Here is a 41941-nt window from a genome sequence, read left to right as displayed (position 1 = left end):
AACGGGGCCGTCTGGCCCGATCCAAGTCCCGAAACCTGCTGGAGCGCTTGCGGGATTACGAAGAGGATGTGTTGCGATTCATGGTCGAAGCCCACGTCCCCTTCTCCAACAACCAAGCGGAAAACGATCTTAGGATGACCAAGGTTCAGCAGAAAATCTCCGGATGCTTCCGCTCTTGGGAGGGGGCCAAGATCTTCTGCCGAGTTCGTGGTTACCTGTCGACCTGCCGCAAAAACGGCATCACGGCCGCCGAAGCCTTGCGTCTACTGTTCGAAGGCAAGCAGCCGGATTTCATGTCGCCGGATGGTGACGTGCGACCAAAATCCGATGGCCTGTCGCTGGCAGGTGAATAGTTACGAAAAATCAGGCTCATTCGTCGGGGTTGCCCCCTTAAAAACACCTTTCAGAGGCAGCGAAGAGGTCTACGCAAACCGCTTTCGCGGATTTGGGATAAAGACTGAGTAGCACGATAGATTAATGATTTACCCTCAAATAGTTGAATTGGATTTGATCAAAAATACCCTATATTTAAATATTTTTATTGACAATAACGGCCATCGTTAGATAGAAATACACAAAAATAATGTTGGAATCGGCTTCCGTTGGTAGCCTTCCGACATTCATATGTAAGGATTGCAGTTCCTTCGGGATGAAAATGGGAACCCTGTGAAAGTCGGGGACGGACCCACCACTGTAACCGGGGACAATGACGAGACTTAAGCCACTGGATGACTCCGGGAAGGCATCGTCGGCGAACGAACCGGAAGTCAGAATACCTGCTGCAATTCGAAGTTCTCACCCCAAGGGGAAGTAAGGCTGAGAATCGCTACCGGTACAGATGGGTGACCCGGAGCCAATATTTGGCTCCGGGTTTTTTATTTGTCGCGGGTTCGCTCTCTCTGAAGTCTATTTGTTCTTGGCATGATCAGGGAGGGTTTTATGTCATTTATTAACCGCTTCACCACCACCATCATCCTCCCCCTCTTTTCCTGCTGCTGTCTGCTGTTGTCCGCAACCAACGTGTTCGCCACAGGCAATGTGCATATGCTTGATACTGTGGTCGTTACCGCAACTCGCTCTGAAGATCCTACCTTCGAAGTTCCCTCACCTGTCTCAACAGTTGATGAACAGCGTCTTCAGGAAACCGCGCCAGCATCAGTCGCTGATGCTATCGCCGACGTTCCCGGTGTTTTTCTCGACAAGGCTGGCTCCTGGGAAGCCACCCCTATAATCCGCGGGCTGGGAGAGACCCGCGTGCTGGTACTCCACGACGGAGATCGTGAAACCAATCTGTGGGCGGGGCGGATGCCCTTGACTCCCTTCATGGATATGGGCTCAGTTGCGCGGATTGAGGTTGTCAAGGGACCAGCTTCTGCACTTTACGGCACCGATGCCCTAGGCGGCGTCATCAATATCATCAGCCGAGAAGTTCAATTTGCCGAGGGCGAACAATGGCAAATGGAAAGCACACTCAAGAGCCGCTATTCCAGTGCTGACAACGGCTCGTTCGGACGCTACGAACTGGCTGCCGGAGGCAATGGTCTGGGATTGCTCCTCGGCGTTTCGGGCCGTGATATGGAAGACTATGAAGACGGCAATGACGACGATGTCCGCAATTCGCAGTTTGAAAGCCGCAATATCGATCTGAAAGCGCGTTATGCACTCAATAACAGTCACAATGTGACCACGGCTCTGCGGATCAACAACATCACCGACATGGGCGTACCGCAAAAAAACCCTGAGGCCGACTATTCCCATTTTGATCGCTTTGATACCCGCAGTTACAAGCTCGGCTATGAGGGCAGCGGACTGGGTTTTGTCGAGGAACTGACAGCCAAAATCTATGCCGTCGACCAAGATCGTTCATTCGAAAGCATTTGGCCAAACTCCACCGGCACAGCAACTGCACTGAAATCAAATGATATCGCGACTTACGCGCTCGGCGGTTCCATACAGGCCTTGATGCTGGTCAGAGAGAATCACAGCCTAATCTCCGGCCTTGAGGTGGTGTGCGAAGCGACGGACTCCAGTGAAGTGCAGCTGAGCAGACGTAACAGCAACAACAGTCTGGCCCGGCGGCTGACTTTTCAACCAGTTCCGGACGGCGAGCGTACCCACATCGGTGTTTTCATTCAGGACGAAGCTAAGCTGGGAAAGAAGCTGACCCTGCTGGCCGGTGGGCGCTTTGACCATTTCGAGGCCAATGCTGACGACATTGCCCTGACGGATGAACAGTACAACGGCTCAGGGGCGCTGACCTCTTCAAGTAAGGAGATCAACAAGTTCGACGATGCGCAGGACAGCGCCGCCACCTTTAATCTCGGGTTGCTCTACGCCCTGACTGAGCATCTTCATCTGACCGCCAATGTCGGCAGTGGATTCCGTGCACCGGATATTTTTGAGTTGTTCTCAACCCGCGGCGGTGGCAGCCGGATCATGCTCGGCAATCCTGATCTCGATCCGGAGTCTTCGATCAGTTTTGATATCGGCAGCAAAGTCCGCTATTCAGCTTTTCAGGCCTCTTTCAACCTGTTTTATAACCGGGTCGATGATTTTATTGATACGGAACCGGCGGGCACCTTCAATGGGATTGATGCCGTCAAATACGTCAATGTTCAGAACGCCGAACTCTATGGTTTCGACGGCGAAACCCAGTTTTGTTTAACCGAGAAACTGGCCCTGTTCGGCAGCATTTCCAGCGTGGTCGGCAAAGACCGTGACAGCGGCGACCGTCTCAACAATATTCCGCCGCTGAACGGAACCTTGGGCGTGCGCTGGAAGGATTCCGCGTTCAACACGGCACATTACTGGGTCGAATTGTCCAGCAACTTTTTCGCTGCTCAGAACCAGCCGGGCCCAAGCGAAGAGGAGACCCCGGGTTACGCCATCACCAATCTGCGTACCGGTCTCGATTTTCCCGCGGTCGGGAATATTCTGCACGATGTGCGACTGACGCTGAACGTGGAAAACCTGTTTGACAAATACTATCTGTCGCATCTGCGCAAGGAAGACGTAGACTTCATTCCCGGAACTGGTGTCAACGTCATTGCAGCGGCGGAATTCAGCTTCTGACCTGAACAGGCGCGAAGAAAGCATGGATTCATATATGAACAAAGCAATAAGTGCACTACTGATAATTGCACTATTTCTTGTATTTGACTTGCCGCATCCGGCTTTTGCCGACGCAGCCTTCCCGCTCACGGTAACCGATCTCAAAGGCCGACAGGTCACCTTTGCGGCACCGGCCAAACGGATTGTCGCTCTGCGTGGAGCCCTGGGGACGGTCTGCTACATGCAACTCTGCGATCAGGTGGTCGGAGTTGAGGATTTGGAAGCACGTCCTTTGGAGTGGCTGGGCTCGGTCGGGCGCTCATATCGGTTGGCCCATCCCCAACTGGGGGAACTGCCGATAATCGGCAGCCGCAACCAGCCCGACCCGGAACGGCTGTTAGCGGTCAAACCGGACGTTATTTTTGCCGGCAGCGGCGATGTTCGCTTCGCCAACAATCTGCAGCAGAAAACCGGCACACCGGTGTTGTTTGTCGACAATGGCGATTTAGCTGACAGGCGGAGCAAATTTTATCAATCGTTGCGGTTGATCGGCACCGTCTGTGGCCGTGAGCAGCGCGCCGAACAGATCATAAAACGTATTGATCTGGCTGTGACCGATCTGCGTCAGCGTGTGCAGAACATTCCTGAGAAGCCATCTGTCTACGTCGGAGGAATGAATTTTCGCGTTGCTCACGGCCTGACCGGGACCAGTGCGGCCTACCCTCCTTTTTTGCTGCTTGACATCAACAATATCGCGGATTCAGCCCAGGCGAACGAAAATTCCGTCAAGGGGCGCTTTCTGATCGACGCGGAAACTCTGCTGAAAGCTGACCCGGAAACCCTGTTTATCTGTGAAAGCGGACTTGAACTTGCCCTGCAGGATCTGAAAAAACCGATTTATCGTCATATGAAAGCCGTTGTAAACAGACGGGTGTTCGGGGTCGTTCCCCATTATTACGCCGCCAGTCCAGATACTGTGCTGGCCGAAACCTACTACATGGGGACGGTCCTCTTTCCTGAGCAGTTTGCCGATATCGATGTGCCGGCCATGGCGGATGACTGGTACCGGTTTTTCGTCGGCAAACCTCTGTACGCAGAAATGTTTCGTATTTTCGGCGGTTTTAGACCAATAGAAGCAAACTGATGCAAAAATCGATCAGTGCCTATAAACGGCTGAGCCGCAGACGTCATCTGTGGCTCGGTACCATCATAGTCTTTTTGCTTATCACCGTACTGCTGGCGCTTTGCAGTGGGGCTTCCAAAGTGGGGATGGGAACTGCCGTGCGCAGTCTCTTTCTGGCTGAAGATAATTTGACGCAACAGATTGTCTGGCAGTTGCGCTTGCCGCGGATCTGCGGTGCGCTGCTCGGCGGAGCAGGTTTTGCTGCCGCCGGTATGGTCCTACAGACGACTCTGCGCAACCCCTTGGCTTCGCCGTCGACCTTGGGTATATCACAAGGGGCGGCTTTCGGCGCTGCCTGCGGGGTAATTTTTCTCGGCCTGCTCGATCCCGGGGTCGGTAACCAGACGGCCATGCTCGGCCGGCACCCCTATCTGATCAGCCTGTTTGCCTTCGGCAGTTCGTTGTTAACGACGATTTGCATTGTTGTCCTAGCCAGTATTTACCGTGCGAGTCATGAGACCATCGTGTTGGCAGGTGTCGCCCTGAGTGCCTTTTTTATGGCTGGAACCACCGTTCTTCAATATTTTGCCGACGAAACCCAACTTTCAAGCATCATCTCTTGGACTTTTGGCGATGTCGGTCGAGCCAGCTGGGCCGAATTACAGGTTATGGCCCTGCTTGTCGGCTGCGGACTTTTTTATCTTGCACTGCAAACAGTCAAGTTCAACGCCCTGCTTGCCGGATCGGATACCGCCGCGACACTCGGGGTTTCGGTCATCCGTACCCGCTTACTGAGCATCTCGTTCGCCGCCCTGATGACGGCAATCATTGTCACCTATTTCGGGGTCATCAGTTTTATTGGTCTGGTGGCTCCGCACATCGCTCGGCGGTTGGTTGGGGAACAGTCCCATATCCTCCTGCCGGTAGCGACTCTTCTTGGAGCCCTCCTACTGTTGTGGGCCGATCTGGTCGGACGCACCCTGCTTTCACCGATCCTGTTACCTGCCGGGGTCATTACTGCTTTTATGGGGACTCCAGTTTTTCTTTTTCTGTTGTTTGGTGGTCAGCGGCGATGGAGATAACAGCTTCAGATTTAGATTTCAGCTATGGTTCGCGCCTAGTCTTGGATGAAATCAATGTTGAGTTTCCTGCTGGCTCACTGACGGCTCTTCTGGGGGTGAACGGGGCTGGGAAAACGACCCTACTGAAGTTAATCGGCCGACTTCTCAGCCCGGATGAGGGCCGCATCCTGCTTGGTGATAATCTCCAAGAAAACATCACAAGAGCAGACTACGCAAAAACGACAGGCTATGTGAGTCAGCTGCACCAGCCAGCCAGGCTCCGCGTCTTCGACTACCTGTTGATCGGCAGAACGCCCTATAGCAAGTTCCATTATACCCGGAATGATGAAGATATCGTTTTGCAGGTCATGGTAGACATGGGGCTGACCTTCTTCGCCGACCGTTGGCTTACCGATCTCAGCGGTGGAGAAATGCAAAAAATCATCATCGCCCGCGCTATGGTGCAAAAACCAAAAATACTACTTCTGGATGAACCAACCAACAACCTTGATCTGAAGAATCAACTGGAGATCATGAAGCTTTTAAACAACTGTGCCTATTCTTCTAAAATGACGATCATCTTCAGTATGCACGATCTCAACTTGGCGCTACGCTTTGCCGACCGTTTCCTGCTGCTGGATCAGGGAAAGCTGCTCAGTAGCGGCACCCGGCAGAACCTTGACGATGATCTGCTGAGCCGTGCCTACGGCACCCCGCTGACGCTTCATGAAGTCGCCGGACAGACCGTTGTGCTGTCTTAAAAGGAAACGCAATTATATGAAGAATAGCGGTAAGACGCCTGGGTCCCTCCCCATTCTGCTGACCAGTCAGGAGATCCTGTTACTAGGCGGTGGAGCGACGGCATCCCGCAAGGCGAAAGTTTTGAAAGAAAATACTATCCCGTTTAGGGTGATTGCAGAACTCGTCGATGAACGCATTTTTGATCTCGACGTTCCCGTCGAACAGCGCCGGATTGTTCCTGCGGACCTCGGTCAGGCGAACATTGTCGTCGATGCCACCGGGAGCAGCGAGGTTCTGGAGATGCTGGGCAAGGAAAAGCAACAGCGTTTTTTTCTCCTGAATTGTGCTTCACGCCCGGATCTCTGTGACTTTTATTTTTCTGTCATGGCGAATCGGGGTGGATTGAAAATCGCCGTTTCCACCGACGGCGCCAGCCCGGTGATCGGCCAGGTCGGCAAGGACCGGATCGCGACCATGATCCCGGAAGACCTGAACGGCTTCATCGAACACACTAAGCGGGGTCGTGAGCAGGATCTCATCACTCCGGAGAAAACCGTAGCAGACTGCCTGCAGAATCTGGCCACGGTTTATCTCATCGGTTGCGGCCCGGGCGCCCCCGATCTGCTGACCCTGAAAGCTTACAAAACCATGCAGCAGGTGGACGTGGTGTTTTATGACCATCTGCTCACGGATGACATTCTGGCTCTGGTGCCGGATTCCACGGAAAAGATCCCGGTCGGGAAACAAAAAGGCCATCACAGCGTCCGTCAGGAACAGATTAATGACCTCCTCTGGGACAGGGCACAACAGGGCTTGAAAATCGCCCGGCTGAAAAACGGCGATCCGTTTATTTTTGGCCGTGGCGCGGAAGAAATGGAATTTCTGGTCAAGCGGGGAGTCAGGGTTGAAGTGATCAACGGGATCAGTTCCGCCATCGCCGGTCCCGCTTCCGCCGGTATCCCTCCGACGGCACGTGGTTATGCCACCAACCTCTCCATCGTCTCGGCCCACTTGGCTGGCACCAGACTCAATACCGATTGGCTGCCCCTGCTAACAATTCCCCAGCACACGACCATCATTCTGATGGGCCTTACTTTTGCCGCGGAAATATCTCAGCTAGCGCTGGCCGCGGGAATCAACGGTGAACGACCGGTCGCTATTATCTCGAATGCCACACGGGCAAATCAAACGGTAATTGTCACCAATATCGAACAACTCCCAAAACATGCCGCGAAAGCTGAACGTCCGGCGTTACTGGTCATCGGAGATGTCATCAACCTGCAACAGAGGTTTTCTAGGTCAACAACATTGATCTAATATCGAGTTAAACTCTTGCCCCGTTAGTTCTGTTGCGTTTGTAACCATGGGTTTACCGCTCAATCTGACCGAGCTTCAACGAAAGCATCGGTAGTGTGCGATCCAGGGCCTGAATCTGGGTTTTCTCATCCACCGACAAAACAACGATACTGTCGGGAGGGTTCATGTACAGCCCGATAACATCGATAACCTTTTCGGCAAACCTGAATCCGTGAGTCCTTCCCCTGCACCTCGGGTTTCCCCTTTCTGAGGGGCGATTCGGGGGCATGGGTTGTGGGTTGAACTAAAAACGGCCTCCTGTGTTCCGCTCCACGCGACGATCTTTGACAGTTTGGCCTCAAATGCTGTCCGAATGCCGTTTTTCGGGCGAGCTGGGCCGTGGGCACGGTTGCCGATGGATGTTTTTCCGGATCTGTCGTTACGGGTTTATGCCCTATTCGTAGGCCAGGCGCCGGTAGACTCCGGCGTAGCCTTCGAAATTCAGGCCGCTGTGGCGACTGAAGCGCAGTCGCAAGCGCCGGCCGGTCTCGATCAGCCGGGCGGCGAGATACATCAGTTCTTGCATGACGGTCTTGAGCCGCCGCCGTTTGGCGCCGTGCCGCACCGGGGTCTTGTCGCCGAGCAGGCCGAGTTGTCCGATGTAGCGCAGGACGTTGTAGGCGAGCGCGGCGCAGCTCATTACCAGACTGTTGACCTCGAATTTGCCTGAGAGCAGGCGCTCCAGATCCATGTCGGTTTTGAGTTCGCTGTGAAACTGCTCGCTGGTGCCGTGATCCTGATAGAGGGCGATGATCTTTTCGGCGGGCAGGTTCAGGGTGGTCCACCAGCCTTCCAACTCGATCTCGGGTTCCAGCAGCCCCTGGCTTTTTTGTCGGTGGAGAGCTTGATGATCCGAACGACCCGACGGTAGGACAATCCCATCCGCAGTTACATTGGCATGGACAATGGCCGTCTCTCAGTTAAAAAAGACAGCCGTAACCCGCGAGGTCAAACTGGTAAAACGCTTCAGGCATAAACCGATGAGTGCCAGCCCGAAATGAAGAGGTATAGACCTCGTCTTTGGACTTCTCAATGATCAAATATTTCATATGAATTCACCTGCCAAGTGAGTTTTAGGGGGGCTGATGATGGCATAAATAATAATTAAAAATCAGTAATTTATCTTCATTCACTGAAATTTTTCTGATTGTGATCTTACGGATTTAGGTGCAAGTAGAGGTCCTATGGGTGAATTGATTTATATCAGTGGCGGTTGTCGTAGCGGGAAAAGCCGTTATGCCCAATATCGGGCCGAAGCACTGAACGGTCGACGCGTTTATATTGCAACCTGTCCGGTCATTGACAAAGAAATGAACGAGCGCATCGCACGTCACCGCTTTGAGAGACAGGGACGCGGATGGGAAACTCGCGAGGCACCGGAGCAACTGATAGAGGCTGTACGCCAAGCGGGAAATGAGTTTGATGTTTTACTCATCGATTGTCTGACCTTGTGGGTTAACAATTTATTTTACCGGGCACAGCAGGAAAAACTAGAAATAACTGAACAGCATATGACAGAACTGAGCAGCAGACTCGTTCGTGCTTGGCAAGAGTGCGGTAAGTCCTTGATTGTTGTCAGTAACGAACTGGGAATGGGATTGGTTCCAACGGATAGCGCATCCCGGCTTTACCGCGATTTAGTTGGCCGTTGCAATCAGACGGTCGCAGCAGCCGCGACAGAAGCAATCTTCATGGTTTCCGGTCGCCCCGTTCCCTTGAACAGGAGCTAAACATGACTCTACTGCAGGATACCATTGACAGAATCAGCGGCGGCAATGCCAACTTCCGTAAGCGTGCCAAAGAACGCCTTGATCAACTCATCATGCCGCACTGGGCACTCGGTCGTGTCATGGACCTTGCTCTTGATCTCGCGGCCATGACGGATTCGATGAGACCACCGGTCGTGCGCAAACGGATTGTGGTGATGGCCGCCGATCACGGCATCATTGAAACCGGTGTCAGCCTTTTCCCGGCCGAGGTTACGTTACAGATGATGTGCGGCTTTCTTAATGGACACGCCGGCATCAACGTGCTCGCACGCCAGTCGGGAACGGATCTGACCATCGTCGACATGGGGGTGGCCGGGGATATTTCTACACTCCCCTCTGAACGTATTCTCCACCACAAAGTGGCCGCAGGAACCAGAAGTTTTGCCGAGGGTCCTGCCATGAGTCGCGACCAGGCAATACAAGCGCTCGAAGCGGGAATCACGGTCGCTCTAGAACTGGCCGCCGAAACCGATATTTTCGGCACAGGAGACATGGGCATCGGCAACACCTCGCCGAGCAGCGCTATTGTTGCCTGCCTGTGTCGAAAGCCGGTGGAGGAAGTAACCGGGCGGGGCACCGGTCTCGATGACAAGCAGCTCCAACATAAAATCGAGATTTTAGAAAAGGCAATATCTCTGAATCGGCCGGACGCTGATGACCCTATCGATGTGCTGAGCAAGGTCGGAGGTTTTGAGATCGCCGGAATCGCCGGCCTGATCCTCGGTGCCGCTGCCTTAAGAAAGCCGGTTGTCGTCGATGGCTTCATTTCCACGGCTGCGGCACTGGTCGCCTCCCGCCTGGCACCTTTGAGCCGAGACTTCATGATTGCCGCGCACCGGAGCGTGGAATACGGTCAGGTCGCCGCCCTTGCGGATCTTGGCAAAGAACCTCTGCTTGACCTGAATTTCCGTCTTGGTGAAGGAACCGGCGCTGCCCTAGCCATGAATCTGGTGGAGGCGGCCGTTGCCGTGCTCACCGAAATGGCCACCTTCGACGAGGCTGCCGTGTCCCGGGCGGACAAATAAAAATCGCCATGCAAGCGCTGTGTGCTGCGATCAGATTCCTAACGATCATCCCGATGCCTGGCCATTGGGGCGAAGCCGAACAAAGCCTGCGCGGTAGTCCGCCATGGTATCCGGTTGTCGGCCTATTGCTAGGTTTGATCCTGACCACCACTGACATGCTGTTGCGTTGGCTGTTGCCGATGCCGGTCGCATCCTGCCTGCTGCTAGTAGTAATGATTGCCTTGACCGGTGCCTTGCATCTCGACGGATTAGCCGACAGCGCGGATGCCTTTTTCAGTCATCGTGATCGCGAAAACATGCTGACGATCATGAAAGACAGCCGCAGTGGACCGATGGGCGTGATGGCAGTCTTTTGCCTGCTGGCACTCAAACTGACAATTTTGTTTTCCTTACCAACTTCGTGGCGGGCACCCGCCCTGATTCTCATGCCTGTGGCGGGACGCAGCACCATACTGCAACTGATCGGTCTACTCCCCTATGCGCGGCCAACCGCAGGGACCGCTGCCTTTACCAAAGGCGCCGGTCGTAGGTCAAGCCTTCTGGTCGCTCTGGGCATCCTTGTGTGCGTGGCCCTGACCTTGGTTCCTATTGGCGTAGCAGTGCTCATCACTCTGATATGCGGCGCGGCCGGTTATGCTCTGGCTGCTTACTACAGGATCAAGATCGGCGGTTATACCGGTGATACCCTTGGTGCGGCCTGTGAGTTATCAGAAACAATTCCTGCTCTGGTTCTGCTGATATTGCTGCACCGGGGAACACTCTGATGTCCAATACTCTTCAACATGGCGGCAATCTGCTTCAGGCCACAAAATTGAGCGGTCTACCGGTGGAAGAACTGGTCGATTTCTCCGCCAATATCAATCCCCTTGGGTTCCCCACCTGGCTGCGCCCACTGATAAGCAGCCAGGTGGAATCTCTGGTGCACTATCCTGATCCCGAAGCAACGGAATTAAGTAACGCCCTGGCTGCGGACAACGGGGTATCTGCGGAGCAGGTGCTGGTCGGTAACGGCGCTAGTGAACTGCTTTATCAGCTGCCAGCAGCGCTGAAGGCCGTTCGCATGGTGCTGCCGGTTCCCTGCTATATCGATTACGCCAGGGCTGCCCTGCGAGCCGGTTGTCCGGTTCTGGAATATCCCACGTCCGCCAATGACGGTTTTGTTCTCTGTACGCAAAGTCTGTCGCACCAGTTGCGCGCCGGGGACATGGTAATGTTGGGCCAGCCAAACAATCCCACCGGTGTGCTGACGCCAGTGACGGAACTGGTCGCCCTTGCAGCAACGCATCCGCAAGTCCGATTCGTTATCGACGAGTCGTTCATTGATTTGGTTGAACAGCCGTATACGCTGCGGAGCCAGCGCCCGTTCAATATGCTCATTGTTCAGTCAATGACTAAAAGCTGGGCCATCCCTGGGCTGCGCCTCGGATATCTATTGGGTGAAGCAGAGCTGATCGCCGCGGTAAGGCGGCAGCTGCCCGAGTGGTCGGTGAACCATCTGGCGCTGTCGGTCGGTGTCCGCGCCTTGCAGGACAGAGAGTTTCTGCCACGCACGCGTGTCTATGTGGCAGAACAGCGCCGCAAATTGTTTACGGAGTTAGCGGACATTGACGGCATCAGCCCATATCCGGGACAAGCAAATTTCCTGTTGGTCAAAGTCCAGCATCCCCGCTACAACGGCACCCGCCTTGCGCAGGCCCTGCTGCAGCAGGGGATTTTGCTGCGGGATTGCAGGAATTTCAACGGTCTGGGGGAGGATTATCTGCGCATCGCCGTGCGCAACGATGCTGACCAGAAGCGCCTGATCAATGCTATGCGCACAACCTTGCGGCTTCCTGTGCTGTCTGCGTCGCCACGCAAAACCCCGGCGCTGATGTTTCAAGGGACCGGTTCCAACGTCGGGAAAAGCATCCTAACTGCCGCCATGTGCCGCATCCTGCAGCAGGACGGCATCAAGGTCGCTCCGTTCAAAGCACAGAATATGTCCCTCAACTCCTGCGTGACGTTTCAGGGAGGGGAGATGGGACGAGCTCAAGTGCTGCAGGCCCAAGCCTGCCGGCTTGATCCTGATGTGCGCATGAACCCATTGCTGCTCAAACCAAGCAGTGCCACCGGTTCCCAAGTCATCCTCTGCGGCAAAGTTCTGGAAACCATGGATTTTCGCGATTACAGCAAGCGGCGGGAAACGCTTTTCGCCAAAGTCAAAGAATGTTACGACGGCCTTGCAGCGGAAAATCAGGTGATGGTGCTGGAGGGGGCAGGCAGCCCGGCTGAGATCAACCTCAAAGACCGGGATATCGTCAATATGAATATGGCCCGTCACGCCGAAGCCGGGGTTCTGCTGGTTGGAGATATCGATCGTGGCGGGGTGTTTGCTTCGTTCGTCGGCACCATGGAGTTGCTCAACGAGTGGGAACGCGCCCTGGTGCGTGGGTTCATCATCAATCGCTTCCGTGGCGACGCCTCGCTGTTGGCCGAAGCGCTCAGCAAAACAACCCTGCATACCGGCAAGCCCTTCTGGGGAAATGTCCCCTACTTGGCCAATCTGGGGCTGCCGGAAGAGGATTCCGTCGACTTCAAGGATGGCCGGTTGGAAACACAACGGGGGACGGCGGCGGACCTCGATATCGCCCTGATCGACCTGCCGCACATCTCCAATTTTACCGATGTCGACGCCCTGCGTCTGGAGCCGGACGTACGGGTCCGCAAGGTGACGGATGTGCCGACTCTCGGCACTCCGGATGCTGTGATTCTTCCGGGCAGCAAAAACGTGATCAACGATCTGGTCTGGCTGCGCTCCAGCGGTCTGGCGGCTGCGTTGCAACATCTGGCCGATTCCGCCACTGTGGAAATTGTCGGTATCTGTGGTGGCTACCAGATGCTTGGCAAGGAGATCGACGACCCTCACGCCATTGAATCGGCGGGCGATTGCTGTCGTGGACTGGATCTGCTGCCGATGCGCACTCAGCTGCAGCCACACAAGATCACCAGCCGCTGCCGGGCGCAACATATCCCGTCCGGGGAAACCCTAACCGGTTATGAGATTCATCACGGTATCGCCAGCGAACAGGGAGCTGTAGCACTCATCACCCTCGACGATGGAACTCCGGTCGGCAGCGGTGCACCGGATCATGAGAGGATCTGGGGCACCTATCTTCACGGGGTGTTCGATGCCGACGGGTTCAGGCGCTGGTTCCTCAATCGCCTGCGACAACATAAAGGCTTACAGCCTTTAACTGAGATCCAGGCAGTTTACGACCTGGAACCGGCTCTGGATCGTCTCGCCGGGCATGTGCGGGCCTCGCTGGACATGAATCGCGTTTATCAGCTTTTGGGGCTGTAATGCCGTTTTACCTGCAAATTCTGATTGCGCTCGGACTCGATCAACTGCTGGGAGATCCGCGCTGGCTCCCCCACCCCGTGCGCGGGATGGGAAAACTGGCGCTGTGGCTGGAAAATCCGTTACGGGCCAGGCTTCCGGAACGCCGGGCCGGGATTGCTGCAGTCGTCTTGGTGGTGGGAATGACGGTCGTCGTAACCGTTGCGATTTGCAGCGCGGCCAGCCGTCTGCATCCACTGTTCGGCAATGCGGTTGCAATCTGGCTCATCTATACCGCTCTCGCCATGCGGGATCTGCGGGACCACGCCCTGGCAGTCTACCGGCCCTTGACAAAAGGTGATCTGGTAACGGCCCGCAGTCGGGCGCGGATGCTGGTCGGGCGGGATACTGAGAATCTGAACGAGGCGGGAATCAGCCGCGCCACGGTCGAAAGCGTAGCGGAAAACAGCGTCGACGGGGTGACCGCGCCGCTGCTATTCTCCCTGTTTGCCGGAGCGCCGGGGGCGCTGTTCTACAAGGCGGTCAATACCCTCGATTCGACTTTCGGCTACAAGAATGAGCACTATCTGCAGTTTGGATGGGCGGCGGCGCGGCTGGATGATGTCGTCAATTTTCTTCCCGCACGGATCAGTGCCCTGCTGGTTCCTCTGGCCGCGGTCTGTACCGGTCTGGACGGAAGGCAGTCCTGGCGAATCTTCCGGCGTGACCGCAACAACCATCCCAGCCCCAACGGCGGCCAGATCGAGGCGGCCATGGCTGGCGCTCTGCAGGTCCGGCTGGGCGGGGAAAACAGCTATTTCGGCAAAAAATCATTCCGCCCTTATATGGGAGATGCCGGAGAAACCCTACAGGCCAAACATATTCCGCTGGTGATCAGACTGATGCAGGCGACAACCCTGTGTGCCCTGGTCGCCGGGCTATTGATGATCTGTCTATGGAGAATATGGGGTGGATAAATGGCGAAGAACATCCTTGTTTTCACCGGCAACGGCAAGGGGAAATCAACCGCTGCCTTCGGCATGGCCCTGCGGGCGACCGGGCACGGTCAGCGGATCCTGATTCTGCAGTTCATGAAGTCCGACAATACGACTGGCGAACTGGCAAGCTGCAGAACCCTGGGCATCGAGGTGCGACAGACAGGCCTCGGTTTCGTGCCGAAACCGGACAATCCTGCCTGGCAGAAACATCGGGATGCGGCGCAAACGGGCCTTGCCCAGGCTCGGGCCGCACTGCAAAGCAGTGATTATGATCTGCTGATTCTTGATGAAATCTGCGGCGCGGTCGCCCACGATCTGGTCGAAGAGGAAGCGTTGCTTGAGTCGCTGCGGCAATCTTCCGACAAGGTGAACATCGTACTCACTGGCCGCGGGGCCACTGCGGCAATGATTGCTCTTGCGGATACGGTGAGCGAGATGGTTCCACACAAGCATGCCCTGGAACAAGGCGTTCCGGCACGCGAGGGGATCGAATACTGATGGTGCAAACGGCTGCCTCCAGACCACGTCTGCTGATCGCAGGAACCCAGAGTGGCGTCGGCAAATCGACCCTTTCTCTTGCTTTGGTCGCTGCCTTGAAGCAGCGGGGGTTGAAAGTCCAGACTTTTAAAGTGGGGCCCGACTATCTCGACCCGGGGCACCTCAGCTGGGTTTCGGGCCGGCCCTGCTACAATCTTGATGGCTGGATGTGTGAGCGCGGCTATATTGAAGAGCTGTTTCTGGCGGCGTCGGTGAATGCCGATATCAGTCTCGTTGAAGGGGTTATGGGCTTGTTCGACGGCAGCAGCACCGACAGTTTGAGTGGCAGCAGTGCCGAAATTGCCGCCTGGCTGCAGGCTCCGGTGCTGCTGGTTGCCGACGTCCATGGCATGGCGCGCAGTTTTGCCGCCCTGGTCAAAGGCTATCACGAACTGGAATCGCAGGTGGGGCTGGCCGGGGTGATCGCAAACCGCTGCGGCTCAATAAGCCATGCCCGACTATTGTCGCAAGCGCTGCAGAGTGCCGCCCTTCCCCCTTTGTTCGGCGGAGTGTTACGCGACAGCCTACCACCCCTTGCCAGCCGTCACCTTGGACTGGTTTCGGCCGCGGAACTCAAATTACAGGAGCAGGATATCCGCCTGCTGGCGCAGGCGGCCGAGCAGCAGCTCGACCTTGACCTGCTGCTGAAACGGGCAAGGATGGCTGAACCACTCTCATGTCATCCAAGGCGATCTCATGCAGGAACAGCGGCTCAAGAAATAAACTTGCGTCTGGCGGTGGCACAGGATGAAGCCTTTCTGTTTTATTATCCCGATTTTTTCGATCTGCTGGAGAAACTGGAAGTTACGCTCGTTTTTTTCTCGCCGCTGCGCGATGACAAACTGCCGGACAATATTGCCGGTCTGTACCTGGGCGGCGGTTATCCCGAAGTTCATGCCCAGACGTTGGCCGCTAACGACTCGATGTTACAGGCAATGCGTGATTTCGCGGCAAGCGGGAAACCCCTCTATGCCGAATGTGGAGGGCTCATTTATTTGTCGCAGGGAATCAAACAGGAGGGGCGGACATTCCCCCTCATCGGAGAGATCCCGGTCTGGGCCAAAATGCTGCCGCAGCGAAAAGCCCTTGGCTATGTGGAGGTCACCTTGGAGCAGGATTCCCTGTTCGGAGAAAGCGGAGCTGTCTTTCGCGGTCACGAATTCCATTATTCCGAGCTGACAGATTCACCCACAGGAATTGACGGCTGGAAGACCGTTTACCGGGTCAAACAGAACCGCACCGGCAATGTGTCTGCGGAAGGTTACCAACGGGGGAATGTTCTGGCCAGCTACGCCCACCTCCACCTGGCGTCACATCCCAAGGCGGTAAAGTATTTTATGCAGAAAATGAGACAATGACGGTTGTTGTGGGCGCTAATTCACAAAACCTTATATAACCGTGACGAAAAGGGAAAACAGTGAACGACAGACCATTGATTTATCAGCTGCTCGACAACCCCTTAAGCGGAGCGGAGATCGAGGAGCGTTCCTTTAGCTGCATCGATACCGAGGCGCCCGCGCATGATTTTTCCGCTGAAGAATGGCAGGTCGTGCGCCGGTTGATTCATACGACGGCCGATTTCGCCATGGCCGAACTGATCCGCTTTTCCCCACAAGCAATCCGTTCCGCATGCACGGCGCTGAAACAGGGCGCAGCGATTTATGTCGACAGCAACATGATCCGCTCCGGACTGTCCCTGCCCCGCTTGCAGCAACTCAATCGAGGATATAGTCGCGAGGCGATCCTCTGTCATGTAGCCGATGAGGACGTCGCGGAAGAAGCGAAGGAAACCGGCCTTCCACGCTCTCTGTTCGCCATCCGCAAGGCCGGGAAACAACTCGATGGCGGTATCGTGCTGATCGGCAATGCGCCGGTTGCTTTGCTGGAATTGAACCGCATGGCCGTTGAGGAAAACATTCGCCCGGCACTGGTGATCGGCATGCCGGTCGGTTTTGTCCATGTCTTGGAAAGTAAGGAGGAACTGATGGATACAGGCCTGCCTTATATCGTGCTGAGCGGGCGACGCGGCGGCAGCCCTCTGGCTGTAGCTGCCCTGCATGCACTCTGCGGCATTGCCGCTTAAACAATCAGACCGACGAGAAATCCGTGGAGAATAAACCTATGAGTACCCCGAATCCCGCCGCTGCCGCCAAACCGACCATCGTCCTTGTTGCCTTCGGAACCTCCGTCGACTCAGCCCGCAGAGTTTTCGATAACATCTATGTCCATGCTTGCCGACGCTATCCTAAATACGACATCCAGTGGGCCTTTACCTCGCGGGTAATCATCCATAAACTGAAGCAGCTCGGTATCACAACCCGTTATGTTGGCGAAGTGGTGGATGAATTACGCAGCGAGGGGGTCAGCAAGATAGCTTTTCAAAGTTTGCACGTGGTCCCCGGCCAGGAATACCGGCGCGTACTCGATCTTGACCTGAGCGGACTACAGGTGGCCTATGGGAACGCCCTGATGACCAGTGACGAAGATGTCGAAACGGTCATCACAGCGCTTGCCTCGCAAATCGATGCGACTCAGCCGACGGTCTTGGTCGCCCATGGGAACGATCATCATCCAGAATTCAACGAACGCCTGCTGACTCTGGCCGAAAAAATCGAACAACGTTATCCCCGGTTGGTGGTTGCCAGTGTCGAAGGGGACCCAGGTACCGAACCGCTTGAAAAGATCAAACCATTGGCTGCAGAGCATGGCTCCGTACGTTTCGTTCCGCTGATGATCGTTGCCGGCGATCACGTCCTCAACGATGTGATGGGAGATGATGAAGGCAGTTGGAAAAACATCATCTCGGCCAATCATGCCGAATGCGTCCCTTCACTGGGCTGGAACAAGTCCATCCTGGAAATTTACTTCGCCCATCTCGATAAAGTGCTGGCGCAGTTGGAAAGCCGATGAACAGAGATATTCGTTTCGCGAAAGAGAGGCCGTCACAACAGTCAGCTGAATCCTTCGCCCTAGCCGGGCACTTTTACGCCGTTGGTGTCGGACCTGGAGACAGTGATTTACTGACGTTACGGGCAGCGCGGCTGATAGAATCTGCAGATGTCATTTTAGCGCCGCAATCGCAAAAATCAACGCATAGTCTGGCTCTGAACGCGGCAAAGCCCTTCCTCAGCGGGCAGGAACTCGTTGTGACGCGCTACCCGATGCAACGCGACAGCAGCGCAACCCAGGCGCACTGGCGGAAGATCGCAGAGGATGTCGCGCGCCGCTGCAGCGACGGGCAGGCTGTGGTGCAGATCACCCTGGGGGATCCTCTGGTTTTCGCTACCAGTTCCTGCCTGACCGAAGCTCTGGCGGATAAACTCAATCCTGAGCAAATTCATCTGGTGCCGGGCATCAGCGCATTTCAACTGGTGGCAAGCTGCTTCCAGCGTCCTTTGGCCCTGCAGGAGGATCGCCTGCTGATCATGTCGGCGACCGATCTTGAGGCCGTTGAACAGGCTCTAGACCAATGCGAAACCCTGGTGCTGTTCAAGGCTGCCGGAAATCTGCCGGCGTTGCTGGAGTTGTTGCGCAAACATGACCTGCTGCAGCGGGCCAGCCTGGTTAGCGCCGGAGGACAGGGGAAACAGGAGCTACAGATCGCCGATCTGAGCCGCTGGGAGCCGAACGAACTCGGCTATATGACCACCATGATCATTCACCTCGGACAGCGTCCCTGGCAGGAGCAGTCAAGCTGATGAAATGGGGGATCACCACCGGATCCTGCGCAGCGCTGGCGGCCAAAGCGGCAGCCCTGAAACTGGTCGAGGGAGTCGAACCGGGTGAGGTTGAAATCCCCTTGCCGGATGGTGATCGTCTGATCCATGCCGTGCGAATTCTGGACGCCGACGCTGAAACGGCACGCGCGATTACCGTAAAATATGCCGGTGACGATCCGGATGTGACTGATGGCAACGATGTTATTGTCCAGATCCGTTACAATCAGATGGACGCGGTGCGTTTCTTTGCCGGGCCCGGCGTGGGAACGGTCACCAAGCCCGGCTTGGCCGTTCCCCCAGGAGAGCCGGCCATCAACCCCGGACCAAGAAACATGATCGTGCAGGCTCTCGCTGAAGTCAGCCCGCGCGGTTTCGACGTCACGGTTTCGATCCCGGCCGGACAGGAGTTGGCGCGGAAAACCTTTAATCCCCGCCTGGGGATCGTTGGTGGCATCTCGATCCTCGGGACCACTGGGCGGGTGAGGCCGTTCAGTGCCCCAGCTCTGCGAGATGCACTCAAATGCGCCCTCGACATCGCTGCCGCCGCCAAACTGAAAGATCTGGTTCTGGTCCCCGGCAACATGGGACACAAGGCGGCATTGCAACACTTTAGCGTCAATGCGGAACAGGTTATTGATGTCAGCAACGAATGGGGCTTCGTGCTCGGAGAGGTAGAGAAGTATTCCGTTAAACATGTTCTCATTGTCGGCCATTCGGGCAAACTCGGCAAACTTGCCATGGAGCAGTGGCAAACGCATTCGGCGCAATCGCAAAGTGCGGTTCCCTATATCGCTGCCTTGGGGAAACAGCTCTCCTTGACAGTGAGCAGCGAAATCAATACGGTCGAGGAATTGTTCATGAGCGCGCTGCAAAGGCCGGAACGGAACCGGCTTGGTGATCTGCTGGCAGAGCGGATTCACAGTAAAATCAGTGCTTGCTATCCAGGTATCCAGTCACTGGCGCTGGTGTTGATCAATCTGCAGGGAGAGATTCTCGGTCGCCGTGGAGACTTCTCCACCTGGAGCAAAACATGAACCCAATCCACATTGTCGGCTGCGGACCAGGGCATCCCGATTACCTGAACCCCGTGGCAACAAAAATCATCGATCAAGCTGAACTGCTGGTGGGAACGGAGCACCTGCTCGCCCTGTTTCCACCCGGTACAGAGAGCAGAATCGTCGTGGAAGGGTCGATGAACAGGGTGCTCGACCAATTTGAAAAACTGACCGACCAGCGTGTCTGTATCCTGGTCAGCGGTGATCCCGGTCTGTTCAGCCTGGCACGACTGGTTATCGAACGGTTCGGGCGTGACAATTGCCGGGTCATCCCCGGGATCAGTTCCCTGCAATTGGCCTGTGCCCGGCTGATGCTGCGCTGGGACAATCTGCTTATTCTCAGTGCTCACGGCCACCTGCCGGAAATCAGCAGTGAGCGACTAGCCGACTCAGACAAGACAGCCATTTTAGCGGGTTGCAGTCAGGCGGTTGCCTGGGTTGCCGAGCAGTGGGATAAACTGCCGGAGAATTATATGGTCGTCAGTTGCGAAAACCTCTCCCTGAAGAATGAACGCATCCACTATTTTGCGGACAGCACCGAGCTGAGGATGACGGAGCTGCCGTCGCGGACGATCCTGTTCCTGCTCAAAGAAGGACTTTTGGGATGAATTCGGGCACTTTTCATGCCGTCGGACTGGGGCCGGGAGATCCGGATCTACTGACCCTGCGGGCTGTCAACCTGTTGCGCCTGGCGACGCTGGTCTATGTTCCCTTTTCCCGCCTGACCAGTCAGACATGGGTGGAAGAGGCTGTCAGGCGGTATGCGGGGCAGGACTGCATGATCTTCAAGGTTGAATTCTCTCTCGGGGAAAGCTCGGCCACGCGACAACGGCACTGGCAGGCAACGGCACGGCAGATCATAGAGCGACTGCGTCGAGGTGAAGATGCCCTGTTCGTAACGCTGGGAGATCCTCTGCTTTTCTCCACCGCGATCTACCTGATCAGAGCGCTGCGCAAGCAATGGCCGGACATTCCCATCGACATCGTTCCAGGGGTCAGTGCCTATGCGCATTGCGCCGCTTTGACCTCTTTTGCCGTCGGGGAGGGAACCTTGCCGGTCACCATTATTCCCAGCGTCACTGCTCTGGCAGAGGTTCAAACAGCCATCGAACGAGGCGGAACCCTGGTGTTGATGAAGATCGGCCGCCATCTGCCGCAGATCATCAATCTCTTGGAGGACAAAGGACTGATCGAACACTCTGTTTTTGTCGCGCGAGCCGGGTTGCCGGAGCAACATGTTGAGATCGATCTGCGCAACCTGCGCGGAGCCGAGGCAAAGACTGGCAACCTGGCGATTATCCTTGTTCACAACCAAAATGGAGAACAATGAAAGTTTATTTTGTCGGTGCCGGCCCCGGGGATCCGGAGTTGCTGACACTCAAGGCACAGCGTTTATTGAAAAGCTGCAAGTACTGTATTTATGCCGGTTCTCTTGTCAGTCCCGATGTTGTCACTGAGTGTGCTGAAACAACCAAACTTTACGATTCTGCGGGGATGACTCTGGAAGAGATGGAGGAGGTCTTCATTCAGGCCAGAGATGAGCAGGAAGATCTGGTCCGACTGCATACCGGCGACCCTTCGATCTACGGTGCCATCCGCGAGCAGATGAACAGTCTTGATCGCCTCGGCATTGACTATGAGGTTGTTCCGGGGGTTAGTTCTTTTCAGGCCGCAGCTGCTGCACTGAGTACCGAACTGACGGCACCGGAAGTTTCGCAAACGATCATCTTAAGCCGTACCTCCGGACGGACCCCGATGCCTGAAAAGGAAAAACTGGAGGTGCTGGCTCAAAGTCGTTCGACCCTGTGTCTGTTTCTTTCCGTCCATAAAATGGACGAAGTGGCCAAAAATCTGGCGCGCTTTTATGGCGAAGAGTGCCCGGCAGCCATTGTTTTTCACGCCTCATGGCCTGACCAGCAGATTGTTCGCGGAACGCTCAAGGATATCGCCGCCAAAGTTGCAACGGCAGCTATTCGCAAAACCGCGATGATCGTTGTGGGTCAGGCATTGTCACGTGATATCCCGGTCTCAAAACTCTACCATCGTCATTTCACCCATGGTTATCGTCAGGGGGAAGGTCAATGAGACTCGCTGCGATCACTTTCTCGTCACAGGGGTTGAAAATCTGCCGCCAACTGCAACAGGACATGGCCCAGCTAGAGATCTATCTTCATGATTCTGTGAATGCTGAAGACGTGATCTCTTTTTCACGCGTGATGGAGTTGACTCCCCGGCTTTTCCCGAAGTTTGATGGACTGATCTATATCGCTCCCTGCGGTGTTGTCGTTCGTTCCTTAACCGGTTGTCCGGACAGTAAATACAAGGATCCGGCAATCGTCGTCGCGGATGTCGGAGGGCGTCATGTTATCAGTCTGCTCAGCGGGCACGAAGGGGGTGCTAATGCGTTGGCTATTCGGATCGCTAACATCATCGATGCTAAACCGGTCATCACCACGACCACAGAAGCGGTTAAAGATCTGATCGTCGGCGTCGGTTGTCGGCGCGGAAAAGAATCGCAAGCGATCATCGCTGCCGTTGAGAAGGTACTCGCTGACCGTCAGCTCGCTATAGACCGGGTTCGTTATATTGCAACCGCCAGTGTCAAAGCGGATGAAGCAGGCCTTATAGCAGCCGCTGAACAGCTTGATATTCCTCTGCGGATCATCCCGGGAGACGCGATCCGCGCATGCCATTTTGATTTTAGCAGCTCTGAATTCGTTGAGCGGAATGTCGGCTTGCCCGCCGTTGCTGAACCGGCGGCACTGCTGGCTGGATGGAGGACATCATTAATCGTACAAAAGCAGGCTCTGGACGGGATCACCGTCGCAGTGGCCAGGGAAAACTGTTCGTCATTGGCATAGGCCCCGGCAATCCGCTGGATCGGACCCGGCGTGCCGAGCAGTCTATCGCCGCCTGTTCGCTGGTTGTCGGCTACACCCCTTATGTTGACTCTCTCGCCGATCTCTACTCCGACCAGGAGCTGTACACGTCCGGCATGCGCCAGGAACTGCAACGCTGCCGTTATGCCTTGGAACAGGCGGCCCAAGGACGAAACGTAGCGCTGGTGTCCTCTGGCGATGCCGGGATTTATGGCATGGCCGGGCTGGCCATGGAGATTGCCGCAGCTCAAAAGATCGAGATTCCCATCGAAGTGGTTCCGGGTGTGACTGCCGCCTCAGCAGCAGCTGCGCGGCTGGGTGCACCGCTGATGCTCGATTCAGCCATCATCAGTCTGAGCGACCTGCTGATCTCCTGGGGAACGATTGTCAAACGCTTGGAAGCGGTCGCCGCCGCCGACATGGTTGTTTCCCTGTACAACCCGCGCAGCAAAAAGCGGGTTCTGCAACTGGAACAGGCTGCCGAGATTTTCCTGCGTCATCGGCCTGAAACCACACCGGTCGGCATAGTTACTTCTATCGGAGAGGGAACGGAGACCCTAGTTTTCAGTGACCTGGGACACTTTCTTGGTGAGAAGATCGGGATGAGTTCGCTGGTGATCATCGGCAACAGCACGACCTGCTTGATTGGCAGGCGGATGGTCACGCCGCGGGGCTATGGATTGTGATTCTGCTGTTCGGCGGCACTGGAGAAACAGCTGAGCTAGCAACCGCCCTGGCCAGCTTGGGCCAACCGGTACTGGTGTCGACAGCGACGGATGTGCCACTGAATGTAGGCAGCCACCCGTTGATCGAACATATTCGTGGTCGACTGGATGAGATCGCCATGCTGGCCTTGGTGAAAAAGATGGCCATCCGGCTGCTTGTTGATGCTGGGCACCCTTTTGCGGAACAACTTCATACAACCGTTGCCCAAGTCGCCAGTTTGACGCGTATTCCCTGTCTCTGTTACCGGCGCGCCTCCCTGAGTGCTTCTGGACAGGGGCTATATTATGTGGACAGTCACGAAGAGGCAGCCAAGCTCGCAGCGTCCTTCGACAAAACGATCTTGCTGACCACCGGCTCACGCAACCTTGAACCTTATGTTGCAACAACAAAAGCGCGCAGTCTTCCCCTGTACGCCAGAGTGCTTCCCCATGCCGAGTCAGAGGCGGCCTGCGAAGCAGCAGGGCTTGCGAAAAAGGCGTGCATTTTCGCGCGTGGTCCCTTCAGCGTCGAGCAGAACCGTGATCTGCTGCGCCGACTTGGAATCGGCGTAATGGTCAGTAAAGACAGCGGTATCTGCGGCGGGGTCGAAGAAAAACTTAAAGCGGCCGCAACGGAAGAAGTTATGGTGGTGATGATCCGGCAGCCTGATTCGGTTCATAATGGATGTCATACCTTTACCAAAGCAGCCAGTTTGCTGGTAGAGGCTGAGCTTTTGTTATCCAAGCTTAACCCCTCCCGCCCCTAGCAGTCTGTCGGACTTTTGGTCCGTAAAATGATAAACTCGCCGGGAGTTGAAAATCCCTGCGAAGGTGACGTTTCCATGAGTGATATCTTCCGCCAAGTTGATCGAGACACGCTCTTCCTGCTGCCGCCATCGATGGAGGATTGGCTGCCCGAAGGGCATCTGGCCCGATTTGTGGTCGAGATCGTCGGACAGCTCGACCTGACCGCGATCAAATCTGCCTATGCCGGTCGCGGTTCCAAGGCCCATCATCCCGAGATCTTGCTGGCGCTGTTGTTCTACGGCTATGCAACGGGGGTTTTCTCCAGCCGTAAACTGGAGCAAGCGACCTATGATTCCGTCGCTTTTCGCTATATCGCCGCAAACGATCATCCCGACCACGACACCATTTCGACGTTTCGCAAGCGGTTTCTCTCCTTGCTGGAACCGCTGTTTGTTCAGATTCTCCTGATCGCCCAGCAGATGGGCTGCCTGAAGCTCGGCAAAGTCAGTCTCGACGGCACCAAGATCAAGGCCAATGCCTCCAAGCATCGGGCTCTGAGTTGGAAATACGCCGTCCAGCTCGAGGCTCAGCTCAAGGCTGAAGTCAAAGAGCTGTTACAACAGGCCGAAGAGGCCGATAACAGCGAGTTGCCGGACGGTCTGGACATCCCCGCCGAACTGAAGCGTCGCGAAGAACGCCTGAGCGCCATCGCTCAAGCCAAGGCTGAAATCGAACGCCGGGCCGCGGAACATCACGCCGAGGAGCAGGCCGAGTACGAAAACAAACTGGCCGAACGCAAGGCGAAAGAACGAGCCACCGGCAAGAAGCCCGGCGGCAAACAGCCCAAGCAGCCCGTTCCGAGGCCGAGGGACAAAGACCAAGTCAATCTCACCGATGACGAATCACGGATCATGCCGGTCTCCGGTGGTGGCTTTGAGCAGTGCTACAACGCTTAAGGCCAGTGTCGATATTGAAACCATGCTAATTGTTGGCCAACACCTCAGCCAGAACCCCAATGACAAACTGGAAATCGCACCCGCCCTTGAAGCATTAAAAACCCTCCCCGCTCAACTGGGGACGGTGAACAGCCTGCTGGCCGATGCCGGGTACTTCAGCCAAGCCAACGTCGAGAGCTGCCAGGGAGAACAAATTCTTCCCTTCATCAGCGCCCATCGCGACAAACATTACCCGAGTATTAAAGAGCGTTTCTCCGAACCTGCCCCCTTAGCCGAGACCGCCGATGCGGTCGAAACGATGAAGTATCGGTTACAGACTCAGGCGGGCCGAACTCTTTATGCCAAACGAAAATGCACGGTCGAGCCGGTGTTCGGCCTCATCAAGGCAGTCATGGGATTCCGTCAGTTCCTCCTTCGCGGGGTGGAATCCGTTCGCGGTGAATGGAACCTGGTATGCATGGCCTGGAATCTGAAGCGGTTACATGCCCTAATGGCCTAAAACCGGCCGGGGCTTCTGTTTTTGTCGTCAAAACGACGAGTTAAAAGTCAATTTGAGCAGTCGGACAAGACTGCCAATGATGATTTTCATCATCAACGGTCCTGCCGATCCGAGGCAACTTGGCTTAGACCGGCAGGCTCCTAGATTTGCGCATGACTTGGACCTTCTAATGTTGAGTGTGATTCTGTTTGCTGCTGAAAAAACCCATGAACAGAGTAAATGTTAAGGCCATGCCGTAAAAGCCAAACATGGCTTGCAACCCGGAAAGACCCAGAGCACGACCGAGAGAAAAGACCAGTGAGGCGATAGTGATACCCAGCAGCATCGGATAGCAGATGGAAAACAGCATCCATTTCACCGAACCGGACTGGAGTTTGACCGCCATGGCGGTGGCCAGACAGGGAGGATAAAGCACCATGAACAACATCAAGGACAGGGCGTGCAGGGGGGTAAACCCCGCTTCACTTTTGGCCATACGTTCTTCGAGGGTTTCACCATCGCTTTGCTGCTCGTAAAGAGCGCCCAAGGTGGCAACGCTGCTTTCCTTAGCCGCCAGAGAGCTCAGTAGGGCAACATTGACCCGCCAGTTGAACCCAGCCCACTGGGTGGCGGGCTCCAGCCACTTGCCGGCCATACCCAGAAAGCTGCGGTCGATGCGCTCCTTGCGCATCGACCGCAACAAACCCTTGCGTTCTTTGACCAGTTTTTTAAGGGCCCGGTTGACCTTTTTCGCCTCTCTGTCCTCATTCGGCTGCACCAGTTGGAAAAAAAGTGGGTTGCGTACCTCGAATTCGGCGTTTAGACCGGCAACTGCGGCGGAGCTTTTGGCAATCATCCTCTTGTCTTTATAAGACTCCCAATAGCGCACCAGATCCATCAGCCCGTCTCCAGCGAGGGCTTCGGCATAAGGCGTGTTGCGGTTTATTTTTGCGAAGTCCGCTACCGCCTCGTCTTTCCGGCTATGGTAATAAGCCATGCGTTCGGCGCCGATGCCCGGAAATTGCAGCAGAACAAAAATGACCACTGCAACCGCGACGACGATGGTAGTGATCTTACGTATAAACAGCCAGACCCGCTCGAAGGCGCGACCCAGGACTCCGCGCAGGGAGGGGATGTGATAGGGTGGCATCTCCATGACAAATGGAGAGGTTCCTTTGTCCCGAAGCACGGTCATTGTGAGCAGCTTGGAGACCGGCAGCACCAGCAGCAAGCTGATGGTGGAAATGAAAAACATGGCCAAGCCCTTGTGAGCAGCAAAATAGATGTTGATCAACAGAACGTAGAGAGGCACCTTGGCCAGGCAGTTGAGCAGCGGAATGATCAGGATGGTGGCCATCCGCGAACGCTCATCGGGAATCCCTTTGCAGGACATAACCCCCGGCACCGCACATCCACCGACATAGATGCCGCCCAGCACCATGGGCAGGGTGGACTGGCCGTGCAAGCCGTAGCGGCTGAACAGCCGATCCATGATAAAGGCCATGCGGGGCATGTAACCACTGTCTTCCAATATGGCGATGAGACCGAACAGGATAAAAAATATAGGGATGTAATTGAGCAGAGCGTTGGCGCTGTCCACTACCCACAAAGTAAAAGAGCAAATCAGGGGGATCTCTATAAAACCCGGTTCAGGAAGCAGCGCTTCGGCCAGCATGCGCAGCTTGGCCAGAATGGGCCAAGTGTAGTTGGTGACATGATAACCCTGAACTATGGCCAGATAGTAGAGCAGCCAGATAACACCCACCATGACGACTGGGCCAAACACGCGGTGGCAGATCAGGCTGTCTATTCTATCCGACAGCGGCCTTTTGGCATCGACCGGAAGGGTCAGGCAGGTTTTGGCGATGGTTTCCGCCGTCTGGTAGCGGTGCCGAGCAATATGCATCTCCGGCTTTTCGCTTTGCTCTTTCTCAAAGGCCACCCGCGACGATTCGATAAAGCCGATCAGCCCGTCAGCGGTGGTCAAATTGCCGCGAAGCACCTGCAGAACCTCGCTGTCGCCTTCCATAAGCTTGATGGCCAGCCAGCGCAGCGGATAACGTTCCGCCAGGCTGCTCTCCGTCGACAGTCGCTCGATGATGTCCCGCAACAATGGTTCCATTTCGCCATAGTCGATATGCAGAGTCGAAACCGGCCGGAGCGCCGCCACCGTTCTCACGATGGCGTCACGCATCTCCTGTTTGCCCCGCCCACACTTCATGCAGGTAGGCACCACCGGAATGCCCAACTGGCGGGAGAGCGCATCGACGTCGATTTTCATGTCGCGGTTGCGAAGGACATCCATCATGTTGAGATTGAGAATGACCGGTATCTCCATCTCCAGCAACTGAACGGTCAAGTAGAGACAGCGCTTGAGATTGGAGGCGTCTATGACGTTGACTGTAACCGATGGCTTTTCAAGGAGGATGAAGTCCCGCGATACCCGCTCTTCGGGAGAGTAGGAGGTCAGGCTGTAGGTGCCCGGCAGGTCCACCACCTCGACCTTGCGACCGTCATGGCTGTACCAGCCGGTCATCTTGTCCACCGTGACGCCAGGGTAATTCGCCACATGCTGGCTGGCTCCGGTCAAGGCGTTGAACACCGTGGACTTGCCGCAATTGGGTTGACCGGCTAGGGCCACCAGGGTTTTGTCGCTATCCACATCTCACCCCACCTCCACGAATCGGGCCTCGTCGTGTCGCAAACTGACGTAATAGCCCTCTATTTGCACTTCCATCGGGTCATTGAGGGGGGCATTGCGGATAACTTTCAAATTCTGACCGGGATAAACGCCCATGTCCATCAGCCGCTGCCCCAGTTTATCCCAAGCCGAGATCTTTTTGATGATGCCTTCGCTGCCCGGTTTCAACTGATCCAATGTCATACAGAATCTCCTTTCGCATGCCCTGTCGCATTGGGCGAGCCTTAAGGGCTCTTCGCCACCCGACGCCGGGCTGCTACGGCATCCTCGGGCCGATTGACATTGCGGTTACCGTATCGCCTGCCGACGATTAGTTGAGCAAACATGTGTCACAACCTGCTGAAAATAAAAAATTTTTGTGTTTTACCATGAATAAAGTTGGGCTAGTGATATTAAAAATAATATTCAATATCGTAAATGCAGGTGGGAATGAGAGCCAAGATATTTGTGGCCGGCCATAACCATAATAGCAAACTTGATTTTTACGAGAAGCGATATTGTTCCGGTGAATTAATCAGGACGTTTGTTGTTAAATTACCATTTTCATAAAAGGAGTTTCTTGATCCAATGGGTTAACCAAGAAATTGTTCTGGCCTATGATCCATCGAAAACGGCTTGGCGGATCTGAGTAATTGATGCAGGTTTTCGCAAAACTGTTACTTTCTGCATTTCGAGGAAAAGACGATAGTCGGGGCGCAGAGAAGCAGTCAAAAAAATATATTTTCCTCTCGGAGCGACCCCAAGACGAAGAGCCTGTATATACATATCGATGCCGTCCATGATTGGCAGGTCGATTTCGGAAATAACTGCATCGAAGGTTTTCCTGCGGAGATGGTCCAATCCCTGTCGGCCATCTGATGCAATATCCACTTCGGCCTCATATAGCAAAATGCTCCTGATCAAATCGGACAGAGCAGGGTCTTCTTCGACAACCAGAACCTTAGGTTGACCGAGTGTCGACACGAGGCGATGCTTTTCCAAGGGCTGCGGCCCACGGGGGGGGAGTAACCAAAAATTCATGGATAGCCTGCAAATGGTTTGGGATTTTCATTTTGGCCCTGGCGTAGGGTGAATTATCGTCTTTGACATTGAAAAGGGACTCTCGGCAAGCCTGATCATTTCTAAAACGACGATCGAGCTCAACCTCATTCTTGGAGAAAGCTTCAAACATGGCCATCCTCCTTCTGATGGCAAGAAGCCAGCGTATCGCTGCACAGTGACAGATTATGTCTCCGGCTAAATCTCTGGAGTGAAGTGGGTAACCAGATTCTTTTTTTCTTCCTGCCGCATTTTTCGGATATTTTTGTCCTGTTCCCCGGGAAGAACGGTTCCCCATAGGATCATTTTGTAAGGCTCCGGCTGGCCGAACAGTTCGTCCGCTGGTACATGTGGGAATTCCAAGAGAATCTTCTTCATATACCTGTGCAGCCTGTCCGATTCTTCGTTGGTGATGGTCTTGTCTTTCTGTTTCTGTTTGAGTAGATAGAAGTCGGCGGGAAAATTTTCCGGAAGCAACTTTATTTCCACAGCCTGGCAGGTCGATTTTTTCATCAGAAGGAAATCGAATCCGTCACGTGATTTTCCCATATTCACGGGAGGCCAGGTCTTTTTCGCCGGGTTGTCACCTTTCATGACGAGATCGATGAAATCCTTGACCCCAGCCGCCGACGTTCTTGAGGTGATGAGAAGGTCGTCCCTGTCGGGTGTTTCCCCAGGGGAAAGCCGTTCAATGCCGTACTGCACCGCCCGATAGGCGATCGTCACGCCCGGACATTCATGCCCATGAAAGGCGAAGGCCCGTTCGAGCGTTATGCACTGCTCCTTGCCGTCGACCTTCAGTTTTATGGGAGAGACCGACGGTTTCCGTATCATAACACCGTGTTTCTCGTGGCATGCCATGCAGTCTCCAGCCAGTACTTGCTCCGGCGATATCATGAGTACGGCGAGCAGAACCAAAAGACCGAAAAGCGGCGTCATCCTTGAAAAAAAGAAATTTAGTCTCATCACTTTGCTTGTTTTTTTCGGCATTTTCATTGAATATCCTTTTCGTTGATTTTCACCACATGTCCGGGGCCAGCATCAAAAACAAACACGAAAGGCAACTCCGGTTTCTTGAAGGTGTATTCGCCAATCGCATCCATTTCCCCTTTCAGAAGTACTTTTCCTACGACGTCTTCAACGCGCGCCTCCATGCCGACCGCCGCCGACCCGTCGGAAAAACCACCTTCGCAGGTTATCGTGTCGTCCCCGTTGTCGAAACAGGAGCACAACGGCGAATGGGCGATCGCCTGTCCCCCCATGAAAAATCCTGCCGCGAGCGCGATACCTAACAAAAGTCCCTTTTTCATAAGCTTCTTTTCCCTTTCCTGTGTTTTGATCCGTTCACAATTTCATCGATGCCGTACCGTTTGTTCAAAAAATTTCCCACATAGACAAGATGGGCTGGAAGCTTTTCTCCCTTTATCTTGTCCTGTATGGTTGCGAGCGTCCCATGGACGATTCGTTCCTTTCCCCTGTATCCCGCGTTGATGACAATAGCGACAGGGTTATCCGTCGGGTAGTAACGCTGGAGATTTTCCGCTATTTCGTCGATATCCAGATGCATGGTGAAGAAAACCGTGCCGGTTCGCGCTTGCGCCAGGGTATAGATGTCAAGGCCGTTGCTGAGTGTTAGCTGTTCATATTAGCCATTCGATCCCGCCAGGCGGGGTCGTAAGTATCTGTTACAATTCAGTAGTCGAAGGAAATCCCGGCATACCAGAACATCGGATCCAAATCCGTGCCGACATTGAAAACGTTATCCACTCCGGTAAAAACCTTCAGCTGCCGGGTGATGTTTCTGGCCGCATAGGCGTCGACCAGCAGAACGTCATCCTCCATTTCGTCGGTATAGTAGCGTTCACCCATGTAGTTGAGCCGGATGTTCGCCGCCCATCCAGCACTCGGCTGGCAATAGCTCAGCTTAAGGCTGCCCTTGTAGTCCGGGCGACCCTCTAGATCCTTGCCCGTGTCCTTGTCTTCGGTGTCTAGGTAGGTCATGTTGCCTGCCATCGCGAAACCGTAGGGCAGCTTCAGACGGCCCTCGAACTCGACGCCCTCCATAGTTGCCTCGGAAATGTTCTGGTAGCGGTAATAATCCTTGCGGTTTTGTTTCATGCCGGTGGAGGCATAGTAGACGGCGTCGATGAGATCGTCGAATTCGTTGCGGAACCACATGAGGCGCCCCTGAAAGGGACCATACTCCCCTTCGATACCGGCCTCGTAGCTGTCCGAGATTTCTGGATCGAGATTCCGGTTGGGCTCATAGATTTCCCGGCCCCTTCGCATGTAGGTTGGGACATACAGTTCCATGAAACCAGGCGCACGAAACCCCCGGCCGTAGGATGCCTTCAGCCGGAGATTGTCCATCAAGTGGTAGGCCGCGGATGCGCGGGGCGTCCATTCGGAGGCAAAATCGGAATGATGGTCCCAGCGGCAACCGAGTACCAAGTAGAGGGGATCGATGATCTGGTACTCGTCTTGGGCGTAGACGCTGAGATTCTGGACGTCGTCGTCCAGACTGGCGTCGTCCTTACGGCCTTCGACGCGGTATTCGCTGCCCACCGTCACTAGGTGACGGTCGAAAAACAGTCCGCTGATCCGGCTCTCGACCTGGTCCAGCCACCGTTCGGAATTGGATTCGTCGCCGATGGTGCCGGGGATCATGGAAGTCGCAGGATCGATATCGATATCGTTTTTCTGCTCCGAGTGGTTCCAACGCAGCATGGTTGAAAATCGGTCCAACTGGCCGTCATATTGAAGAAACCCGTTCCACCGCTCGTCATCGACCATTCGCTCCCGGTCCATGTTTTCGAGATCCCGCAGGCCCTCAGTTTCCAGTTCCGTGGTTTCGAAACCCGCTAGTAGCGCATGACCTTCGCCGAGGCTGAAGGTAAAGCGGCCGCCGGCCGATTCCAACTTGAACGTGTCGCTGTCCTGTGGCGTGACGTTGTCGCGGTCAAAACCGTTGCGCTTCTGGTAGCCGCCCGCGAGAAACGTACCGAAGCGCTCCGAGGACTTGCCAACATAGCCGCGCCCGATGGTTTCCTCGCCCTCATGGTAGCTGTTCTGACCGTACTGGGCCGTGGCGCCCAAGGCCAGGTTACGCGTGGGCTGGCGGGTGATGATGTTGATCACGCCGCCGATGGCGTCACTACCGTACAGGGCCGAGGCCGGACCCCGCACTACCTCGATATGATGGATCAAGTCCACGGGCACCTGCTCCAGACCGAGCAGGTCCTTGAAACCCGCAGCCAACCGACGACCGTCGATCAGCACCAAGGTATGTTTGTCGCCCGTGCCGCGGATGCTCGGCCGCATCTGGCGCCCCGTTTCCGTTGTCACCACCAGGCTGGCGGCCTCATCCAGCGCTTCGGCCACGGTTTGCGCGTTCATTTCCTCAATTTCCCGGGTGCTGATGACTTCAATCGCCCCCGGCGCGTCCTTCATGATCTTTTCCGTCATAGTGGCGGTGACCACCATCTCCTCGGCATCGAACACCTCCCGGTCGTCGCGAATCTCGTCGGCCCCGGCCCGACCCGCCAGCATCACGACGAAAAGCAGGCTCATCATTGCAAAAGCATTCCTCATCAGCTGTCTCCTGCATGGTGATTTTGTTCGTATCTATTGGAAAGATTGTCTTGTGGAACCTCCTTCCTTCCAGACCATTTCAATAACGAGATTATAAGATCGGGCGCAATTAATCCGTGACCTAGATCACGAAAATGAATATCGATTTCATTTTCTAGTAACTATTCAGCACGAAACTTGGAAAAAGTTCTCCTGATTAACGACTCACTTCCCCTGCGGGGGCGTGAGTCGTTAATCAGGTTGTGGAAAAAAACTTGTCCAGATACGCGCCATAAAAAACACCAGGACCACGCTATCCTTGGTCGTTTTGGCCGATGGCCGGGAGCTACTTTCATTCCAGCAGCCGGTAAGTGATTGGAACCCGTATCCTGAATTCCTTATCGAATAGCAACCCCCGGGGGTTGAATTTCTTTTTGACCTGTTCCATGGTGCCCTTCGCCGCCTTTTCGAATATCGCGCTACTGGCCGATTCCACCTCGAAACCGGTGATCGCCCCGTGGCGGTCGACTTCGATCGTCATGCAGGCTTGGCCCTCGAGATTCATACGCCGGGCGTTGTAAGGATAATATTTCTCTTCGCCGATCAGAGCGGTCAACTGCTGCAGGAGCTTGCGTTTTCCATCTACTTGGCCAGCTTGGATAACGGATGTCTTTGGCTTCGGTGGCGAAAGGACGGGCACCTCGGCCATCTCCGTTTCAGTCTGCGCGGATCCCTCAGGCTTGCTATTCAAAAGAGCGGGTTCGTTGTCCAGCGGCTTCGGTTCAGGTTCTGGCTGCGGATGCGGCTTGGGCTCAGGTTGCTGTTCAGGTTGTTGCTCTGGTTGCGGCTTGGGCTTGGGCTTGGGCTTGGGCTTGGGCTTGGGCTTGGGCTTGGGCTTGGGCTTGGGCTTGGGCTTGGGCTTAGGCTTGGTTAGGGTCGGCGTGCTGGGTGCGGGGACCAACGGCTTTACCTGGCACAGCTGCAGACGCACGGCGCTCATGTCCACCTGCCGCACCGGAGGCGGCGGGTCGCTACGCAGCGGGGCAGCCGCCAAGCAAAAAGCGAGCGTCAGGTGAATGACCAGCGAAGCCCCCAGACCGACCTTGCGGCACCGGCTCTCAGTCCGATTGGTTCTCGCCGGCTGTCGTGACAATGATATCCTCCCGCTTACGGGTCTTGACCTGGTCGATGATGCGGATGAAGGGTTCGAAGGGGGCTTTTTTATCTACTTGAAAATTGACTGCTGATCCGGGGTGACGGTCAAGGATGGTAAGCAGATCCTCCAGGGATTGCGGTCCGCCCTCGGCATGATACTTTCCAGTGGCGTCGATGGAGATCACGAGCCAGTCCTTTTTCGGTTGAGCGGCCTGGGCATGGTCCACGGTGGGAAGGTCGACTTCGATACCCGGCTTGACGAAAACCGTCGACAGCACGAAGAAGATCAGCAGCATGAATACGACATCGATCAGCGGTGTCAGATCGATGCCGTCCTCTTCGGACGGGTCGTTGAACAGATCAAAGGACATCTTGCGCCTTCCCCTTGATGGCCGTGGGAGCGCCAACCGGGTACCGGGGCTGCTTTTCCACATCGGCGAACAGCGTGTTTTTAAGCGAGAGGGTGGTACCGTTCTGCTCTTCGAGAGCTTTAATGGTCTGATAGCCGAATTCGACGGCTTCGATGCGGAATCCTTTCAGCTTCAGGTTGAGGTCGTAATAGAAATAAAGGCAGGGCACTGCCACACACAGGCCCATGATGGTGGTCAGCAGGGCTTCCCAGATGCCACCAGCGAGCAGTGCCGGTTCTGGGGATGTCTTTTCCGCCAACACGTGAAACACCCGGACCATCCCCAGCACTGTGCCAAGTAGGCCCAGCAGGGGCGCGGTGACGGAAATCAGACGCACGTATGTTATATGCCGTTGCACCTTTTCGAAATTGCGATGAAACAAGTAAGCGACTTCGGCCCGCAGGTCCTCGGAATGGGCGGCGTGGGCGTGGCGGATGTTGTAGACGATGTTGATCAGTGGGTTGGCCAGGTTCCAGCCATTATCATTCACCACTTTTTTGCCGTTGTGCAACTTGTCCATAAAACGTCGGAATTCCCGTCCGGTCAGAAACAGAAACACCCGCGTTTTGATGCTGATATACAGGCCGTACACCGACATACCCGCCAGCACCACGCCCAATGGCCCGGCTTTGCCGAAAAACTCCATGATTGCCGTTGTCCCAAGCATAAAATAGGGCACCTTTCCTTCGGGCCCCGGGGGATGTTCCTCCCACAGCCCGCCAAATCAGCTGGTTGCAGCCTGCCGACTGTTCAATCGGATCGCAAAACAATCGTGATTGCCTTTTTATTCCATTGCGATTGCGGGGTCGGTGATTTGTGTCACGAAATTGAAAATTATTTTCACTATCTATGGATTTGCCCTGATCCAGACGGTGTTGCGGTGAAGGAAGCTGTTGTTTTCCGATTTGAACAGTGTCCGGAAATCGCAATAGCTTGGTGGCGGGTCAACATCTCCTGAAGCGCCTCAACCATTCGTTGCTTGCCTGCGGTGGATTCGAAAAGAACGGTTCGGAGCGGGATCTTTTCTATCGTACAGAAAATCAGTTCCGCAGCGGCGTCCAGATCCTGCACGCGGTAGTCGAAGTGTTCGGTGCGCAGAAATATCACGAGGGTGCCAATCAGACGTTTTCCCCTTCGAAACATTGCTGTCTCGGAAGGTATCCGCCATTTTTATGCTGGGACCGATTTCGGTGGGATTTTCACGGCGGAGCGGAGACCATGCATTTTAGGACCGCGCCTTGCCGGTTATGCCTCTGTCCCGAGAGGCGCGTTGTTTTGGAAAGATTTGTGTCCGCTGCAGGTTCCTTTTGCCGATCTGGTAGTAGGCTTCATGGCAGGATGTTGCCGCCATTTTCCCGGACAATATGTCCCGGACCGCCATCCAGGATCACGGTGAAGGGTGTCTGTGGCTTTCTGAAGGTATATTCGCCGTCCGGGCCGAAAACGCCCTCGTACAGGACCTTGCCATCCTTTGTTGTCTCCCGGATCGCAGAGCCCTCGGCGGAAGAGCCGTCGGAATATTCGGCGGAGCAGACAATGTGCCCTGCTCTTCGGCGAAGCAGGCCATGTAAGGGGTGTGCGCCCAACCTGCAGATGCACAGAACAGCAGCCCGCCGAATACCGGTCGAACTTCCCCGATTTTAAAAAAATCGACGTCCATAATTCCTCCGTGACGGGACTTGTTATTCGGCGAAGGTCCACCGTGCTCACTTTTGACTAGTTTTGGCCCAAAACACTTCAAGACCGATAGACTGTTGGACAATAACAATTGTCACGAAACGAAACTATGGTAAGGTATTCGGCGCCAAAAGGCAGTGGCATCAGTTGAAAAGGAGAGTATAGATGGTCGTCATAACCGGTGGCGCCGGCATGATCGGCAGCGCCATTATCTATGAACTGAATCGGCGGGGCCGGGACGACATCCTGGTGGTGGATCATCTCGGCACCGGAGAGAAGTGGAAAAACCTGCGCGCCCTGCGGTTTCGGGATTATCTGGAGAAGGAAGTTTTTCTCAGGCAGGTTTCCACTGGAGAGGTCTTTGGCGGGCAGCGGATCGAGTCGATCCTGCATTTGGGGGCCTGCTCCGCCACTACGGAGCGGGACGCCACCTATCTGGTCGAAAACAACTTTGCCTATTCCAAGCAGCTTGCCTGCTTTGCGGCGAAAAACGGCATCCGCTTCATCTACGCCTCCAGCGCTGCCACCTACGGCGACGGCTGCCGGGGATTTCTGGACGACGAAACCGCGCTGGAAACCTTGCGGCCGCTCAACATGTACGGCTATTCCAAGCATCTTTTTGATCTTTGGATCAGGGACAACGGGTTGATGGAGAATATGGTCGGCTTGAAATACTTCAACGTCTTCGGGCCGAACGAGCATCACAAGGGCAATATGCGCTCAGTGGTCCTCAAGGCGTATGAGCAGATACTCACCACTGGCACGCTCCGGCTCTTCAAATCCAACCGGAACGATTACGCCGACGGCGAACAGCTACGCGATTTCATCTACGTGAAAGACGCCGCCGCTATGACCCTGCATTTTCTGGACAAACCACACATTGGTGGCATTTTCAACATCGGTGGCGGCGAAGCAAACAGCTGGAATCGGCTGGCTGCCGCGGTTTTCAACGCCCTGAATCGGTCAATCGCCATCGAATACATCGACATGCCGACGGAGATCGGCGACACTTACCAGTACTACACTCGCGCAGACATCACCAAATTGCGTCGGTCCGGTTATGATCGTGCGATAACGGTACTCGAATCCTCAGTGGCGGACTATGTGACAAACTATTTGCTGCCGGGAAAACACCTCGGAGACCAGTAGGCTGGCATCGCTGTTGGAAGCCGGGTGGTCGGACCTTACGTCAGGCGCTTGTCAATCAATCCTTCTAGGAGTCTGTCAAACTTTCCCGATTTTTAAAAAATCGCCATCCACAATTCCTCTGTGATGGGACTTCTTATTCGACGAAGGGACCGTGCTTACTTTTGACTAGTTTTGGCCCAAAGCACTTCAAGACCCGACAGACTGCTAGCCGCTAGAGGCCGGCCCGAACACTGAACACAACGGCAAAGAATTGCCCTAGGACACTGCCATCTTGGTTCAAGCCCGGGGTATGAAGTAAACCTCTGTTCCATCGACCCGACCACACTCCGGGCGGCCCTATCAGCAGGGTTTCCCAGTTTGCTTGGCAGCGGAATGCACGGTCGCAACCACGGCGCATAGCCACGTGAAACGTGCATTGCCTGTCATCTCCTTTATCCCACCACCGCCCGCGGAGTCCTGCTTCGGGCCCGCCACCTCCCCTAGCACGATCGTTACTGAAATAGCCGACGGCCTAGCCATTGTGAAGCATGTTGCCGTTCTGCTGTCGTCCGCTGAGTGAGCGCATCCATTCGGTCAGCATGGAAAACGCTTTTTTTCTCTATTTGAAAATAATTTTCAATTTCGTAATTACAATCACCATATGATCCGTTTTTTTCTGGTAATGTCCATGCTCGTAGACAATTTCTAATTGAATTTGGTTTTCATTTTCTATTAGTATCGGGCAAAGTTTTTTGCATCAGATCATTTCAGGAGATCCTTCATGCAACCTGTTTCTCCGTTTCCCGCACCTGACCGCAGCCGCCGCTACCTGCCTCCGCTTTCCAAAACAGCGGAAAATCGAATGCGAAAAATTTCATGCTGCAACCGGCTGGGACTGACCACTGATTTCCCCGACGACCCGGATGCGCTGGTTGTCTTTCTGTCCCTGGAAGCCGCCGAAGTTCTGGCGGAAATCAAGCCGGCCAGCATAATCCGGCTCATTGATCGCCAACAGCCTTACGGCCGCAACCTGTCACTTCTCTGGCGTTCCTTCAGCGACTCCCGGCTGGCCGACAGCAAATTACAGACGATTTCACGCCGGGAAAACGGTGGTGGGAACCTCCTGCTCTTCTTCACTGAAAAGCAGCTGTACCGGCAATTGAGAGATCCTTCGGTACCGACATTTCTTCGACAACTGGGCCTATCCATCTGCTTCCGATCTACCAAGCACCCTGGCCGAACTGCAGCGCCGCTTCCACACCGATTCCGGCCTGCCCCACGAAATCGGCGTCTTTCTTGGCTATCTCTTGAAGAATGTGGCCGGCTACATAGAACACACCGGCCAACCCTGCAAAGGCTGCCAAGTACGGCGCATAGTGAACATTTTATAGATTGCCTTAACCGCATGACAGAGCATATGGGGACCACCCGTAAGATTATGTCTCTTCTTTGTACCGCCCCGACCACAGTTTGATCGGAAATGTACATTGAAAACCGCGACGAAAGGAATCATCTGCCATGTCCATCCCCAAGTCCATCCTGATTATCGGCGCAGACCGCATCGGCGCTCTTGTCCCCCGGCTTGAAAAACTAGGAACCAGCCGCATCACCCATTGGTCGGCACGCAATGACAAAACGGCCAAAAACATCATTCCCGCCCACATTGAGCTGGTGGTGTTCTTTACCGATTTCCTGAACCACACAGCCGCGCGCAAGCTCAAGTCACAGGTCAAGCAGTTGGGTCTACCGGCCCTCTATTGTCGCCGCTCCTGGAGCGAACTGGCCGACCAGATGAACCAGTTACCCTTGCAATAACAACCCTCCGGCGACCGCCTCTTGTCGTGCCATCCACGGCTCTCTTGTAATCGCATGACCATTTCGTATAGGAGGAAAATTTCATATGAAGGGCCCAGAACAAAGCACGAGTTGTCCATCGGACGTCGATAAACATTGGCTCCCCCCCGGCCTCCAGTTGGGCGACTGGCGCCAGGCGGCTGCAGCGCCGATCTTCTCCGGGCTGCCCGCCAACGTGATTATGGAGGCTCTCAAGTTCGGCCGCCTTCGCTGTTTTGGCAAAAGTCAGCAGGTCTTTTCGCCAGACTCTCGCCCTCAGGCTTTTTTGCTGGTTCTAAAAGGGCGAATCAGACTGTTTTATCTTGATCGGAACGGGGAAGAGCGGCCCATGCGCTTTGTCGGCCCCGGCGACCTGCTCTGTCCTCCCTTGGAGGCGGAGCCGCCCAAAACGCTGCAATCCGCTTTCGGCGAATCCGTGGAAAACCTGCGCCTACTGATGCTGCCCGCCGCCTGTTTCCTGCAAATGCTGCAAGATCACTTTCCCCTGGCCCGCAATCTCATCTCTCAGCTGGCGACATCCTTGGAACAGACCTGCCAGCAGGCCTGTCTGTGCCAGGCGCGCTCAGCGCCGGTTCTGGTTGCTCGCTATCTGATGGAACGCTTGCCGGAGCACCGGGACTCCATCAACCTGCGCCCGATCTGCATGACGGCTCAGGAAATGGGCATTGCCCGCGAGACCTTGTCCCGCGCCATCGCTGGCCTGTACAAACGCGGACTGATCAATTATTGCCGAGGCACGGTTATGGTGCTCGATCGCCCCGGCCTGAGGGACTTGGCCTCGAACCTGTGAAAACCTTCCGGCTCAATGGTCTGCATGGCTTTCCAAGCATGTCCCATAGATTCCAATGTAATGCATTCGTAAATCCGATTCGTCATGCCCGATAGAGTGTTCGGAAATAAACGATTTCAATGATTTACAGGTTTTATTCCCGACAAACATTGTCCCGGAAATGACTTTTTGCGAAATCATTAAAAAACCAAGGAGACTGCAATGTACTATAGATTCCTAATAAATAAACCTTTTGCAACGCTGTGTGCGGTAGCGCTGTTTACGTACATTTCTCCGTCCATTGCCACGGCGAAAGCGAAAAACCAAACGGATCAGTTGATACTGGACAAGATAATTATCTCCGCTACCAAGACGAAGCATACCCTTGGAGACGTTCCGGTAGATGCGGAGGTGATTACTCACGAAGAACTGGAAAAGAGACAAGTCAAAACAGTCCAAGAGGCGCTTAAATATCTGCCCGGGATCAAAATCAGCGAGACATCAAGCAGTTGGGGCGACAAAGGAAAAATCCAGATTCAGGGGCTCGACGAACGGCACACTCTGATCCTAGTGGACGGGCAGCGCTATCTGGGCGGTCACGGCGACGCGGCCGACCTGCAGTCCATTCCCCTCGACATGGTGGAGCGGATAGAAGTGGTGAAAGGCCCGGCCTCCGCCCTTTACGGCAGTGATGCCTTGGGAGGGGTGGTCAACATTATTACCAAAAGCGCTCCAAAGAAATATTCGCTCTCCCTCTCACCCTCCTTCGGCACCCGGGCCACGCAGATCCACGAGACAACGGCCGGGTTCGGCGCTGGTGGGTTCAGCAGTTTGCTGGGGTACACCTACCGGGAATCCAACGGGGTGAAGAAAGAGACGGACGAGTACCACGAACACCTCTTCCAAGGCAGCCTCGGGTATTCCTTCACGCCCGATTCGCAACTGACGGTCAAACCTTTTTTTTCCGAACACTTCATGGAATACGAATCGCGCAGGCAGAAGCGAGGCGGGGTCAATAGCCTGTGGGATTGGGCGCCAGACGAGGTGTCCAATCTGAAATTGCGGGGTTCCTATTTTAATTACCAGCACACCACAGGAAACCGAAACTCCGACTGGGAAACGGACAGCTATGAAGGAGAATTCACCTACAACCGGATGGTTTTCAACCGGCACATGCTGTCCGCGGGATATCAGTTCTTTAAAGAGGAAATTACCGATCATGGGAAGGGTTACGAGGCGGATCAGGATCTGCACAGTTTCTATATTCAAGACGAGATCGACATTCATCCTTTGGTGATCGTTCTCGGTACCAGAGTCGACTGCCATGACCGCTGGGGTACGGAGGTCAATCCCAAACTCAGCCTACTCTATGCCGTTACCGACAAGTTCAAGATACGCGCCTCGGTCGGCACAGCCTTCAAAGGTCCCAGTCTCGTGAAGCTGTACGGGGATTTATGGCGGATGGGGCCGTATGTGGTCTACTCCAATCCCAATCTGGATCCGGAAAAGTCGATCGGCTATCAACTCAGCTTCGAATATGCCTTTTCCGAACGGTTCTTGGCCAAACTCGCCCTATTCAAAAACGATATCGACGACCTCATCGACTCCTACACCGTACGCAGGGGAAAACCGCCCTTTGGCATGTACTGGCGGAACATCGACGAGGCAATAACCCAAGGGGCAGAGCTAAGCCTGACCGCCCGGGTCACGCAGGGGCTGACCGCGCGGGCGGGCTATAACTATCTGGATACCGAAGACAAGAACCTCCACAGGGAACTAACCTACCGTTCGCGGCACAAGACCTTCCTTGAACTTAATCAGCGATTTGCCGAAATTGGCCTGGATTTGAATTTCGCCGCCGAATACCGCGGATGGCGATATGACGACGACTATGAGCAGCTGGGCGGCTATTTTATCTGCAACCTAGCGGCCACCAAGGATATCGGCGACCATTTTCAAATATTTGCCAAGGCGGACAATATTCTGAATAAACGAAATATGATGCAATCGCGAAAAAAGCTCACGCGGCTTGAGGCATGAGCCAACCAATTCGGTTGTTGCCGGGCCGAAAGGCCTCGGCAAAATGTCGTAGATATCCCCGCAGCGGTCTTAATGGCTCTTTGA

Annotated in this window: 38 protein-coding genes, 3 pseudogenes and 1 riboswitch; of the genes and pseudogenes, 29 read left to right on the top strand and 12 right to left on the bottom strand. The window is 55.0% G+C overall.

What is annotated here, in order from left to right; translation table 11 throughout:
* The 6 genes from RBR25_RS12365 to cobA all read left to right on the top strand — a co-directional run.
* The coding region (locus RBR25_RS12365) for an IS66 family transposase (RefSeq protein WP_432819862.1) at positions 1 to 353 on the top strand (353 nt) is incomplete at its 5' end.
* 266 nt (positions 354 to 619) lie between these two features.
* Positions 620 to 798: riboswitch (cobalamin riboswitch) on the top strand.
* 141 nt (positions 799 to 939) lie between these two features.
* Positions 940 to 3072 carry a TonB-dependent receptor gene (locus RBR25_RS12360; RefSeq protein ID WP_432819861.1) on the top strand — a complete coding sequence of 711 codons (2133 nt, stop codon included), beginning with the start codon at positions 940 to 942 and terminating at the stop codon, positions 3070 to 3072.
* A 34-nt stretch (positions 3073 to 3106) separates the two neighbouring features.
* Entirely contained in the window at positions 3107 to 4195 is a 1089-nt protein-coding gene (locus RBR25_RS12355) for an ABC transporter substrate-binding protein (protein WP_432819860.1), read from the top strand.
* Positions 4195 to 5256, top strand: coding sequence for a FecCD family ABC transporter permease (locus RBR25_RS12350; protein WP_432819859.1), 1062 nt, complete (start codon positions 4195 to 4197; stop codon positions 5254 to 5256). The genes RBR25_RS12355 and RBR25_RS12350 overlap by 1 nt, the downstream gene beginning before the upstream one ends.
* On the top strand, positions 5247 to 5996 hold the full coding sequence (locus tag RBR25_RS12345) for an ABC transporter ATP-binding protein (RefSeq protein ID WP_432819858.1): 750 nt from the start codon (positions 5247 to 5249) through the stop codon (positions 5994 to 5996). Before RBR25_RS12350 ends, RBR25_RS12345 begins: the two co-directional genes overlap by 10 nt.
* Positions 5997 to 6012: 16 nt before the next feature.
* Positions 6013 to 7293: a uroporphyrinogen-III C-methyltransferase gene (gene cobA / locus RBR25_RS12340; RefSeq protein WP_432819857.1), complete on the top strand. Its 1281-nt coding sequence runs from the start codon at positions 6013 to 6015 to the stop codon at positions 7291 to 7293.
* 55 nt (positions 7294 to 7348) lie between these two features.
* Here cobA and RBR25_RS12335 read toward each other — a convergent pair.
* Both RBR25_RS12335 and RBR25_RS12330 read right to left on the bottom strand, forming a co-directional pair.
* Positions 7349 to 7495, bottom strand: a pseudogene (locus tag RBR25_RS12335) (IS630 family transposase); the annotation flags it as partial.
* A 231-nt stretch (positions 7496 to 7726) separates the two neighbouring features.
* Positions 7727 to 8205 (bottom strand): annotated as a pseudogene (locus tag RBR25_RS12330) (transposase); the annotation flags it as partial.
* Between the two features lie 311 nt (positions 8206 to 8516).
* Between RBR25_RS12330 and cobU the strand changes: the two are divergent.
* From cobU to RBR25_RS12240, 18 genes and pseudogenes are all read left to right on the top strand, one after another.
* Positions 8517 to 9062, top strand: a complete 546-nt coding sequence (gene cobU, locus RBR25_RS12325) for a bifunctional adenosylcobinamide kinase/adenosylcobinamide-phosphate guanylyltransferase (RefSeq protein ID WP_432819856.1) — start codon at positions 8517 to 8519, stop codon at positions 9060 to 9062.
* A 2-nt stretch (positions 9063 to 9064) separates the two neighbouring features.
* A complete protein-coding gene (cobT, locus tag RBR25_RS12320; protein ID WP_432819855.1) occupies positions 9065 to 10126 on the top strand; it encodes a nicotinate-nucleotide--dimethylbenzimidazole phosphoribosyltransferase in 1062 nt (353 codons plus the stop codon).
* 8 nt (positions 10127 to 10134) lie between these two features.
* Positions 10135 to 10890 carry an adenosylcobinamide-GDP ribazoletransferase gene (cobS, locus tag RBR25_RS12315; RefSeq protein WP_432819854.1) on the top strand — a complete coding sequence of 252 codons (756 nt, stop codon included), beginning with the start codon at positions 10135 to 10137 and terminating at the stop codon, positions 10888 to 10890.
* The gene (locus RBR25_RS12310; RefSeq protein WP_432819853.1) at positions 10890 to 13466 is read left to right on the top strand and encodes a cobyric acid synthase; all 2577 of its coding nucleotides are present in this window, start codon (positions 10890 to 10892) and stop codon (positions 13464 to 13466) included. Before cobS ends, RBR25_RS12310 begins: the two co-directional genes overlap by 1 nt.
* Positions 13466 to 14419 (top strand): adenosylcobinamide-phosphate synthase CbiB, encoded by a 954-nt coding sequence (gene cbiB / locus RBR25_RS12305; protein WP_432819852.1) that lies wholly within the window; start codon positions 13466 to 13468, stop codon positions 14417 to 14419. The genes RBR25_RS12310 and cbiB overlap by 1 nt, the downstream gene beginning before the upstream one ends.
* Positions 14420 to 14938: a cob(I)yrinic acid a,c-diamide adenosyltransferase gene (locus tag RBR25_RS12300; RefSeq protein ID WP_432819851.1), complete on the top strand. Its 519-nt coding sequence runs from the start codon at positions 14420 to 14422 to the stop codon at positions 14936 to 14938.
* A complete protein-coding gene (locus tag RBR25_RS12295) occupies positions 14938 to 16335 on the top strand; it encodes a cobyrinate a,c-diamide synthase (RefSeq protein WP_432819850.1) in 1398 nt (465 codons plus the stop codon). Before RBR25_RS12300 ends, RBR25_RS12295 begins: the two co-directional genes overlap by 1 nt.
* Positions 16336 to 16394: 59 nt before the next feature.
* Positions 16395 to 17060, top strand: a complete 666-nt coding sequence (locus RBR25_RS12290) for a precorrin-8X methylmutase (RefSeq protein ID WP_432819849.1) — start codon at positions 16395 to 16397, stop codon at positions 17058 to 17060.
* A gap of 38 nt (positions 17061 to 17098) precedes the next feature.
* Positions 17099 to 17887 (top strand): sirohydrochlorin cobaltochelatase, encoded by a 789-nt coding sequence (locus RBR25_RS12285; RefSeq protein WP_432819848.1) that lies wholly within the window; start codon positions 17099 to 17101, stop codon positions 17885 to 17887.
* On the top strand, positions 17884 to 18675 hold the full coding sequence (cobI, locus tag RBR25_RS12280) for a precorrin-2 C(20)-methyltransferase (RefSeq protein WP_432819847.1): 792 nt from the start codon (positions 17884 to 17886) through the stop codon (positions 18673 to 18675). The genes RBR25_RS12285 and cobI (RBR25_RS12280) overlap by 4 nt, the downstream gene beginning before the upstream one ends.
* Complete coding sequence (gene cbiD / locus RBR25_RS12275) at positions 18675 to 19730, top strand: cobalt-precorrin-5B (C(1))-methyltransferase CbiD (protein WP_432819846.1); 1056 nt, start codon at positions 18675 to 18677, stop codon at positions 19728 to 19730. The genes cobI (RBR25_RS12280) and cbiD overlap by 1 nt, the downstream gene beginning before the upstream one ends.
* Positions 19727 to 20359, top strand: coding sequence for a precorrin-6y C5,15-methyltransferase (decarboxylating) subunit CbiE (gene cbiE / locus RBR25_RS12270; RefSeq protein WP_432819845.1), 633 nt, complete (start codon positions 19727 to 19729; stop codon positions 20357 to 20359). The genes cbiD and cbiE overlap by 4 nt, the downstream gene beginning before the upstream one ends.
* Complete coding sequence (gene cobI, locus RBR25_RS12265; RefSeq protein WP_432819844.1) at positions 20356 to 21081, top strand: precorrin-2 C(20)-methyltransferase; 726 nt, start codon at positions 20356 to 20358, stop codon at positions 21079 to 21081. The genes cbiE and cobI (RBR25_RS12265) overlap by 4 nt, the downstream gene beginning before the upstream one ends.
* A complete protein-coding gene (gene cobM, locus RBR25_RS12260) occupies positions 21078 to 21836 on the top strand; it encodes a precorrin-4 C(11)-methyltransferase (protein ID WP_432819843.1) in 759 nt (252 codons plus the stop codon). Before cobI (RBR25_RS12265) ends, cobM begins: the two co-directional genes overlap by 4 nt.
* Positions 21833 to 22612, top strand: a complete 780-nt coding sequence (locus tag RBR25_RS12255; protein ID WP_432819842.1) for a cobalamin biosynthesis protein — start codon at positions 21833 to 21835, stop codon at positions 22610 to 22612. Before cobM ends, RBR25_RS12255 begins: the two co-directional genes overlap by 4 nt.
* On the top strand, positions 22525 to 23316 hold the full coding sequence (gene cobJ, locus RBR25_RS12250; protein WP_432819841.1) for a precorrin-3B C(17)-methyltransferase: 792 nt from the start codon (positions 22525 to 22527) through the stop codon (positions 23314 to 23316). Before RBR25_RS12255 ends, cobJ begins: the two co-directional genes overlap by 88 nt.
* Positions 23313 to 24101, top strand: coding sequence for a precorrin-6A reductase (gene cobK, locus RBR25_RS12245; RefSeq protein WP_432819840.1), 789 nt, complete (start codon positions 23313 to 23315; stop codon positions 24099 to 24101). The genes cobJ and cobK overlap by 4 nt, the downstream gene beginning before the upstream one ends.
* A gap of 75 nt (positions 24102 to 24176) precedes the next feature.
* Positions 24177 to 25536: pseudogene (locus tag RBR25_RS12240) on the top strand (IS1182 family transposase).
* A 166-nt stretch (positions 25537 to 25702) separates the two neighbouring features.
* On the opposite strand, the gene feoB reads toward RBR25_RS12240, so the two are convergent.
* From feoB to RBR25_RS12190, 10 genes are all read right to left on the bottom strand, one after another.
* A complete protein-coding gene (gene feoB / locus RBR25_RS12235) occupies positions 25703 to 28177 on the bottom strand; it encodes a ferrous iron transport protein B (protein ID WP_432819839.1) in 2475 nt (824 codons plus the stop codon).
* A gap of 3 nt (positions 28178 to 28180) precedes the next feature.
* Positions 28181 to 28399 carry a FeoA family protein gene (locus tag RBR25_RS12230; protein ID WP_432819838.1) on the bottom strand — a complete coding sequence of 73 codons (219 nt, stop codon included), beginning with the start codon at positions 28397 to 28399 and terminating at the stop codon, positions 28181 to 28183.
* Between the two features lie 411 nt (positions 28400 to 28810).
* On the bottom strand, positions 28811 to 29179 hold the full coding sequence (locus RBR25_RS12225) for a response regulator (RefSeq protein ID WP_432819837.1): 369 nt from the start codon (positions 29177 to 29179) through the stop codon (positions 28811 to 28813).
* A gap of 273 nt (positions 29180 to 29452) precedes the next feature.
* Positions 29453 to 30250, bottom strand: a complete 798-nt coding sequence (locus RBR25_RS12220) for an FmdE family protein (RefSeq protein ID WP_432819836.1) — start codon at positions 30248 to 30250, stop codon at positions 29453 to 29455.
* Positions 30247 to 30564, bottom strand: coding sequence for a hypothetical protein (locus tag RBR25_RS12215; protein WP_432819835.1), 318 nt, complete (start codon positions 30562 to 30564; stop codon positions 30247 to 30249). The genes RBR25_RS12220 and RBR25_RS12215 overlap by 4 nt, the downstream gene beginning before the upstream one ends.
* On the bottom strand, positions 30561 to 30821 hold the full coding sequence (locus RBR25_RS12210; RefSeq protein WP_432819834.1) for a hypothetical protein: 261 nt from the start codon (positions 30819 to 30821) through the stop codon (positions 30561 to 30563). Before RBR25_RS12210 ends, RBR25_RS12215 begins: the two co-directional genes overlap by 4 nt.
* Before the next feature lie 125 nt (positions 30822 to 30946).
* A complete protein-coding gene (locus RBR25_RS12205) occupies positions 30947 to 32845 on the bottom strand; it encodes a TonB-dependent receptor plug domain-containing protein (RefSeq protein ID WP_432819833.1) in 1899 nt (632 codons plus the stop codon).
* A gap of 331 nt (positions 32846 to 33176) precedes the next feature.
* On the bottom strand, positions 33177 to 33824 hold the full coding sequence (locus tag RBR25_RS12200) for a TonB family protein (protein ID WP_432819832.1): 648 nt from the start codon (positions 33822 to 33824) through the stop codon (positions 33177 to 33179).
* Positions 33825 to 33942: 118 nt separating this feature from the next.
* The gene (locus RBR25_RS12195; RefSeq protein WP_432819831.1) at positions 33943 to 34350 is read right to left on the bottom strand and encodes an ExbD/TolR family protein; all 408 of its coding nucleotides are present in this window, start codon (positions 34348 to 34350) and stop codon (positions 33943 to 33945) included.
* Positions 34340 to 35035, bottom strand: coding sequence for a MotA/TolQ/ExbB proton channel family protein (locus RBR25_RS12190; protein WP_432819830.1), 696 nt, complete (start codon positions 35033 to 35035; stop codon positions 34340 to 34342). The genes RBR25_RS12195 and RBR25_RS12190 overlap by 11 nt, the downstream gene beginning before the upstream one ends.
* Before the next feature lie 1196 nt (positions 35036 to 36231).
* Here RBR25_RS12190 and rfaD point away from each other — a divergent pair.
* The 5 genes from rfaD to RBR25_RS12165 all read left to right on the top strand — a co-directional run bounded on the left by rfaD (position 36232) and on the right by RBR25_RS12165 (position 41857).
* The gene (gene rfaD, locus RBR25_RS12185) at positions 36232 to 37215 is read left to right on the top strand and encodes an ADP-glyceromanno-heptose 6-epimerase (RefSeq protein ID WP_432819829.1); all 984 of its coding nucleotides are present in this window, start codon (positions 36232 to 36234) and stop codon (positions 37213 to 37215) included.
* Positions 37216 to 37975: 760 nt separating this feature from the next.
* On the top strand, positions 37976 to 38668 hold the full coding sequence (locus RBR25_RS12180) for a DUF3793 family protein (protein ID WP_432819828.1): 693 nt from the start codon (positions 37976 to 37978) through the stop codon (positions 38666 to 38668).
* Positions 38669 to 38712: 44 nt separating this feature from the next.
* Positions 38713 to 39009 carry a DUF2325 domain-containing protein gene (locus tag RBR25_RS12175; protein WP_432819827.1) on the top strand — a complete coding sequence of 99 codons (297 nt, stop codon included), beginning with the start codon at positions 38713 to 38715 and terminating at the stop codon, positions 39007 to 39009.
* 85 nt (positions 39010 to 39094) lie between these two features.
* Positions 39095 to 39838, top strand: coding sequence for a Crp/Fnr family transcriptional regulator (locus RBR25_RS12170; protein WP_432819826.1), 744 nt, complete (start codon positions 39095 to 39097; stop codon positions 39836 to 39838).
* Positions 39839 to 40039: 201 nt separating this feature from the next.
* Entirely contained in the window at positions 40040 to 41857 is a 1818-nt protein-coding gene (locus RBR25_RS12165) for a TonB-dependent receptor plug domain-containing protein (RefSeq protein ID WP_432819825.1), read from the top strand.
* Positions 41858 to 41941 lie beyond the last annotated feature (84 nt).

The sequence above is a fragment of the Trichloromonas sp. genome, from assembly GCF_034006665.1.
GTDB lineage: Bacteria > Desulfobacterota > Desulfuromonadia > Desulfuromonadales > Trichloromonadaceae > Trichloromonas.
Note: the sequence above shows the minus strand (reverse complement) of the source record. Positions and strands in the feature narration are given on the sequence as shown.

Bases quoted from the DNA above. Each gene is read 5' to 3' on its own strand.
- RBR25_RS12195 (WP_432819831.1), bottom strand. From the start codon at position 34,350: ATGTCCTTTGATCTGTTCAACGACCCGTCCGAAGAGGACGGCATCGAT.
- cobM (WP_432819843.1), top strand. From the start codon at position 21,078: ATGAAAGTTTATTTTGTCGGTGCCGGCCCCGGGGATCCGGAGTTGCTG.
- RBR25_RS12170 (WP_432819826.1), top strand. From the start codon at position 39,095: ATGAAGGGCCCAGAACAAAGCACGAGTTGTCCATCGGACGTCGATAAA.
- rfaD (WP_432819829.1), top strand. From the start codon at position 36,232: ATGGTCGTCATAACCGGTGGCGCCGGCATGATCGGCAGCGCCATTATC.
- RBR25_RS12360 (WP_432819861.1), top strand. From the start codon at position 940: ATGTCATTTATTAACCGCTTCACCACCACCATCATCCTCCCCCTCTTT.
- cbiB (WP_432819852.1), top strand. From the start codon at position 13,466: ATGCCGTTTTACCTGCAAATTCTGATTGCGCTCGGACTCGATCAACTG.
- cobI (WP_432819847.1), top strand. From the start codon at position 17,884: ATGAACAGAGATATTCGTTTCGCGAAAGAGAGGCCGTCACAACAGTCA.
- RBR25_RS12210 (WP_432819834.1), bottom strand. From the start codon at position 30,821: ATGCATCTGGATATCGACGAAATAGCGGAAAATCTCCAGCGTTACTAC.
- RBR25_RS12350 (WP_432819859.1), top strand. From the start codon at position 4,195: ATGCAAAAATCGATCAGTGCCTATAAACGGCTGAGCCGCAGACGTCAT.
- RBR25_RS12255 (WP_432819842.1), top strand. From the start codon at position 21,833: ATGAGACTCGCTGCGATCACTTTCTCGTCACAGGGGTTGAAAATCTGC.
- RBR25_RS12175 (WP_432819827.1), top strand. From the start codon at position 38,713: ATGTCCATCCCCAAGTCCATCCTGATTATCGGCGCAGACCGCATCGGC.
- cobU (WP_432819856.1), top strand. From the start codon at position 8,517: ATGGGTGAATTGATTTATATCAGTGGCGGTTGTCGTAGCGGGAAAAGC.
- RBR25_RS12345 (WP_432819858.1), top strand. From the start codon at position 5,247: ATGGAGATAACAGCTTCAGATTTAGATTTCAGCTATGGTTCGCGCCTA.
- RBR25_RS12215 (WP_432819835.1), bottom strand. From the start codon at position 30,564: ATGAAAAAGGGACTTTTGTTAGGTATCGCGCTCGCGGCAGGATTTTTC.
- RBR25_RS12295 (WP_432819850.1), top strand. From the start codon at position 14,938: ATGGTGCAAACGGCTGCCTCCAGACCACGTCTGCTGATCGCAGGAACC.
- RBR25_RS12230 (WP_432819838.1), bottom strand. From the start codon at position 28,399: ATGACATTGGATCAGTTGAAACCGGGCAGCGAAGGCATCATCAAAAAG.
- RBR25_RS12310 (WP_432819853.1), top strand. From the start codon at position 10,890: ATGTCCAATACTCTTCAACATGGCGGCAATCTGCTTCAGGCCACAAAA.
- cobI (WP_432819844.1), top strand. From the start codon at position 20,356: ATGAATTCGGGCACTTTTCATGCCGTCGGACTGGGGCCGGGAGATCCG.
- RBR25_RS12285 (WP_432819848.1), top strand. From the start codon at position 17,099: ATGAGTACCCCGAATCCCGCCGCTGCCGCCAAACCGACCATCGTCCTT.
- cobS (WP_432819854.1), top strand. From the start codon at position 10,135: ATGCAAGCGCTGTGTGCTGCGATCAGATTCCTAACGATCATCCCGATG.
- RBR25_RS12205 (WP_432819833.1), bottom strand. From the start codon at position 32,845: ATGAGGAATGCTTTTGCAATGATGAGCCTGCTTTTCGTCGTGATGCTG.
- cobA (WP_432819857.1), top strand. From the start codon at position 6,013: ATGAAGAATAGCGGTAAGACGCCTGGGTCCCTCCCCATTCTGCTGACC.
- RBR25_RS12200 (WP_432819832.1), bottom strand. From the start codon at position 33,824: ATGAGCGCCGTGCGTCTGCAGCTGTGCCAGGTAAAGCCGTTGGTCCCC.
- RBR25_RS12355 (WP_432819860.1), top strand. From the start codon at position 3,107: ATGAACAAAGCAATAAGTGCACTACTGATAATTGCACTATTTCTTGTA.
- RBR25_RS12220 (WP_432819836.1), bottom strand. From the start codon at position 30,250: ATGAAAATGCCGAAAAAAACAAGCAAAGTGATGAGACTAAATTTCTTT.
- RBR25_RS12180 (WP_432819828.1), top strand. From the start codon at position 37,976: ATGCAACCTGTTTCTCCGTTTCCCGCACCTGACCGCAGCCGCCGCTAC.
- cobJ (WP_432819841.1), top strand. From the start codon at position 22,525: ATGGAGGACATCATTAATCGTACAAAAGCAGGCTCTGGACGGGATCAC.
- cbiE (WP_432819845.1), top strand. From the start codon at position 19,727: ATGAACCCAATCCACATTGTCGGCTGCGGACCAGGGCATCCCGATTAC.
- RBR25_RS12165 (WP_432819825.1), top strand. From the start codon at position 40,040: ATGTACTATAGATTCCTAATAAATAAACCTTTTGCAACGCTGTGTGCG.
- RBR25_RS12190 (WP_432819830.1), bottom strand. From the start codon at position 35,035: ATGGAGTTTTTCGGCAAAGCCGGGCCATTGGGCGTGGTGCTGGCGGGT.
- cbiD (WP_432819846.1), top strand. From the start codon at position 18,675: ATGAAATGGGGGATCACCACCGGATCCTGCGCAGCGCTGGCGGCCAAA.
- cobT (WP_432819855.1), top strand. From the start codon at position 9,065: ATGACTCTACTGCAGGATACCATTGACAGAATCAGCGGCGGCAATGCC.
- RBR25_RS12300 (WP_432819851.1), top strand. From the start codon at position 14,420: ATGGCGAAGAACATCCTTGTTTTCACCGGCAACGGCAAGGGGAAATCA.